Raw genomic sequence first — 56358 nt, forward strand, 5'->3', positions numbered from 1 at the left:
GTTGCGCTCTTATTGTTAGGTGTTCATACGCCGATCATATATCGGTGATGAATGTTAATACACGCCGAGAATAGGCTAGGTAAATTATCAACGCTGTTCTAGCATCGATTGCATGACCTAAACAACCTCTCCAAGAAGGGAGCTGCTCATGGATTTCGCCTATTCGCCCAAGGTTCAGGAACTGCGTGAACGCGTCACTGCGTTCATGGACGCTTACGTTTACCCCGCCGAGCCGGTGTTTGAACGCCAGGTCAGCGAAGGCGACCGTTGGCAGCCCACTGCGATCATGGAAGAACTCAAAGCCAAAGCTAAAGCCGAGGGCCTGTGGAATTTGTTCTTGCCCGAGTCCGAACTGGGCGCTGGCCTGACCAACCTCGAATACGCGCCCCTGGCGGAAATCATGGGCCGTTCGCTGCTGGGGCCGGAGCCGTTCAACTGCTCGGCGCCGGATACCGGCAATATGGAAGTGCTGGTGCGCTACGCCAATGCCGAACAGAAACAGCGCTGGCTCGAACCACTGCTGCGCGGCGAGATCCGCTCGGCATTCGCCATGACCGAACCGGACGTGGCTTCCTCGGACGCCACCAACATGGCCGCCCGCGCCGAACGCCAGGGCGACGAGTGGGTGATCAACGGCAAGAAATGGTGGACTTCCGGCGCCTGCGATCCACGCTGCAAGATCCTGATCTTTATGGGCCTGAGCAACCCCGATGCGCCGCGTCACCAGCAGCACTCGATGATCCTGGTGCCGGTGGACACCCCCGGGGTGAAAATCCTGCGGCCGCTGCCGGTGTTCGGTTACGACGACGCGCCCCACGGCCATGCCGAAGTGCTGTTCGACAACGTGCGCGTACCTTATGAAAACGTATTGTTGGGTGAAGGGCGTGGCTTCGAGATTGCCCAGGGGCGCCTTGGCCCGGGCCGTATCCACCATTGCATGCGCTCGATCGGCATGGCCGAGCGCGCGCTGGAATTGATGTGCAAGCGCTCGGTCAGCCGTACCGCATTCGGCAAACCGTTGGCGCGGTTGGGCGGCAATATCGACAAGATCGCCGACTCACGCATGGAAATCGACATGGCACGCCTGCTGACCCTGAAGGCGGCGTACATGATGGACACCGTGGGTAACAAAGTGGCAAAAAGCGAAATCGCCCAGATCAAAGTGGTGGCGCCGAACGTCGCCCTGAAGGTGATCGACCGCGCGATCCAGATCCACGGCGGTGCCGGGGTGTCCAACGACTTCCCCTTGGCCTACATGTACGCCATGCAGCGCACCCTGCGCCTGGCCGACGGCCCGGACGAAGTGCACCGCGCGGCGATCGGCAAGTTCGAGATCGGCAAGTACGTGCCTCGGGAGTTGATGCGCGGCGGGCAGTAACACCGCAGCGCCTGCATCGGGGGCAAGCCCCCTCCCACCTGTGATCGTGTTCTTCCAGTCAGTGTGGGAGGGGGCTTGCCCCCGATAAGGCCAGTGCCAACAACCCAACACCCAAGCCTCAATACACCCACACCTCCACCCGCCGATTCTTGATCCGCCCCTCATCCGCCGTATTCGCCGCTACTGGCATCTGCGCCCCGAACCCACGGATATCGCGCAGCACCACGCCGCTGCGAACCAGCTCCCGCCGCACCGCCATGGCACGCAGCTTGGACAGCAATGCTGCGCGTTGCGGGTCATTCTTGGCGTCGCCAAAGCCCACCAGCGTGACCTGCTTATTGAGCTTGTCGTGACGTTTCAGGTACGCCACCACCCGTTGCAGGTCCTGGCGTGCCTTGTTGTCGAGGCTGGCGCTGCCTTCTTCGAAGCGAAAATTCACGCTCAAGCGCTGGGCGTCGCGGGCTATTGCCTGGTAGTCGTCGGGCATCGTGGGGCGCGGTGTCACGGCCATGGCTTGCACCTGCTGCGCGATAAAGCCGTTGGCCGCCACGATCGCCTGGCCCTTGGGGCTCTGGGTAAAGTCCACCAGCGCATCGGCCCAGGGGTTGCGGTTCGACGGTGGCAAGTAAAAGTACAAACGGCGTGACAGCGGGTAATCCTCGGTGGCGATCAGGCTGTTCAACGGCAGCATCGGTTGCGAGTCACCGTCGACAACCGCCACCGCCTTGGCCTGGCGCACGTAGGGCAGGCTGATAAAGCCGATGCCTTGGGGATCGCCGCTGACCGCGTCGGACAACTGCTCGCTGGATTCGAAACGCTGGGCGCTCGCCACCAACGGCTTACCGCGCAGGCGCAGTACCAGCTCCTTGAAGGTATCGTAGGTGCCCGACTGGTCATCCCGCGCATACACATGGATCGGCCCGCCGACCCCGCCCAGCGCCTCCCAGGTGCTGATCTCGCCGTTGAAGATCTGTGCCAGTTGCACGGTGTTCAACGTCGTCAGCGGGTTGCGCGGGTTAAGGATGATGGCCAGGCCATCGATGGCGATCACCTGTTCGGCGTCGGGGCTTTTCAGGTCGCCCAGGGGTTCGAGGTCCACCAGTTCGCTGTCCTTGATGGGTCGGGACGAGGCGGCCAAGTCCGCGCTGGTTTTTTTAAGCGCTGCAAAACCGGTGCTGGAACCATGGGCCGCCACCTCGACGGTCAGCGTCTTGCCTTGGCGCGTTTTGCCGACGATCCGCTGTTCATTGGCTCCGTCGGCCGGCTCGCTGTGTACGTCTTGCAAACCCTGCTGCGCCATCAACCCCTTGACCAGTGCCGGGCCCAATGCCGCGCCAATGGTGTTGGAACCTTGGATGCGCAAGGCTGGGCCATGATCGGGAACAGGCAGTGGAGCGGCCACGGCGGCGAGGGGCAATAGGCAACACAACAGGAACAGAACGCGCAGCGTCATGCCGGCACCTTCTCAAGCCAAAGGGAGTGCCGCGAGATTAAGTCAGTCAGGTTGCATAAATATGACTGACTGGCGGACACGCCCAGATCTGATCAAGCCCGACAACCCGTCAGCTCAATTCAAGCCAGATCGGCGCATGGTCCGAGGGTTTTTCCAAACCACGCAATTCGTAATCCACCCCCGCATCCTTGACCCGATGCAGCAAGCCCGTGGAGGCCATGATCACGTCGATGCGCAGGCCGCGCTTGGGCTCATCTTCAAAGCCGCGGCTGCGGTAGTCGAACCAGCTGAAACGATCGCTCACGTCCGGGTTCAGGTGCCGGAAACTGTCCACCAGGCCCCAGTTTTTCAGGCGCGCCATCCACTCGCGCTCCTCGGGCAGGAAGCTGCATTTGCCGGTCTTGAGCCAACGTTTGGCGTTGTCGGCGCCGATGCCGATGTCGCAGTCTTCCGGGGAAATATTCACGTCGCCCATCACCACCAGCGCCTGGTCGTTGCTGAACTGGCTTTCCAGCAACTGCTGCAGGTCTTCGTAGAAGCGCTGCTTGGCCGGAAATTTAGTGGGGTGGTCGCGGCTTTCGCCTTGGGGGAAGTAGCCATTCATGATGGTGACCGGCTGGCCGTTCTCGTCGGCAAAGGTGCCCCAGATAAAGCGGCGCTGGGCGTCTTCTTCATCGCTGGCAAAGCCTTTATGCACGCTCAACGCTGGCTGACGCGAGAGCAGGGCCACGCCGTAGTGGCCTTTCTGCCCGTGGTAATACACGTGATAGCCAAGGGCTTGTACTTCAGCGAGGGGGAACTGGTCGTCGTGGACCTTGGTTTCCTGCAGGCCGATCACATCCGGTTGATGCTTTTCAATCAGCGCCGCCAACTGATGAGGGCGGGCGCGCAGCCCGTTGATATTGAAGGAGACGATTTTCATGGTCGGCAGTCCGGTCTTGGCAAAAAGGGCGATGCTAGCCGACAAGTCAGACGGGGGCCAGCGTGGCGGTAGGGCAGATGCGCTGCTAATGTCTGGGAACGACTGGTGCTGTGTAGGTTCGTACCCATAAGAACGCCATCCTTTGAGTGGCGCCCACTGAGATTGATTGTATGCCTGAGACTTCGACTGCCATCGCCGACATCCGTGTGCTCAACAGCGGCTATTCCCGCGAAGCCCGTTCCCTGTTGTACCAGGCTTACCGCCACGAACCGACATTCGCCTACATCTTTGAGGCCGAGCGTCCCGGCTATGAACAGCGGGTGCGCGCCACCGTGCGTGAGCTGGTCAAGCAGCACTTCTTCCAGAAGCTGCCGGCCATTGGCCTGTTTGTGAATGACCGTCTGATCGGCATCGCGCTGATTGCGCCGCCGCAACGGCGCCTGGGAATCACCGAGAGCTGGGCCTGGCAATTGCGCATGTGGCTGAGCACCGGGGTGCGCGGCACGCGGCGTTATCTGGATTATCACCATGCCGTGCTGGCGTGCTTGCCCAGCGAGTCGGTGCATATGCTGCCGCTGCTGGGGATTCATCCGCAGTTCCAGGGCAAGCATTACGGTGAGCAGTTGTTGCAGGCGGTGCATAACTGGTGCGCCGAAGACCCGCATTCGTCCGGCGTGGTGCTCGACACGGGCAATTCGCGTTACCTGGAGTTTTATAAACGCCAGGGTTATGAGGAAATCGGTGAAGTGGCAGTGGGGCCGGTGTTGGAACATGTTTTTTTTCACCCCAACCCCCAGGTATTGCAGGCCGCCACGGCGTGATGCAGATTTTTTCAGAACTTTCCGAGTTCTACGTTTCTCGCCCGCTCGTGTAGCATCCGCGCCTATGAAGTTTCCAGGAAGATTCACCAGCAGCTTGATTCTGCTGTTTACAAGCTGCGGCGCGCTGGCGCAAAGCGAATTGGACGTGCGCATCAAACCCGCCAACGACGCGTTGAAAGCCAATATTGAAGGCTACATCGGCGGCGTGGGCGATCGTGATGAAGAGGCCCTGCTGCGGTTCAGCCGTGGTGCCGAGGAGCAGGCGCGCAAAGCCGCTCAGGCGCTGGGCTTTTATCAACCGCGCATCGATAGCGACGTGCAGGGGGGCAAGAACCCGCGCCTGATCCTCAACGTCGACCCCGGCGAACCGGTGCACTTGCGTGATGTGACCATTCGGGTCGACGGCCCGGCGGCGAACCTCAAAGCGTTTCGCGTACCCGCCAGCGACGACCTTAAATCCGGCGCCATTCTCAACCACGGTCATTACGAAGACGCCAAGCGTCTGATCCAGAACCAGGCTTCGCGGTACGGCTTTTTCAGCGGGCGCTTTACCCGGCAGACACTCGCGGTGGACCCCCAGGCCGGCGTCGCCGATATCGAACTGGTGTATGACAGCGGCCCGCGCTACACCCTCGGCAAAGTCAGTTTCGCCGGCGATACGCCGTTCGACGAAGACCTGCTGCACCGCATGGTGCCGTTCAAAAGCGGCGACCCTTACGACTCCGAACTTATTGCCGAACTCAACCAGAACTTGCAGGCCAGCGGGTTTTTCGAAGGCGTGCGCGTAGACGCCGCGCCCGCCGCCTCCACCAATGATGTGATCCCGGTAGCCGTGCAGTTGGACACACGCAAGCCGCGCACCATGGGCCTGGGCCTGGGTTACTCCACCGACGTAGGCCCGCGCGGCAAGGCCAACTGGACGCGACATTGGGTCAACCCTCAGGGCCATAGCTATGGCTGGGAAGCCGAACTGTCGGCGCCGCGGCAGAACGTTGGCCTCTGGTATGACATTCCCCTCGACCCGCCGCTCACCGACAAACTGCGCTTTGCCGGCGGCTACCAGAACGAAGAAATCGCCAACACCGACACCCTGAGTAAATTGCTCACCCTCGGCCCGGAATGGCACAGCAAGCTGCCCAGCGGTTGGACGCGGGTGATCTCGCTCAAATGGCAGCGCGAAGAGTATCGCCTGGGTGACGATTCGGGTCTGAGCAACCTGTTGATGCCGGGCGTCAGTTATTCCTACCTGCGCAGTGACAATCGCATAGACCCGCACCATGGCTATCGCTTGCAATTGGACACCAAGGTGGCCAAGGAAGGGCTGGGTTCAGACACCAATTTGCTGTACGGCACAGCAATGGTCAAAGGCCTGACCACCTTGTGGGACAACCATCGCTTCCTCGCCCGTGCCCAAGTGGGCGGCAGTGCCACCAATGGCTATAAATCAGTGCCGCCGTCGCTGCGTTTTTTTGCCGGTGGCGACCAAAGCGTGCGCGGCTACGAGTACCAGACCTTGTCCCCCGAAAACGACCGCGGCGATCGCATCGGTGGGCGCTACATGGTGGCGCTGAGTGCCGAGTATCAATATTCCATCGCCGAAAAATGGCGGATCGCGACCTTTATCGACCAGGGCAACTCCTTCAACAACCTGGAGCTGCCCAGCCTGAAGACCGGCGTCGGCGTCGGCATCCGCTGGGTCTCGCCGGTCGGGCCGATTCGTCTGGACCTGGCCCATGCCCTGGAAGATCCGGGCGGCGTTCGTTTGCACTTTTCCATGGGGCCTGAGTTGTGATGCGTGGTGTGAAAATAGCCGGGCTGGCCGTGGTGGCCGTCCTCGCCATAGGGGTGCTGACGGGTTGGGCGATACTCGGCACCCAGGCCGGCAGCCGTTGGGCGCTGGCGCGTGTGCCGGGGTTGAGCGTGGAGAATTTCCAGGGCCGTTTGGGCGGCCAATGGCGCGCCGACCATCTGCTCTGGGAGCAGGGCAGCAGCCGCGTCGAACTCCAGGCGCCGACGTTTGCCTGGTCGCCGGCTTGCTTGCTGCGCATGACCTTGTGCATCGACCGACTGGAGGTGGAACAGGTCAGCCTGCAATTTCCCCCCAGTGGCGACGAGGGCAGCGGACCGATCCAACTGCCGGACTTGAAACTACCGATAGCCCTGCAATTGGGCGAGGTTCGCGTCGGTCGCCTGTTGTTTAACGGCAGCGAGGAGCTCAAGGGCCTGCAACTGGCGGCGCACTGGACGGCGGCGGGCATGCAGATCGACGCCGTGCACCTGCAGCGCGACGATCTGGTACTGGACCTGAGCGGCTTGTTGCAGCCCAGCGGTGATTGGCCGTTGACCGCCAGCGGCAACCTGAGCCTGCCTTACGCACCCGGCGGTGCGCCTTGGACAGTGGCGCTGAAGGTCGACGGCGACCTGCTCAAAACCCTCAAACTCGACGCCGACAGCAGCGGCTACCTGCCGGCCAAACTCAGCGGCGAACTGCAACCCCTGGCGGAAAACCTGCCCGCCCAATTACACATCACCGCCGATGGCTTCAAGCCCAGCGCCGATTTGCCCGACACCCTGCAGCTCAATCAACTGGACCTTACCGCCAAGGGCGACTTGAGCCGTGGCTACCAACTGCAAGGCAAGGCTGTGTTGCCGGCGGAAAAAGGCCCGGTTGATCTGTTGCTGCAAGGCCAGGTGGATGCCAAGGGCGCACAGATCGCCGGCCTGGAGATAAACGCCAGCGATAAGCAGAACCTCAAACTCAGCGCCAACCTGGACTGGCAGCAAGGCTTCAGCGCCGATGCCAAAATCGCCTGGTTGGATTTCCCGTGGCATCGCCTGTACCCGCTGATCGACGAGCCCCAGGTGACGTTGCGTACCTTCAATGGCGAGGTTGCTTATAAAGATGGTAATTACCTCGGCAACCTCACGGCCGACCTCGATGGCCCAGCCGGCCCGTTCTCGGTGGTCACGCCGTTCAGCGGCGACCTTACGCAGGTGTTCCTGCCGGAGCTGAAACTGAGCGCCGGCCAGGGCAAGGCCGAAGGTCACTTGAACCTGCAATTCGCCGATGGCATCGCCTGGAACACCGCACTGGACCTGTCGGCGCTGAACCCGGCGTACTGGGTGGCGGAGTTGCCCGGCACCCTGGCCGGCCCGCTACGCAGCAAGGGCGAATTCAAGAACGAGCAGCTCAAACTCAACGCCGACCTCGACCTCAAAGGCCGCCTGCGCGGGCAAACTGCGGTGCTGGCGGCCAAGGCCGATGGCGCCGGCGAGCAGTGGACCCTGGCCAACCTCGACCTGCGCCTGGGCGACAACCGCATCCAAGGCAGCGGTAGCCTGCAACAGCGCCTGGCCGGGCATATCGATATCAAGCTCGCACGCCTGGCTCAGTTGTGGCCGCAGTTGCGCGGTCAGATCAACGGCCGGCTCGACGTTGCCGGTACGCTCAAGGCGCCGCAGGGCAAGCTCGGCCTCAAGGGCCAGCAACTGGCGTTCGCCGACAACCGCCTGCAAATCCTCAACCTCGATGCCACGTTGGATAGCGCCCAGCGCGCGAAAATCGACCTCAAGGGCAGCGGCATCCAGAGCGGCGACACCCAGGTCGGCACGCTTACCGCCAGCGCCCAGGGCGACATCCGCCAGCAAAAGGTCCAGCTCGACCTGGCCGGGCCCCTGGTCAAATTGGCTCTGGCCCTGGATGGCACTCTCGACAAGGGCAACTGGCGCGGGCGTCTGGCCAGCGGCGATGTGCAGGCCGGTGGCCAGGACTGGCGGCTGCAGTCCCCGGCCAAAATCGAACGCTTAGCCGATGGCCGACTGACATTTGCGGCGCACTGCTGGGTCTCCGGAGCATCAAGCCTGTGCGGCGAAGATCAGCGGCTGATGCCCGAGCCGAAATTGCGCTACCACCTCAAGCAGTTCCCCATCGACAGCCTGGCGGCGTTTTTGCCCAAGGATTTCGCCTGGCAGGGCCGACTCAATGCCGACCTGCAACTGGACCTGCCCGCCAGTGGCCCCAAAGGGGTGGTGTCGGTGGATGCCAGCGGTGGCACCTTGCGCGTCAAGGACAAGGCCCAGTGGTTGGACTTTCCCTACGACACCCTCAAGCTGGAAACCACCCTCAACCCCCGGCGCATCGACACGCAGCTGAACTTCCATGGCGGCAAACTCGGTGAGTTGCTGTTGCAAGCGCAGATCAATCCATTGCCGAAAAACAAGCCGATCACCGGCCAGTTCAGCCTCATGGGGCTGGATCTGGCCGTGGCGCGGCCATTCGTGCCAATGGTGGAAAAACTCAGCGGCAAGCTCAACGGCAACGGCCGCATCAGCGGTGGCCTGCTGGCACCGCAGGTCAACGGCAGCGTCAACCTGGTGGGCGGCGAAGTGTCCGGGCCCGAACTGCCCATCAGCCTCGAAGGGCTGAACGTGCAGGCGCTGATTGCCGGTGAAAGTGTGCAGTTGAATGGCGGCTGGCGCAGCGTTAAAGCCGGGCAGGGCAGCCTCAAGGGGCAGATCGACTGGGGCCAGGCCCTGGCGGTGGACCTGCACCTGCAAGGCGCGCAACTGCCGGTCACCGTCGAACCCTATGCCGAGCTGGAAGTAGCGCCCGACTTGACGATCAGCCTCAAGAACGACCGGCTGGCCATCGCCGGCAAGGTGCAGATTCCGCGCGGTGATATCACCGTGCGTGAACTGCCGCCGTCGACGGTCAAGGTGTCGGATGACACCGTGATCATTGGCAGCCAGACCGAGGAGGGCAAGCCGCCGATGGCCATGGCCATGGATATCGACGTGGTGGTGGGTGAAGACCGCCTGAATTTCTCCGGCTTTGGTCTGACCGCCAAGGTGCAGGGCCAGGTGCATATCGGCGATAACCTGGACACTCGGGGCGAGCTGTGGCTCAATGACGGCCGCTACCGCGCCTATGGGCAGAAACTCGACGTGCGGCGTGCACGCCTACTGTTCGCCGGGCCGCTGGACCAGCCGTACCTGGACATCGAGGCGATCCGCAAGACCGACGACGTGACCGCCGGTATTCGCCTGAGCGGTAGCGCCGAGCAACCTACGACGCAAATCTTCTCGGAACCGGCCATGAGCCAAGAACAGGCGCTGTCCTACCTAGTGCTGGGGCGTCCGCTGAGCACCACCGGCGAAGACAACAATATGCTCGCCCAAGCCGCCCTGGGCCTTGGCCTGATGGGCAGCGCCGGGGTGACCTCGGACATCGCCAACAAGCTCGGCATCCGCGACTTCGACCTCGACACCCAAGGCAGCGGCAACAACACCGCCGTGGTCGCCAGCGGCAAAATCACCGAGAAACTCAGCCTGCGCTATGGGGTTGGGGTATTCGAACCGGCCAACACCATCGCCTTGCGCTACCTGCTGAGCAAAAAGGTCTACTTGGAAGTAGCCAGCGGCGTGGCCAGCTCCCTGGATATCTTCTACAAGCGCGATTTCTAAACCCAACGGGGATAGAAATATAAGAAGGAGCTTGCTGTGGTGAGCGGTTTTTCTGTAGTCAGCGGGCTTGCTGTGGTGAGCGGGCTTGCCCCGCGCCAGACCCAAACCCAGGCACCTCGGTGTATCAGCTAAACCACATCGCCTGGAATGGGGCCGCTTCGCAGCCCAGCGCGGGGCAAGCCTGCTCGCCACAGCGCTATATCTCAGCCTTTATGATTTGCTTAGATATCTACACATCTGCGGTGAAAACAAAACCCAAGAAAATGAGGTCTCTGTGGTGAGCGGGCTTGCCCCGCGCTGGGCTGCGAAGCAGACCCAAACCCAGGCACCTCGGTGTATCAGTTAAACCACATCGTCTGGAATGGGGCCGCTTCGCAGCCCAGCGCAGGGCAAGCCTGCTCACCACAGCGTTATGAGCCAGCCTTTATGATTTGCTTAGATATCTACACATCTGCGGTGAAAACAAAACCCAAGAAAATGAGGTTTCTGTAGTGAGCGGGCTTGCCCCGCGCTGGGCTGCGAAGCAGACCCAAACCCAGGCACCTTGGTGTATCAGCTAAACCACATCGCCTGGAATGGGGCCGCTTCGCGGCCCAGCGCGGGGCAAGCCCGCTCGCCACAGCAAGCCCGCTCACACATTAAGTCTGTCTTTCACCCAACCATCGCCAAACTACCAAGCAACCTAACTATTCCATTTGACTTTCGCTGCCTAGGCAGTAATATCTCGTCACACATTCACTGCCTAGGCAGTAATAAGGTGACTTTCTATGCCGCACTTCACCCCTGACAACTTCCACAACTGCCACCTTGGCCTGTTGCTGGGCCGCGCCGCGATCCTCAAGGACCGCATCATCGACACCCATATGGAACCCCACGGCATCACCGCCGCGCAGTTCAAGGTGTTGATCATCATGGCCCAGTTCGGTGTCGACACCCCCGCGGAGCTGTGCCGCAACCTGTCCCTGGACAGCGGCTCGATGACGCGCATGCTCGATCGCCTGGAGCAGAAAGGCTTGCTATGCCGGCAGCGCTCCGAACAGGACCGGCGCCAGGTGCAACTGGTCCTCACCGCCGACGGCCAGCGCTTGGCGGACATGCTGCCGCACATCGGCGCCGCTGCGCTGAATCAGCTGGCCGGTGTGCTCGAACCGGGCGAGCTGGAAACCCTGGAACGCATCCTCAAGAAAATTCTGATAGCCGCAGGTGACCCCATCACCCTGCAGCGGGTAGGTAAAGCATGAACACACGCGCCCTATGCCTGGTGCTCATGGCCATGAGCATGGCCGGTTGCGCCAACTACAGCGGCCTCGACACCCAGGGCCAGCGCCTCGATGCCAATACGCTGCAAACCGGTAAGTCCTTGAGCGGGGTGATCCTCTCCAGCGCTGCCTGGCCGAGCGCCGATTGGTGGAAAAGCCTCGGCGACCCGCAGCTCGACGGCCTGATCAACGAAGCCCTGCAAAACAGCCCGGATATGCAAGTAGCCAGCGCCCGTGCGCATCAGGCTCAAGCGGCTGCCTACGCTGCCGACGCCGCGCGCATGCCGACCCTGGATGCCAGCGCCGGAGTGAGCCGTTCGCGCCTGGCCAAGGACCAGGACCCGCGCGGGGAGGGCGATGCCTACTCGACGGTGCGCAACATCGGCGCCAGCTTCAATTACACCTTCGACCTCTGGGGTGGCCAGCGCGCCGCCTGGGAGGCCGCGTTGGGCCAGGCGCGTGCCGCCCAAGTCGATCAACAGGCCGCGCGCCTGACCCTGGCCGCCGATGTGGCCAAGGCCTACAGCGATCTGGGCCAGGCCCATATCGTGCGTGACCTCGCTGAAGAAGACCTCAAGCGCACCCGGCAGATGCTCGAACTGAGCCAGCGTCGCCTGGATTCTGGCATCGACAGCCACTACCAGTACCAGCAAACCGAAAGCCTGGCGGCGAGTTCCGAGTCGCAGTTGATCGATGCGCAAAAACAATTGCAGAGCGCCAAGATCGCCCTGGCGGTGTTGCTCGGTAAAGGCCCGGACCGTGGCGGCGAACTAGCACGCCCGGCCGTGCTCAAGCCCGCCGCTGTGGCGGTGCCTGCGGTGCTGCCCGCCGAGCTGCTGGGCCGGCGCCCCGATCTGATCGCCGCGCGCTGGCGCGTGGAGGCGGCGGGTCGCAATATCGATGCGAGCAAAACCCGCTTCTACCCCAACCTCAATCTCAGCGCCAGCGCCGGCGCCGAGTCGTTGCTGGGCGATGCCATGTTCGGTTCGGCCAGCCGCTTCTTCAATATTGCGCCGACGGTCTCGTTGCCGATCTTCGACGGCGGCCGCCTGCGTGCCGACCTTGACGCCCGCGACGCTGACTACGACCTGGCCGTGGCGCAATACAACAAAACCCTGGTGCAAGCCCTGGGTGATATCGGCAACACCTTGTCGCAACTGCGCGACACCGGCCGGCAGATCCAGGCCCAGCAACACGCTACGGACATTGCCCAGCAGTCCTACGACACGGTGGTCCAGCGTTACGGCTCCGGCATCGGCAGCTACCTGGACGTGCTCAGCATCGAGCAGCAACTGCTGCAGGCCCAGCGTCAGCTGGCGACCCTCAATGCCGGGCAAATCACCCTGTCGATCCAATTGATGCAGGCCCTGGGCGGCGGTTACAGCGCCAGTAATGTCGCGTCGACCACCCCTGCCACCCGCACGGAATAATTCGAGGTATTTGTTATGGCCACTGCCGAACACTCCAACGCCACACCGCAACCGAACACCAACAACAACCCGCGCAAGCGCAAAGTCATGCTGATCGGCCTCGCCTTGATCGTCATCCTGGGCGTGGTCGGCGTGTGGGGTTGGTACGAACTGTACGGGCGCTTCAATGAAAGCACCGACGATGCCTATGTGAATGGCAACGTGGTGGAAATCACCCCGCTGGTCACCGGCACCGTGGTTAGCATCGGCGCCGATGATGGCGACCTGGTGCATGCCGGCCAGGTGCTGGTCAATTTCGACCCGAACGACGCCGCTGTCGGCCTGCAAAGTGCCCAGGCCAACTTGGCGCGCACCGTGCGCCAGGTACGTGGCTTGTACAGCAACGTTGACGGCATGAAAGCCCAGGTCAATGCGCAGAAAGCCGATGTGCAGACTGCCCAGGACAACTACAACCGCCGTAAGACCCTGGCCCAGGGCGGGGCGATTTCCCAGGAAGAACTGTCCCACGCCCGTGACAGCCTGACCGCAGCCAAGAACGCCCTGACCAACCTTGAACAGCAACTCAAAACCACCAACGCCCTGGTGGACGACACGGTGATCAGCTCGCACCCCGACGTGCAGGCCGCCGCCGCGCAACTGCGCCAGGCTTACCTGACCAACGCGCGCAGCACCTTGATCGCGCCGGTCACCGGCTATGTGGCCAAGCGCAGCGTGCAATTGGGCCAGCGCGTGCAACCAGGCACGGCGTTGATGGCGGTGATTCCACTGGACCAGCTGTGGATCGACGCTAACTTCAAGGAAACCCAACTGCGCGATATGCGCATCGGCCAGCCGGTGGACATTGAGTCGGACATCTACGGCAGCGACGTTAAATACAGCGGCACCGTCGACAGCCTCGGCGCCGGAACCGGTAGCGCATTCGCCTTGCTGCCGGCGCAGAACGCCACCGGTAACTGGATCAAAATCGTGCAGCGTGTGCCGGTACGCATCCACATCAACGCCGAAGAACTGGCCAAGCACCCGCTGCGCGTGGGCTTGAGCACGGTGGTCAACGTCGACCTGCATGACCAGAGCGGCCCGGTGCTGGCGCAACAACCGCCGCAGAAGGCGTCGTTCACCACCACGGTGTATGACCAGCAACTGGCCGAGGCCGATGCCATGATCACGCAACTGATCCATGCCAACAGCGTCGCCGCTCCCAAGGCTGCGCAACGCTGATGAGCAAGGAAGCCTCGTTCACGCCGCCCAGCCTGTTGATGGCCACTATTGGCCTGTCGCTGGCGACCTTTATGCAGGTGCTCGACACCACCATCGCCAACGTGGCGTTGCCGACTATCTCCGGCAACCTGGGCGTGAGTTCGGAGCAGGGCACCTGGGTGATCACCTCGTTTGCGGTGAGCAACGCAATTGCCTTGCCGCTCACCGGCTGGTTGAGTCGGCGCTTTGGCGAGGTGAAGCTGTTCCTGTGGGCGACCATGCTGTTTGTATTGGCGTCGTTCCTCTGCGGGATTTCCACCTCGATGCCCGAATTGATCGGGTTTCGGGTACTGCAAGGCCTGGTGGCCGGGCCGTTGTACCCGATGACCCAGACGCTGCTGATCGCGGTGTACCCGCCGGCCAAACGCGGCATGGCCCTGGCGCTGCTGGCGATGGTCACGGTGGTGGCGCCGATTGCCGGGCCGATCCTCGGCGGTTGGATCACTGACAGTTACAGCTGGCCGTGGATCTTCTTTATCAACGTACCCATCGGCATCTTTGCGGTGATGGTGGTGCGCTCGCAATTGAAGAAACGCCCGGTGCACACCAGTTACCAACCCATGGACTATGTCGGGTTGCTCAGCTTGATCGTCGGGGTTGGCGCGTTGCAGATCATCCTCGACAAGGGCAATGACCTGGACTGGTTCGAATCCAATTTCATCATTATCGGCGCGGCGATCTCGGCGATTGCCCTGGCGGTGTTTGTGATCTGGGAAATGACCGACGAGCATCCGGTGGTCAACCTGCGGCTGTTCGCTTACCGTAACTTCCGCATCGGCACCATCGTGTTGATCCTCGGCTATGCCGGTTTCTTCGGCATCAACCTGATCCTGCCGCAGTGGTTGCAGACCCAGATGGGCTACACCGCCACCTGGGCCGGGCTGGCGGTGGCGCCGATCGGCATTCTGCCGGTGCTGATGTCGCCGTTCGTGGGCAAGTACGCGCACAAGTTCGACTTGCGTCTGCTGGCGGGCCTGGCGTTCCTGGCGATTGGCCTGAGCTGCTTTATGCGCGCGGGCTTCACCAATGAAGTGGACTTTACCCATATCGCCCTGGTGCAACTGTTTATGGGGATCGGCGTGGCATTGTTCTTTATGCCGACCCTGAGCATCCTGATGTCCGACCTGCCTCCGCAGCAGATCGCCGACGGTGCCGGGCTCGCCACGTTCCTGCGTACCCTGGGTGGTAGCTTTGCGGCGTCGCTGACCACTTGGATCTGGATCCGCCGCGCCGACCAGCACCATGCGTACATGAGCGAAAGCATGACGCCCTATGACTCGGCCACCCGCGATGCCCTGCAGGCGCTGGGCGGAGCGGGGCAGAAGGCTTATACGCAGTTGGATCACATCCTCACCAGCCAGGCGTACATGATGTCCACCGTGGATTACTTCACGTTGCTAGGCTGGATGTTCATGGCGTTGATGTTGCTGGTGTGGCTGGCCAAGCCGCCGTTTGGTGCCAAGGCAGGGCCGGAAGCGTCCGGCCACTGATTGGCAAAGACTCAAATGCAATCAATTGTGGGAGGGGGCTTGGGTCCCCCCCACATTTTGATCTCTATTCAGTGGGTTTGAGGATCAGGCGCCAGGCAATGCGAGTTGCGGGTTGACGAAGTCAAACGCCGCCAACTGAAAGCCTTGCTCATCCACCTGCAACGCCCAACCCTGCTTGTCCCAATCCCCGAGCACAATGCGCCGGGCAGCCTGGTCGCCGATCTGCAGCTTGTGGATCGCCGGGCGGTGGGTATGGCCGTGCACGAGTGTGCGCACGCCGAAGTGCCGCATGACCCGCGGCACTTCCTCGGGGGTGACATCCACAATGTCATTGGCCTTCATGCGCGTTTGCGCCCGGCTCTCGCTACGCAGCTTGCGCGCCAGCTTATGGCGGCTGCCCAAGGGCAGATGGCGCAGGATAAACAGCACAATGGGGTTACGCAGGATGCGCCGCAACTTCATATAGCCAAGGTCGCGGGTGCACAGGCTGTCGCCGTGCATCAGCAGCACGGGCTCACCGTGCAGTTGCACCACGCTCGGGTCTTTAAGCAGGGTGGCGCCGGCGGCTTTGCAGAACGCCTTGCCAAGTAGGAAATCGCGGTTGCCGTGCATGATGAAAATCGCGGTGCCGCTGTCGCTCAGTTCACGCAGGTGCGCGCAAATCGAGCGTTGGAATTCGGTCATCCCATCGTCGCCAATCCAGGCTTCGAAGAAGTCCCCCAGAATGTACAACGCCTGGGCACCACGGGCGCGGCCGTGGAGCAGATCCAGAAACGCCCGGGTGATGTCCGGGCGCTCCTCTTCCAGATGCAAATCTGAAATCAGCAATATCACCCAACGATCTCGGCTTTCTCGACGATCACGTCTTCAGCAGGGACGTCCTGGTGGCCAGCCTTAGAGGTGGTGGACACGCCTTTGATCTTGTCGACCACATCGGTGCCTTCGGTGACTTTACCGAACACCGCATAACCCCAGCCCTGCACGTTCTTGCCGCTGTGGTTGAGGAAGGTGTTGTCGGCCACGTTGATGAAGAACTGCGCGGAGGCCGAATGCGGCTCCATGGTACGGGCCATGGCGACGGTGTACTTGTCGTTGGAGAGGCCGTTGTCCGCTTCGTTCTGGATGCTTGGGCGCTTGTCTTTCTTTTCCTTCATGCCTGGCTCGAAACCGCCGCCCTGGATCATGAAGTTGCCGATGACACGGTGGAAAACGGTGTTTTCGTAGTGGCCGGCTTTAACGTATTCGATGAAGTTGGCGACGGTGATCGGCGCTTTCTCGGCGTTCAGCTCGATGACGATGTCACCGTGGTTGGTGGTCAATTTGACTTGAGTCATGTGCACTACTCTTTTCAGGGAATTCGTGGGTTTGGGCGCGCAGAGCGCCTGACCTGTCTGGCTAAACGGCGGCCAAGGCGCGCAGTTTAGCGTGCCCGGCGGGAATTTCGAGGTGGTTTTTTACCGCCCGTGCATTAAATGCAGCAGTTTTTGGCCGCGCTCTGTCAGCGGCTTGACCGCTTCGGCTATGATAAGCCCTTTGTTTTATCTGGCCGCAAACGGCCACGAACCTGTCTGTTCAAGGATCCTATGAGCAAGCCCACTGTCGACCCTACCTCGAATTCCAAGGCCGGACCTGCCGTCCCGGTCAATTTCCTGCGCCCGATCATCCAGGCGGACCTGGATTCGGGCAAGCACACGCAGATCGTCACCCGTTTCCCGCCTGAGCCCAACGGCTACCTGCACATCGGTCACGCCAAGTCGATCTGTGTGAACTTCGGCCTGGCCCAGGAATTCGGCGGCGTCACGCACCTGCGTTTCGACGACACCAACCCGGCCAAGGAAGACCAGGAATACATCGACGCCATCGAAAGCGACGTGAAGTGGCTGGGTTTCGAATGGTCCGGTGAAGTGCGCTATGCCTCGCAGTACTTCGACCAGTTGCACGACTGGGCCGTGGAGTTGATCAAGGCCGGCAAGGCCTACGTCGACGATCTGAGCCCGGAGCAAGCCAAGGAATACCGTGGCACGCTGACCGAACCGGGCAAGAACAGCCCGTTCCGCGACCGTTCGGTGCAAGAGAACCTGGACTGGTTCGCCCGCATGCGCGCCGGTGAGTTCCCGGACGGCGCCCGCGTACTGCGCGCCAAGATCGACATGGCCTCGCCGAACATGAACCTGCGCGACCCGATCATGTACCGCATCCGCCACGCCCATCACCACCAGACCGGCGACAAGTGGTGCATCTACCCCAACTACGACTTCACCCACGGCCAGTCGGACGCCATCGAAGGCATCACTCATTCGATCTGCACCCTTGAGTTCGAGAGCCATCGTCCGCTGTATGAATGGTTCCTGGACAACCTGCCGGTGCCGGCCCATCCGCGCCAGTACGAGTTCAGCCGCCTGAACCTGAACTACACCATCACCAGCAAGCGCAAGCTCAAGCAGTTGGTGGACGAACAGCACGTCAACGGCTGGGACGATCCGCGTATGTCCACGCTGTCGGGCTTCCGCCGTCGTGGCTACACGCCGGCTTCGATCCGTAACTTCTGCGAAATGGTTGGCACCAACCGTTCCGACGGCGTGGTGGACTACGGCATGCTCGAATTCAGCATCCGCCAGGACCTCGACGCCAACGCGCCGCGCGCCATGTGCGTGCTGCGTCCGTTGAAAGTGGTGATTACCAACTACCCGGAAGATAAGGTCGACCACCTCGAACTGCCGCGTCATCCGCAGAACGAAGCCCTCGGCGTGCGCAAGCTGCCGTTCGCCCGGGAAATCTACATCGACCGTGACGACTTCATGGAAGAGCCGCCAAAAGGCTACAAGCGCCTGGAGCCGAACGGCGAAGTGCGCCTGCGCGGCAGCTACGTGATCCGCGCCGACGAAGCGATCAAGGACGCCGACGGCAACATCGTCGAACTGCGTTGCTCGTACGACCCGGACACCCTGGGCAAGAACCCCGAAGGCCGCAAGGTCAAGGGCGTGATCCACTGGGTGCCGGCCGCCGCCAGCGTCGAGTGCGAAGTACGTCTGTACGACCGTCTGTTCCGCTCGCCGAATCCCGAGAAGGCCGAAGACAGCGCCAGTTTCCTCGACAACATCAACCCTGACTCCCTGCAAGTACTCACTGGTTGTCGTGCCGAGCCATCGCTTGGTGACGCACAGCCGGAAGACCGTTTCCAGTTCGAGCGCGAAGGCTACTTCTGCGCGGATATCAAGGACTCGAAACCTGGTGCTCCGGTATTCAACCGTACCGTGACCCTGCGTGATTCGTGGGGCCAGTGATTCTCTAAGGAAGCCGTTGTGCTAACGATCTACAACACACTCAGCAAGACCAAAGAGGTCTTCAAGCCGCTCGATGGCAACAAGGTGCGCATGTACGTGTGCGGCATGACCGTGTACGACTACTGCCACATCGGCCACGGCCGCAGCATGGTGGCCTTCGACCTGGTCACCCGCTGGCTGCGTTTCAGCGGCTATGACCTGACCTACGTGCGTAACATCACCGACATCGACGACAAGATCATCAATCGCGCCAACGAAAACGGCGAGTCGTTCGACGTGTTGACCGAGCGCATGATCGCCGCGATGCACGAGGACGAGGCGCGCCTCAACATCCTCAAACCGGACATGGAGCCGCGCGCCACCGACCACATCGCCGGCATGCACGCGATGATCCAGGCCCTGATCGACAAGGGTTACGCCTACGCGCCGGGCAATGGCGACGTGTACTACCGCGTGGCCAAGTTCATGGGCTACGGCAAGCTGTCGCGCAAGAAAATCGAAGACCTGCGCATCGGCGCGCGCATCGAAGTCGACGAAGCCAAGCAAGACCCGCTGGACTTCGTGCTGTGGAAAGCCACCAAGCCCGGCGAGCCGAGCTGGGAGTCGCCGTGGGGCGCAGGCCGTCCGGGCTGGCACATCGAGTGCTCGGTGATGTCCACCTGCTGCCTGGGCGAGACCTTCGACATTCACGGCGGCGGTAGCGACCTGGAGTTCCCGCACCACGAAAACGAAATCGCCCAGAGCGAAGCCGCCACCGGCAAGACCTACGCCAACGCCTGGATGCACTGCGGCATGATCCGCATCAATGGCGAGAAGATGTCCAAGTCCTTGAACAACTTCTTCACCATCCGCGACGTGCTGGAAAAGTACCACCCGGAAGTGGTGCGTTACCTGCTGGTGTCCAGCCACTACCGCAGCGCCATCAACTACTCGGAAGACAACCTCAAGGACGCCAAGGGCGCCCTGGAGCGGTTCTACCACGCGTTGAAAGGCTTGCCCGCCGTTGCACCTGCCGGCGGCGAAGCCTTCGTGGCACGCTTTACCGAAGTCATGAACGACGACTTCGGCACGCCGGAAGCCTGCGCGGTGCTGTTCGAAATGGTGCGCGAGATCAATCGCCTGCGCGAGAGCGACCTCGACGCGGCGGCAGGCCTGGCGGCACGCTTGAAAGAACTGGCGAGCGTGTTGGGCGTGCTGCAGATGGAAGCCGACGACTTCCTGCAAGCCGGCGCCGAAGGGCGTGTGGACGCGGCTGAAGTCGATGCGCTGATCCAGGCGCGTCTGGCTGCGCGGGCTAACAAGGACTGGGCGGAATCCGACCGTATCCGTGACCAACTGACCGCGATGGGTGTGGTGTTGGAAGACGGCAAAGGCGGCACGACCTGGCGGTTGGCTGATCAAGCTTGATCGTTGATTGCTGAAAAAAACGCCCCGACTGGTTCGGGGCGTTTTTTGCATACCCTTTTAGTGAGCGGCTCATCCGATCTCGTGTGGGAGGGGCGGCGCGACGATTCGACTTGCCCCCGATAGCGGTGGCTCAGCCAACATACCTGCCAACAGCGCCGCCGTCTTCGAAGCCTCGCTAAAGCTCGACATCTCCCACAGGGGATTGGCGGTATCCTTGAGATCTACAGCCGGGCTGCTTTCTACCTATCAACAACGATCAAGTGTGGGAGGGGGCTTGCTCCCGATAGCGGTGGGTCAGCCAACATACCTGCCAACAGTGCCGCCGCCTTCGAAGCCTCGCTAAAGCTCGACATCTCCCACAGGGGATTGGCGGTATCCATGAGATCTGCAGCCCGGCTGCTTTCTATCTGCCAACAACGATCAAGTGTGGGAGGGGCTTGCACCCGATAGCGGTGGCTCAGCCAACATACCTGCCAACAGTACCGCCGCCTTCGAAGCCTCGCTAAAGCTCGACATCTCCCACAGGGGATTGGCGGTATCCTTGAGATCTACAGCCGGGCTGCTTTCTACCTATCAACAACGATCAAGTGTGGGAGGGGGCTTGCTCCCGATAGCGGTGGGTCAGCCAACATACCTGCCAACAGTGCCGCCGCCTTCGAAGCCTCGCTAAAGCTCGACATCTCCCACAGGGGATTGGCGGTATCCTTGAGATGTACAGCCGGGCTGCTTTCTACCTGTCAACAACGATCAAGTGTGGGAGGGGCTTGCTCCCGATAGCGGTGGGTCAGCCAACATACCTGCCAACAGTACCGCCGCCTTCGAAGCCTCGCTAAAGCTCGACATCTCCCACAGGGGATTGGCGGTATCCTTGAGATCTACAGCCGGGCTGCTTTCTACCTATCAACAACGATCAAGTGTGGGAGGGGGCTTGCTCCCGATAGCGGTGGGTCAGCCAACATACCTGCCAACAGTGCCGCCGCCTTCGAAGCCTCGCTAAAGCTCGACATCTCCCACAGGGGATTGGCGGTATCCATGAGATCTGCAGCCCGGCTGCTTTCTATCTGCCAACGGTGATCAAGTAGGGGAGGGGTTGGGCTCATTGTCTGTTCCTTCAGAGGGCTGCGTCTGGAAAAGGGATGGACCTAGCCGCTGGAAACCTGCGAAAGCTGTGTTAGATACGCAGGTGTCGTAGTGACGACATAAGCACTCTTTGTCGCGTCGTTATGAATCGTCTCGTGGTATCTGCCGTCCTTGAAATGCAGGGCGACGCCATCATCGACGGCGTAGGCGGGCTGTACGTCTTTGAGCCGGACAAGCTCAACAAACGAAGCTTCTCTTCCCGCCTCTGAACTGAAATGCGGACACAGCGCTCCTGGCAGAAAACCCAGGCCGGTAATCAGGGCGAACGCTCCCCCTGAGTCAGAGTGCCCATACTCAAACCAGCAAATCGCCCCTGCACTGACACCACACAGGACCTTACCGTTTTCCCATGCCTCTTTCAGAAGGCCCACCGCGCCAAACTCACGCCAGATAGCCACCATGGCACGGGTATTCCCGCCTGCCACGTAGATGATATCGGCTTGCTTAAACAACGATGAAATATGATCAGGGCTGGGAAAGGGTGGAATAAAGAATGTCAGCGCGCGTACGCTGCAACCAGCGCTCTCATATTTGGCCGTGAAGTCGGTAATCTTTACACGGTCGTCGCCGTTGGCGGTGGAGATATAGAGAACCGTGGGATGGGCTTTGCCGGACGAAGCGACGATATATTCGTCGATGCGGGTCATGCGCTGCATGTCTTCGCTGGACTCGCCGCCGATGACAATGATGTTTTTATCCATGGTGAGCTCCTGTCTCAGCACGGCGACATACCCAGGTCTTAGGGGATCCCCAAAATGCCCGTAGGGTTTCACGCTCATTTCATCCTAGCTTTAGATGGTTGCCACGATTAAACCCCAGACGAAACTGGCGGTATTGGCTGAGCTGGCAGAGCGAATCCGGTCTGTCGTCTAGTACAGTCCAAATGTGGGAGGGGGCTTGCCCCCGATTGCGGCTCAGCCAGCTCATCTGTAGCTGGTCCACCGTCATCGGGGGCAAGCCCCTCCACATTGGTTGACCTTGCAGGCTTTCAGCGCTCAGCGCCGGCTGCTGACCTCAGCCGGCACATCATCCCCGGCCATGCGCTTGCGGAACAATGCCGTGCGGGCCAGCAATACTGTGGTCACCGGCACGGTGATCGACAGCAGAATCGGGATCAGCCAGCCATGCAGCACCGGCCCGGACTTGAGTACCGAAAAATAGATGATCGACGCCAACGCCACGCACCACGCGCCCAATGTCGAGGCCAGGGCCGGTGGGTGCATGCGTTGGAAGAAGTCCTTCATGCGCAGCAGCCCCAATGCGCCAATCAGTGCAAACAGGCTGCTGAGTACCAGCAGCACGCCCACCACGATTTCCATCCATAACGGCATCATTCAATCACCTCTCCACGCAGCAGGAATTTGGCCAGGGCAAACGAGCCCACGAAGCCGAACAGCGCGATCAGCAGCGCCGCTTCGAAGTAGGTGTCACTGGCATAACGAATGCCCAGTACCAGCATCATCAGCATTGCCAGGATGTACAGATAGTCCAGGGCCAGAACCCGGTCCTGGGCCGACGGGCCTTTGAACAGGCGTATCAGGGTCAGCACCATGGCCAGGGAAAACAGGAACAGGCTGAACAGGATCGCGTTGGCGAGCAGGGGGCTCATTCGAAGATCTCCATCAGGGGCCGCTCGTAGGTGGATTTGAAGTGCTCGATAAACTGCGCTTCATCGTCCAGATCGAATACGTGCAGCAGCAGGATGCTGCGGTCCAGCGCCAGTTCCGACCAAATGGTGCCGGGCACCACGGTGGTGATCATCGACAGCGCCGCCAGGCCGTTGGGGTCACGCAGGTCCAAGGGGATCTTGATAAAGCACGAGCGCGGCGGGCGCGAGCCGCAGGTCAGCACGCCCCAGGCCACTTGCAGGTTGGACACGATCACGTCGCGCCCCACCAGCAGCAACAGGCGCAGAATCACGCCCGGACGGCGGATGCGGATCGGCAGCGGCCGCAACGGCGCCATCATCAGCGGGGCCAGAAAGCCCAGCAACGCGCCGAGCAGCAGATTGCCAGGGCTGACGGACAGGTTCAGCACCAGCCACAGCAGCCACAACGCCAGGGACAGCCACGGGGCAGGGAATAGGCGCTTCATGGTTGCACCTGTGCGGCAGTGGCCTTGGCTTCAGGGCTGGGCACCGGGCGCGTGGCCATGACGGCCATCACGTACTGTTCGGGGTTGTTCAGGCTCTGGGCGGTGGCCTGGGTGTAGCGCATCAGCGGTTCTGCCTTGAAGGTCAGCGCGATGCTCAGCCCCAGTAAGAAGAAGATCGGCAGGCATTCATAGCGACGCAGCAGTGGCGACGGGCGTTCTTCCGGGGTCCAGAAGCGCTGGATGCCCATACGCGCAAACGCGATCAGCGAGGCCAGGCCGGACAGGATCAACAGCACCACCAGGCCCCACGCGGCGGGCCGGATCGGCGCGTCGGCGCTGGCACCGAGGCCCAACGGGTTGACCAGTGCGCTCAACAGGCTGAGCTTGCCGATAAACCCGGACAGCGGCGGCATGCCGATAATCAGCAGGGCGCAGGCCACGAAGCTCAAGCCGAGGAAGGCCATGGTCCAGGGGATCACCTGGCCGATCACGGCTTTCTGCTCATCGTCCAGGTTCACGCCGGGTCGAGGGTGCAGGGACTCCATGGCTTTGGGCAAGGCGTCGATTTCTTCATCCAGCGGCAGGTCGTTGGCCGAGCGCGAACGCTCGATCAGTTCGGCCAACAGGAACAGGGCACTCAAGGCCAGGGTGGAGCTGATCAGATAGAACAACGCGCCAGCGGTCAGGCTCGGTTGGGCGAAGCCTACCGCCGATAGCAGGATCCCGGCCGAGACCAGGATACTCAGGCTCGCCATGCGCTCCAGGCGCTGCGCCGCTACCATCGCCAGCGCCGCACAGATGATCGTGGCCATGCCGCCGTACACCAGCCAGTCGCCGCCGAACAACGCCGACGCGCCGGCCTGGCCGGAAAACAGCAGGGTCCACAGGCGCAGCACGGTGTACACGCCGACCTTGGTCATGATCGCGAACATCGCCGCCACCGGCGCACTGGCCGAAGAGTAGGCTGGCGCCAACCAGAAGTTCAGCGGCCACATGCCGGCCTTGGCCAGGAACGCGGTGGCGAGGATCGCCGCACCGGCGTGCAGCAGGCCGCGATCGGCCTCGGGCACCAGCGGGATTTTCAGCGCCAGGTCGGCGAAGTTCAGCGTGCCGGTAACCCCGTAGATCATCGCCGCGCCGATCAGGAACAGCGACGACGCCAACAGGTTGATCGCGATGTAATGCAGCCCCGACGATACCCGCGCGCGGCCGGAGCCATGCAACATCAACCCGTAGGACGCGGCCAGCAGCACCTCGAAAAATACGAACAGGTTGAACAGGTCTGCGGTGAGGAATGCACCGTACAGGCCCATCATCTGGATCTGGAACAGCGCGTGGAAACTGGTGCCGGCGCGGTCCCAGCGCGCCATGGCGAACAGCAGCGCACTGACGCCGATGATCCCGGTGAGCACCAGCATCAGCGCCGACAGTTGATCCACCACCAGCACAATACCGAACGGCACTTGCCAGTTGCCCGGCAGGTACACACCGATGGAGCCCGGGCCGCCTTGCTGCGTCCAGTACAGCAGCAGGATCGCCGTGGCGAGGCCAAGCACACTGGAAAACAGGTTGATACGCGCCTTGAGTGGCCGGCGTTTCTCGCTGAGCATCAGCATCAGCGCGGCGGTGAGCAACGGCAGCAGGATCGGCGCGACGATCAGTTGGTTGACCCAATTCATTCCCTGGGCTCCCGGCCGTCCACATGGTCGGTGCCGGTCAGGCCCCGCGATGCCAGCAACACCACCAGAAACAGCGCGGTCATGGCGAAGCTGATCACGATGGCGGTCAGCACCAGGGCCTGGGGCAGGGGATCGGTATAGTGCAACAGATCCTGCGGCACGCCGTCCTTGATGATCGGCTCCTTGCCGATAAACAGGCTGCCCATGCTGAAAATGAACAGGTTGACCCCGTAGGACAGCAGGCACAGGCCCATCACCACCTGGAACGTCCGTGGCCGCAGGATCAACCAGACGCCGGAGGCCGCCAGGACCCCAATGGCAATTGCGATGACTTCTTCCATCAGGCGGCTCCTTCGGTTGCAGCGACTGCTTTAGGCTGGTTGCTCGGTTTATGCGCACGCACCGATTGGTGGCCGAGGGCGGTGAGCATCAACAGGGTCGAACCGACCACCATGGCGTACACGCCCACATCGAAGAACAACGCGCTGGCGATATGGATATCTCCCAGCACCGGCACGCTCAGATGCAGGGTGTGGGTGGTGAGGAACGGATAGCCGAAGCACAGCGCACCGAGCCCGGTGAGGGTCGCGGAAAACAAACCGAAGCCCATCCAGCGCATCGGCCGCAGACTCATCTGCGCCTCGACCCACTGGGTGCCGGCCACCATGTATTGCAGGATAAACGCCACCGACATCACCAAGCCCGCGACAAACCCGCCGCCCGGTTGGTTGTGGCCGCGCATAAACAGATAAAACGACACCACCAGTGCAATCGGCAGCAGCAAGCGCACCAGCACCGCCGGCACCATCATAAAGCCCAGGGCGGTGTCGCTGGCCTGGCGTGGGTTGACCAGGTCAGTGGCCACGTCCGGCGCCAACTGCCGCTGTTGTGGCGGCAGCTCCATACTTTCCTTGGATGGGCGGAAACGCCGCAGCAGGGCGTAGACCGTCAGCGCCACGGCGCCGAGCACGGTGATTTCGCCCAGGGTATCGAAGCCTCGGAAGTCGACCAGCATCACGTTCACCACATTGCTGCCGCCACCTTCGGGCAGGGCGCGGCTGAGGTAGAACGAGGAGATATCGTTGGGGGTCTGGCGGGTCAGCATCGCGTAGGACAGCAACGCCATGCCACCACCCACCACGGTGGACAGCAGGAAGTCGCGGACCCGGCGCACCCTGGCCCTGCGCAAGGTGTTAGGCAGTGGCGAAACCTCTTCGATCCGCCGTGGCAGCCAGCGCAGGCCGAGCAGGATCAGCACGGTGGTCACCACTTCCACCACCAGTTGGGTCAAGGCCAAATCCGGCGCCGAGAACCACACGAATGTAATGCAGGTCATCAGCCCACACACGCTGACCATGGTCAGGGCGGCGAGCCGGTGGTATTTGGCTTGCCAGGCGGCGCCCAGGGCGCAGGCGATCGCCAACACCCAAAGGGTCACGAACACCACCGAACCGGGGATTTTCGGACGGTCACCCCAGCTAAGGCCACTGTTGAGCATGGGGATCATGCCGCCGATCAGCGCCACCAGTACCAATAGGAACAACTGCGGTTGCAGGCGCTTGGTGCTGATGCGTTTTTCGATCTTGCGCACGCCGCGCATCATCACCACCAGGCTGCGTTCGAAGCCGCGCTTGCCGTTGAAATAACTGATCACCGGCGGATATTTGAACCGACCGCGCTTAAGCTGCTTGCGCAGCATCAGGTACAGCACCACACCGCCGGACATCGCCACCAGGCTCATGATCATCGGTGCGTTCCAGCCGTGCCAGATCGCCAGGCTGTACTCGGGCAGCACGCCGCCCACCACCGGCAATGCGGCGGCGGCGAGGATCGAACCGACTATCTGCGCCGGAAAAATCCCCACCAGCAGGCAGGTGAATACCAGCAGTTCCACCGGTGCGCGCATCCAGCGCGGTGGCTCGTGGGGGGTGTGGGGCAGGTTGGTGGGGGGCGGGCCGAAGAACACATCCACGGTAAAACGCAGTGCGTAGGCGACGCTGAAGGTGCCGGCAATGGTGGCGATCACCGGCAGTGCGATTTCCACCCATTTTGTCGCCGAGATAAACACGGTTTCGGCGAAGAACATCTCTTTGGACAGGAAGCCATTGAGCAGCGGCACGCCGGCCATGGACGCGCTGGCCACCATCGCCAGGGTCGCGGTGAACGGGATCAGGCGCACCAGGCCGCTGAGTTTGCGGATATCCCGCGTGCCGCTTTCGTGGTCGATGATGCCCGCAGCCATAAACAGCGAGGCTTTAAAAGTGGCGTGGTTGAGGATGTGGAACACCGCAGCTACGGCGGCCAGCGGGCTGTTGAGGCCCAGCAGCAGGGTGATCAGCCCGAGGTGGCTGATGGTGGAATAGGCCAGCAGGCCCTTGAGGTCGTTTTGGAACATGGCGCAGTAAGCGCCGAGGAGGAGGGTGAGGGCGCCGGCACCGCCGACGATCCAGAACCATTCTTCGCTGCCGGACAGCGACGGCCACAGGCGGGCCAGCAGGAACACGCCGGCCTTCACCATCGTCGCCGAGTGCAGGTAGGCCGAAACCGGCGTGGGCGCGGCCATGGCGTGGGGCAGCCAGAAATGGAACGGAAACTGCGCACTCTTGCTCAAGGCACCGATCAGCACCAGCGCGAGCATCACTGGGTACAGCGCGTGCGCACGAATCTGATCGCCCGCCGCCAGTACCAGGTCCAGGTCGTAGCTGCCGACGATATGCCCCAGCAGCATCACGCCCGCCAGCAGGCACAGACCGCCCGCGCCGGTGACCATCAGCGCCATATAGGCACCGCGTCGCGCATCGGCGCGGTGGTGCCAATAGCCGATCAGCAGGAACGAGAACAAGCTGGTCAGTTCCCAGAAAAACACGATCTGGATCAGATTGCCGGAGATCACCAGGCCCAGCATGGCGCCCATAAAGGCCAGGAAAAACGCGAAGAAGCGCGGTACCGGGTCGTCCGGCGACATGTAATAACGCGCATACAGCGACACCAGTGTGCCGATGCCCAGCACCAGCATCGAGAACAGCCAGGCGAAGCCATCCATGCGCAGCACGAAATTCAGCCCGAGGCTGGGCAGCCACATGAATTCTTCGCGAATCACGCCGCCGTAGGCGACCTGGGGGTACAGCAAAGCGACTTGAATGGTGCCGACCAGCGCCACCAGGCCGGCCAGCAGGGATTCGGTATTACGTGCGTTATGCGGCAGCAATGCCGCCAGACAGCTGCCGATAAAAGGCAGAAGCAGTAGAACTATCAGGGACATAGGCTTCTAATCTGCGGGAGTTTGGGATGCATCATACGTGCCGCTTTCTGGATCACCAAACGGCAAGATGTGGCAGGATCCTACAGAATAGAGCGAAGAGGGCTACCGATCGTTCCCCGGCCATCAATGGCCTTGCTGGCGTTCTTCCTGCAATCCATCGTCAACCGCCAATGCTTTCTGCCCCTTAGTCTTGATCTCGCTCACAATCACCGCCACCACGATCAGCGCCGCTCCCAGCATGGCAATCGGCGGGAAGCGCTCACCGGCAATCCGCCCGACCACGCCAGCCCACACCGGCTCGCCGGCATAGATCAACGTAGCCCGTGTTGGCGAGACGCTTTGTTGCGCCCAGTTCATCGCCACTTGGATCACCGCGCTGGTCAGGCCCAGGCCCACCGCACTGAACAGCAGCAACCACGAGAACCCCGGCAGCACCTCGCCCATCGGCACCACCATTAAAAATGACAGCAGCGATGCAGTGGCCAGTTGCACCACGGTCACGCGGCGCACGTCCACCTGGCCGGCGAACGCGCTGATCAGGATGATTTCGGCGGCAATCGCAATGGCGCCGATCAAGGTAGCGATTTCCCCGGCGCTGAAATTCAGCGATGCACCCGCCGGGCCGGTCAGCAACATCAGCCCGGCAAACGCCAGCATGATACCCAGGCTCGGCATCAGGCCCGGTCGACGGCCCAGCACCAGCCATTGCAGCAACGGCACGAAGGGCACATACAAAGCGGTGATAAAAGCCGATTGGCTGCTGAGGATGGTTTGCAGGCCGATGGTCTGCAAGCCGTAGCCGAACATGATCGCTACGCCGATAAATATTCCGGCCTTCAGCTCGAACAGCGTCAGGTCGCGCAGGGTGCGCAAGGAAAAGAAACCGACCGCAATGGCCGCCGCGGCAAAACGCAGGCCCACGAAGAACATCGGCCCGCTGACAGCCATGGCATGCTGCACCAGTAAAAAGGTGCCGCCCCAAATCATGGTGATAAACACCAGGATGCACTCGGCTTTGCTGAATCGATGGAAACGCGATGGAGAGTTCGGGGTGGTCATGTGGGCTCGGTCTTGCAAGGAAAAGGCACGGACCGCACAATGCGCCGCACGCTGGGCAGTATACTGCGCACACCCACCCATTGAGCAATATAGTGCACAAAGAAAATCCGCAGCGGGCTTCGGTCCTGCAACACGTCAGCCAGAACGTTCGTCGCCTGCGCCACGCCGCCGAACTCAGCCAGACTGCGCTTTCGGAAAAATCCGGGGTCAGCCGGCGCATGCTGGTGGCCATCGAGGCCGGCGAGAAGAACGTCAGCCTGTCGACGCTCGACCGCGTCGCCGAAGCTTTGGGCGTTGCCTTCAGCGACCTGATCCAGGCCCCGGACGTGCGCGACCATAGCCGTATCAACGAGCTGGCCTGGGCCGGCGAAATCGTCGGCAGCAAGGCCGTGTTATTGGCCAAGGCCACCGCGCGGCGCGAGGTCGAGTTGTGGGAGTGGCGCTTGGAACCAGGCGATATTTACTCCCCCGACCCCGATTTGGAAGGCTGGAGCGAGCAACTGTTCGTGTTCGAAGGCTGCTTGACCCTGGTGGTGCGTGACCAGGAAAACACCATCGCTGCCGGTGAGTTCTTTATGTTTGCCAGCCATCAACCCCACGCCTATCGCAATGACGGTGAGGTGGCCGTGCGTTTTGTGCGCAACGTGGTGATCTAACTGTTTGCCAGGCAACAGTGGAACCACACTTTGCTGGTTAAACACATCAGCTGGCATCGCATTTAAGCAGCAAGTCGCTGATTTTATTGGCGATTAAAATCAGGCACGACTCCTGCAATGCCCAGGTCATCCCCATCGGAACCTGGAGTCGGCCCATGTCAGCCCACCCTCTACACCCTGCCCATATCATCCGCTCGGATGCTGAAGCCATTGAGGTGGCTACGCGCCTGGCCGAACGCTTTGCCGTTGGCGCCAGTGAGCGCGATCGTGAACGCCGCCTGCCGGTGGCCGAACTCGACGAGTTTTCCGCCAGCGGCCTGTGGGGCATCACCGTGCCCAAAGCCTACGGTGGCGCCGAAGTGTCCTATGTGACGGTGGCCGAGGTGATCAAGTTGATCTCCGCCGCCGACCCCTCCCTTGGGCAGATCCCGCAAAACCACCTTGGCGTGGTGGACCTGCTGCTGCACACCGCCAGCGAGGAACAAAAGCGCTATTACTTCGGCAAAATTCTCGCCGGTTATCGTTTCGGCAATGCGTTCTCCGAGGCCAAGAGCAAAAACGCCGGGACCTTCGACACGCAAATCCGCATCGATGGCGACAGTGCGCAGATCAACGGTGAAAAGTTCTATTGCACCGGCGCACTGTTCGCCCACCTGGTGCCCACCGTCGGCAACAACGAGCACGGCCAGGCGCTGATTGCCTTCGTCGAGCGCGACGCGCCAGGGCTGAGTGTGATCGACAGCTGGGACGGCTTCGGCCAGCGCACCACGGCCAGTGGCGGGGTGACCCTCGATGGAGTAACGGTGCCCCTGAGCGCGGTGATACCGGCACACCTGGCCTTCGACCGACCCACCGCCAATGGCCCGATCTCGCAGATCATCCAGGCCGCCGTCGACACCGGCATCGCCGTAGGCGCTTTGGAGCAGGCCAAGCTCCACGCACGTCAGGCGCGGCCCTGGATCGACAGCCAGCAGGATCATGGCTGGCAAGACCCTTTCACGATTGCCGCCATCGGTGACCTGGCGTGGCGCGTGCACGGCACCGAAGCCATTCTCGCCAAGGCTGGCCTGGCGGTGGACCGGGCTCTGGCCGAGCCGAATGAAGACAGCGTCGCTCAAGCTTCGCTGGTGGTGGCCCAGGCCAAAGTGCTGTCGGCGGAAACCGCATTGCTCGCCAGCAGCAAATTGTTCGAACTGGCCGGTACGCGCTCGGTGACGGGCAAGTACAACCTCGACCGGTTCTGGCGCAATGCCCGCACCCACACCCTGCACGACCCGGCCCGCTGGAAATACCACTTGATCGGCAATTTCGTGCTCAACGGCGTGAAGCCTGCACGCCACGCCTGGAACTGAGAGACCTGACCCATGACCACACTGACCCTTGCGCGCCAACTGCTGGACAGCACCCGTCGACATGTCGAACGCAGCGATGACCCCTACGTGATCAGCCGCTTTGGCGATCTGCAGATCCGCGTCGACGTGGCCGCCGCCTTGCTCGAACGGGCCGAGACCCACCCCAGCCCGGTCGCCCGCGCTGAAGCGCAGATTGCTGCGGCCGAAGCGCTGATTGCCGCCAGCAACACCGAATTCGAATTGACCGGCCAACGCAGCGCGCTGCCTTCAAGCCTGGATAACCCGCTGCGTCACACCTACCACGCAGTCGGTAACTACCACCTCAACGGAGTGCACTGATGGCCCGTGAAATTCGCCTGAATGCCTTCGACATGAATTGCGTCGGCCACCAATCCCCCGGCCTATGGGCGCACCCGCGCGACCGTTCGTGGCAGTACAAGGATTTGGCGTACTGGACCGACCTGGCAAAAATCCTGGAGCGGGGCAAGTTCGACGGGCTGTTTATCGCCGATGTGCTGGGTATCTACGACGTGTACAACGGCAATGGCGACGCAGCGATTCGCCAGGCCACCCAAGTGCCGGTCAATGATCCGCTGTCGCTGATCGCCCCTATGGCGATGGTCACCGAACACCTGGGGTTTGGCCTGACGGCCTCGCTGTCGTTCGAACATCCGTACCCGTTCGCGCGCCGGCTTTCGACCCTCGATCACCTGACCCAAGGCCGCATCGGCTGGAACATCGTCACCTCGTACCTGGAAAGCGGGGCCAAGAACCTGGGGCAGAAAGCCCAGACCGAACACGACGCGCGCTATGACTATGCCGAAGAGTACCTGGAGGTTTGCTACAAACTTTGGGAGGGCAGTTGGGAGGAGGGCGCGGTATTGCGTGATCGCGAGCGCCGGATATTCAGCGACCCGAGCAAAATCCATGAGATCCGCCACGTCGGCAAGCACTTCCAGGTGCCCGGCATCCACCTGTGCGAGCCGTCGCCGCAGCGCACGCCGGTGCTGTACCAGGCCGGTGCGTCCAGCCGTGGCAAGCAGTTCGCTGCCGAGCAGGCCGAGTGCGTGTTCGTCGCGGCGCCGTCCAAGGTGCTGCTGAAAAAGACCGTCGCCGATATTCGCCGCCGCGCGGCCGAGGCAGGGCGGGACCCCAGGAAAATCCTGATTTTCAACTTGCAGACGGTGATCGTCGGCGAAACCGATGCCCAGGCCAAAGCCAAGTTCGACGAGTACAAAACCTACGTCAGCTACGAAGGCGCCATGGCGTTGATCTCCGGCTGGACCGGCATCGACTTCAGCCAGTTCAAGCCCGACGAACCACTCAAACATGTGCACACCAACGCCATTCAATCGGCGGTGGAAGCCTTCTCCACGGCCGACCCGAACAAGGTCTGGACCCCCAACGAACTGGCCGACTGGGTCGGTATCGGCGGCTTTGGCCCGCTGTTCGTCGGCGGCCCAGAGACCGTGGCTGACCTGTTGCAGGAATGGGTCGAAGAGACCGACGTGGACGGCTTCAACCTGGCCTATGCGTTGACCCACGAAACCTTTATCGACGCGGTCGACTGGCTGGTGCCGGAGTTGCAGAAGCGTGGCGCGTACAAGACCGAATACGCCCAAGGCACGCTGCGCGAGAAGTTGTTTGGTGATGGTGCAAGGTTGGGCTCGAACCACCCCGGCGCGGGCTACCGCAATTTATCTGGGGTACAAAAAACTACTGTGGGAGGGGGCTTGCCCCCGATAGCGGTGGGTCAGTCATGAGTGCTCTAACTGGCCCACCGCCATCGGGGGCAAGTCGAATCCTCGCACCGCCCCTCCCACAATCGTCCTGTGTTGATAAACAAATACTCAAGCCAGCGGACCACCGCACGCACTCCACCCCAATAGGAGCAACCCCCTATGAGCGTGCACGAACCCAAGGCTCTCCTGGAACACCTGCGCCACTGGGCACAACTCACACCGCTGCACATTGCCCTGCGCCACAAGCGTCAGGGCCTGTGGCACGCGTGGCGCTGGATCGACGCCCTGCGCGACGTAGAACGCCTGGCCGATGGTTTGCGCCAGCAAGGTTTCAGCGATCAGTCTCGTTTGGTGCTCAGTGGCGCCTTTGAGCCGAACCTGTTGTTGCTGGCGTTGGCGGCCCAGTCCGTCGGCGGTCAGGTGCTGACGCTGGCCGACAACCTGGAACCCCAGGCGCTGGAACAACAGCTATGGCGTATCCGTCCCAGCCACGTCTACGTGCAAGGCCGCCAGCCCGATTGGGCGTTTACCCAGCGGTTGGACTTTGCCCAACTGCTCGGTCCGGTCGACCCGGCGCAACACGTGCAGCGTTGGTGGCAACCCACAGCCGAAACCGCGCTGTGGAGCGAGGACAGTACCCAGTGGCAAGACGGTCTGGCGGTGGTGCTGGAGCAATGGCTGCACAGCGGCCACGGCCTGGCCTTCCCGGAGAACCCGGCGTCGGCGCGACGTGATCGCAGTGAAGTCGCGCCCACGGGGCTGCTGTTATCGCCAGCGCGTTTGCAACAGGTGGCCGACGACATCGAAAGCCGCCTTGCGCCCCACGGCACCTGGCGTCGGCGCCTGTGTGAGTGGGCCATCGCCGATGCCCGCAGTGGCCTGCGTCGGGTGCTGAAAAATCGCGTACGCCGGTTGTTGGGCTTCCAGCGCCTGACGTCTATCTGGCAACCCATCAAGTCCAATGTCGAGCCAACGTGGCTCGCCGAATTCAAACGGAAAAGCGCATGAGCCAAGCCATCCTCCAAGTGCGGGATATTTCGCTGTCGTTCAAAGGGGTCAAGGCGATCAGCGGGCTGTCGTTCGACGTGCAGCGCGGCGAGATATGCGCGTTGATCGGCCCTAACGGCGCCGGCAAAAGTTCGCTGCTCAATGTACTCAACGGCGTGTATCGCTTCGATGCCGGCGAGATCATATTCGACGACCAGCATTTCCAGCGCATCGACCCCTTGGGTGCGGCGCGCCGGGGTATCGGTCGCACCTTTCAGAACAACGCCTTGTTCAAAAAAATGAGCGTGCTCGACAACCTCCTCACCGGTCTGTCGCGGTATATGCGCAGCACCTTTATCGAGCAGGCCCTGGGCTTACCCCGGGCGCGACGCGAAGCCGAGGCGTTTGGCCTGCGCGGCCAGGGCGTCCTCGAATTTCTAGAGTTGCAAGCCCACCGCGATGTGCTGGTGGGCAATCTGTCCTACGGCCTGCAAAAGCGCGTGGAATTGGGCCGCGCACTGATCGCCGAGCCCAGCCTGTTGTTGCTGGACGAGCCCATGGCCGGCATGAACGCCGAGGAAAAACAGGAAATGGCTCGCTTTGTCGCCGATGTGAACCGCGACCTGGGCACCACGGTAGTGTTGATCGAACACGATATCGGTGTGGTCATGGGCCTGTCCGACCATGTGGTGGTGCTGGACTACGGGCGCAAGGTCGGCGACGGCACGCCCGCCCAAGTACAGGCCAACCCCGAGGTAATCGCGGCCTACCTGGGAGTCGTTCACTGATGACGTTCTTCTTTGAAACCCTGCTCGGCGGCCTGCTCGCCGGCACCCTGTATTCGCTGGTCGCCATCGGCTTCGTGCTGATCTACAAGGCCAGCGGCGTGTTCAATTTTGCCCAGGGCGCGATGCTGCTGTTTGCCGCGCTGACTTTTGTCAGCCTGCATGACCAGGGCGTGCCATTTGCCCTGGCGTTACTGCTGACGGTCATCGTGATGATTGGCGGCGCGTTGCTTATCGAACGGTTGGTCTTGCGGCCGCTGGTGAACCGTTCGCAAATCACCTTGTTCATGGCCACCCTGGGCCTGTCGTTCATTATCGAAGGCTTGGCTCAGGGCCTGATGGGCTCCCAGGTGCGCGCGCTGGACCTCGGGATCGACGACGTGCCGCTGTTTGTCGGGCCGCTGATGCTCAGCCAGTTTGACCTGGTCGCCGCGGCTGCCGCAGGGGTGCTGGTGACGGTGCTGGCGCTGCTGTTCAACAAGACCCGCATCGGCGTGTCGTTGCGGGCGGTGGCGGATGACACCACGGCGGCGCTGTCCATCGGCATCCACCTCAACCGCATCTGGCAGATCGTATGGGCGGTGGTCGGTGTGGTCGGGCTGGTGGCGGGGCTGCTGTGGGGCGCGCGCCAGGGCGTGCAGTTCTCGCTGTCGCTGGTGGTGCTCAAGGCGTTGCCGGTGTTGATCATCGGTGGCTTCACTTCGATTGGCGGGGCGATGGTTGGTGGGCTGATCGTTGGCGCCGCGGAGAACCTTGCCGAGGTGTACATCGGCCCGCTGATCGGCGGCGGCATCACGCCCTGGTTCGCCTATGTCCTGGCCCTGGCCTTCCTGTATATGCGTCCCGCCGGCCTGTTCGGCGAGCGCGCAATCGAGCGAGTCTGAACCTATGTCGATCCCTGTCGTTGAACACGCCGCCCCCTTGTTGTTGATCCAGCGGCGTGTGCCCTGGGGCCTGATCGGCTTGCTGGGCTTGGCCTTTATCGTGGTGCCGCTGTGGGGCAATGATTATTGGCTCAATGCGATTTTGATCCCGTTTCTGGTGTTGTCCCTGGCCGGTCTGGGCCTGAACCTGCTGACCGGCTACACCGGGCAAACCTCGGTGGGCGCTGCGGGCTTCATGGCGGTCGGTGCGTTTGCCACCTATGGCTTTTTACTGCGTTTGCCTGAGTTGGGCCTGCCGGTGGCGTTGCTCGGCGGCGGCGTGATCAGCGCGCTGGTGGGCCTGCTGTTTGGTTTGCCCAGCTCGCGGATCAAGGGGTTCTACCTGATGGTCACCACCCTGGCCGCGCAGTTTTTTCTGGAATGGTTGTTCGTCAAGTTTCCCTGGTTCTACAACTATGGTTCATCCGGCACCATTTCCGCGCCCGCTCTGACGTTGTTCGGCCATGATCTCAACACCCCGTTGGGCCGTTATTGGCTGACCCTGGTCAGCGTGTTGCTGTTGACCTGGACGGCCGTGAACCTGGTGCGCAGCCAGGTGGGGCGCAATTGGATGGCGATCCGCGACATGGACACCGCCGCCGCGGTGATCGGCATTCCGGTGGCGCGCTACAAGCGCCTGGCGTTTGCGGTCAGCTCGTTCTATCTGGGCATCGCCGGGGCGCTGTGGGCCTTCGCTTACCTGGGCACGGCCAGCGCCAGCAGCTTCGATATCAATCGCTCGTTCCAGATTCTGTTCATCATCATTATCGGCGGCATGGGCAGTATCGCCGGCAACTTTGTCGGCGCCGCGTTTATCAGCCTGCTGCCGATTTTCCTCAGCCACGCCGGTCAGGCGCTGTTCGGTGGCGCGGTGGATGCGGGGCAGTTGCAGAACCTGCAGAAAATCATCTTTGGCGTGTTGATCATCGTGTTCCTGATCAAGGAACCCGACGGTTTGATTCGCCTGTTGCACACCCTTCGCGATCGGCTGCGCCAGTGGCCGCTGCGTTTCTAACCTCAAGAGAACTTCCTATGCGTGCATCCTTCAAACAATCCCTGGCCGGCGCCGCGTTAGCCGTGGCTGCGTTCACCAACAGCGTACCCCCGGCGGTGGCGTCCCCGGACCAGCAATTTATCCCGCTGGCGACCTACCGGGTCGGCGCCTACGCGTCCAGCGGCGTGCAGGTGTGGGCCGGGATGATCGACTATTTGCGCTATATCAACGAGGTCGAGGGTGGCATCAACGGGGTGAAACTGGTGTGGCAGGAATGCGAGACCGAGTGGACCGCCGAGAAAGGCATCGAGTGTTACGAGCGCTTTAAAAACGGTCTGGATGGCGCCCCGGTCGCGGTGTACCAACCCAATGGCGCGCCAGCGGCTTATGCGCTGAGCGAGCGGGCCGAGGTGGACAAGATCCCGTTGATCACCCTCGGCTACGGGCGTACCGAGGCCACCGATGGCACCGTATTCCCCTACAACTTCCCGGTGATGCTGACCTTCTACAGCGAGGCATCGAGTTTGGTGAACTACATCGCCGAGCGGGAGGGCGGTTTCGACAAACTCAAGGGCAAGAAAATTGCCACGGTGTACCACGACTCGGCCTACGGACGTGAAACCCTCGGCCCGCTGAAGCTGCTGGCGGAAAAATACGGCTTTGAAAATATCCAGATCCCGGTGGCCGATCCGGGCAACGAACAATCCGCGCAATGGCGCCAGGTGCGCCAGGCCAACCCGGATTGGGTGTTCCTGCGTACCTGGGGCGTGTCCACGCCGGTGGCGGTGAAGACGGCGGCGCGCTTCGGCTTTCCGGTGGACCATATCATCGGCGATATCTGGGCCAGCTCCAGCGAGGACGTGCTGCCTGCCGGCGCCGCCGCCAAGGGTTACCTGGCGCTGACACCGTACCCGGCGGGGGCGGATTTCGAGATTCACAAACGCCTCAAACAATACGTGCTCGACAAAGGCCACAGCGACCTCAAGGACCTGAAGAACTTCGGCAGCGTCTACTACAACTCTGGCCTTGTGAACGCCGCCGTGGCGGTCGAGGCGATCCGCACCGCCCAGGCCAAGTTCGGCAAGCGTCCGCTCAACGGCGAAGAGGGGCGTTGGGGCCTGGAGCACTTGAACATCGACGATGCGCGCTTGAAAGACATGGGCTACCTGGGCCTGATGCAGAACCTGAAACTGTCGTGCCGCGATCACGAAGGTGGCGGCTCGGCGCGGGTGCAGCAATGGGACGGTGCGAACTGGACGCTGATCAGCGATTGGATCGCCGCCGACCGTGCGCTGCTGCGCCCGCTGATCGACGAGAAGTCCGCCGCGTTCGCCAAGGAAAAAGGCCTGACGCCACGCGCCTGCACCGGGGATGAATAAGCCATGAACCAACCTGCCAGTGTGTCGGCGAGCCCGGCGCTGTTGACTGTCAACGATATCGAGGTGATCTACGACGGCGCGATCCTGGCGGTGGCCGGGGTGTCACTGAGCGTGCCCAAGGGCGCCATCGTCGCCTTGCTGGGTGCCAATGGCGCCGGCAAGAGCACCACCCTCAAGGCCATTTCCGGGCTGGTGCGCGCCGAGCGCGCCGAGGTCAGCCGGGGGGTGATCGAATATGCCGGTGCGGACTTGGCCGGCATTGATCCCAACCAGCGCGTGCGCCAGGGCATGGTGCATGTGCTGGAGGGCCGCCATGTGTTCGGCCAGCTCAGCGTGGAAGACAACCTGCGCAGCGGCGGCTTTGTGCGGCGTTTGAGCCGCAAGGCCATGGCCCAGGACCTGGAACGCATTTACACCTGGTTCCCACGGCTCAAGACCAAGCGCCACACCCGCGCCGGGCTGACCTCCGGCGGCGAGCAACAGATGGTCGCCATCGGCCGAGCGTTGATGACCCGTCCTACTTTGGTACTGCTCGACGAGCCGTCCATGGGTTTGGCGCCTATGATCGTGCAGGAGATCTTCGAGATCATTGCGCAGCTCAACCGCGAACAGCAGGTGAGCTTCCTGATCGCCGAGCAGAACATCAACGTCGCGCTCACCTATGCGGCCCATGGCTATGTGCTCGATACTGGGCGCGTGGCCTTGAGCGGCAGTGCCGCTGAACTGCGGGCGCGCGGCGACCTGCATGACATCTACCTGGGTAAACAGTAAGGGCGAACCTGCATGACGGAATCCACCCGCAACGCTGATGTGCTGATCATCGGCGGCGGCCTGAGCGGCACGATGCTGGCCGTACAACTGCTGCGCCTGCCCGGTCGGCGCCAGATCCTGGTGATCGAACCGCGCGCCGAACTGGGTCGGGGCGAGGCTTACAGCGCGGTCGAACTGGGCCACACCCTCAACGGCAACGCCGCGCGCATGAGTGTCGACCCGGACAACCCCGACGACCTCACGCAGTGGCTCACCGAACACATCGCGGCCGGCGGTTGGCCGGAGTCGGCCGAGCAGGCGGTGCCGATCAGCGAGCTGTTCCCGCCGCGCGGGCTATTTGGTGTGTATGCGCAGCAGCGGCTGGCCGAGGCCAAGGCACGCTCGGCGTCCACGGTGGAGCATGTCAGGGCCGAAGTGATCGACGTGCAGGTGGATGCGGATTCAACCCTGCTGACCCTCGATAACGGCCAGCGGTTGCGCGGTAACTTTGCGGTATTGGCCACCGGTATGTTCCCGGCGGCGCGCACGCCGCAGACCCACTCCAGCGGCGTCAACGCGGCGGCGGTCGACCCATGGGACGTGGCGACCATGAGGCGCCTGGACCCACGCTCGACGGTGCTGATTATTGGCTCCGGGTTGACCATGGTGGACGCCGTGGTGTCCCTGGAACAGGCCGGGCATCGCGGGCCCATCGAGATCTTTTCGCGCCATGGCCTGTTGCCCCACGTGCGCCGGCAACCGCCGGCCTGGGACGACTTCCTGGCTGCCGACCCGGCCTTGCGCAGCCCTCGGCAACTGCTGCGCGAACTGCGTCGCCAATGCAGCATCGCGCAGGCCCAGGGCATCGACTGGCAAGCGCCGCTGGACACCGTACGCGCCCATATCGGCCGTCTCTGGAGCCAGGCCAGCGAGCGCGAGAAGCGCCAGTTCGTGCGCCATGTGCGGCCGTGGTGGGAAAGTCATCACCACCGCTCGCCGCCGCTGAGCGCGCAGCTGGTGGCGCGTTTGCATGAGGAGGGGCGGTTGCGCATTCGTGCGGCGTCATTCAAGGGGCTGGTGCCCGCGCAAAGCGGCGTCACCATCGCGGTGCGCCAACGCGGCGAACAGACGCTCACTCAAGTGACGGGCGCGGCGCTGATCAACTCCAGCGGCATCGAATACGACTGGCGCCGCGTGGCCCGGCCCTTGCCGCAGCAGTTGCTCAAGCGCGGGTTGATCCAGCCCGGGCCGTTGGCATTGGGCATCGCAGCGGATGCCTCGGGGGCGGTGCTGGATGCCCAGGGCCAGGTCAGCGCCCGACTGTTCGCCATGGGCCCGCCGTTGCGCGGAATGTGGTGGGAGAGCACGGCGGTGACGGATGTGGCGCTGCAAGCCAAAGCCCTGGCCTCGAAGCTGGCAGCGGTCTAACAGAAGCTGACAAAGGACTAAAAGAAGCTGACAGAGAACTTAATGTGGGAGGGGGCTTGCCCCCGATGGCAGTGTGTCAGTTGGCTAATTCTTGACTGAGCCACCGCCATCGGGGGCAAGCCCCCCCACACAGTGGGTCTTCATTTATTTTGAGATTTTCACAAGGCCGGGTTTCAGGCCGAACACTTCAACCCCTTGCGCCGTCGACTGGCCGGTGGTGACCTTCACCCGTTCCACCGGTTTATCCATCGCCTCGCGGTACGCCACCGTCATGTCCGGCTCAATCGCCTGGCTGGGAATCACGATTGCCTGTTCATTGTTGTAAGTGACGATGGTCAGCCGCGCACTCATGCCCAACCGCACCCGCTGTAGCTGCTCTGGGGTGAGTGTGGGGATCGACAAGGTCACCGGAAACTGTGCGCTGCCCTGGGTGTCGCTGGCGATGGCCAGGCCGCTGACCACGCTGACGGAGCCCTTCAGCCGTTCGCCGTCGAACCCGTCGCCCATGACTTCCACGGCCTGGCCCTGGTGCAGTTGGTTGATATCCAGCTCCGACACCTTGGCGACGATCTTCAACCGTTCGATATTCGCCAAGCCAAACAGCACCTGGCCCTGGCTGACCTTGCTGCCGGCCTGGATCGGCGCGTTGGCGTTGCCACCACCGGCCGGTGCGTTGTTGCCGGGGGCGGGTACCACGATGCCGGAGAACGGCGCCTTCACCTCTTGGGCTGCGAGCAGGGTGCGCAGGGCCTCGTATTTCACGGTGGCGTTGGTCAGCTCCATTTCGGCGATCTGGCGGTATTCGCCCTTGCCCTGTTCCAGCGCCTGTTGCAGTTCGCTGCGGGCCGAGGCGAGGTCCAATTGCTGCTGCTGGGCTTGCTGGCGTAGGTCGTCCAATTCGTTGCGCGGGATGATGCCGCGTTTGAACAGATTCTCGCTTTCGGTGAGTTTGCGTTGCGTGTTGTCGGCGCTCATCTGCGCGGTGCGCAGGCTGCGGCGGGCGCGGCTGACGGTGGGGCTGCTGTCCCAGTCCTGCATTTCCTGCACGGTGCGCCGGGCCTTGAGTTGGGCGGAGAGGGCATCGCGCAATTGCACTTCGAGGGTGGCCGGGTCCATGCGCAGCAACACCTGGCCGGCCTCGACCCGCTGGCCTTGCTCGACCAGATTGGCCTGCACATTGCCGTCAAACGGCGCGGTGAGCACGAGCGTGGTGTCGGGCTCGATTTTGCCCACCAGGCCGATCTCATGCACCAGCGCGTCGGGCTTGACCGCCAGCCACTGCTCGGGCGTGCCGTCGGGAGCGGAGGCCGGGCTGCGCAGGGCCAGCCCCACGCCGCCCAGCAGCAGGATCAACACAGCGCCCAGCAGGGCTTTTCGATTAATAGTCATTGAGGGCGATTTCCCAACTTTCCAGCGTCATGCCCAGGGTCAGATCGAGCTGGGTCTGGGCGTTCAGATAAGCGATCAACGCGTTGAGCTGCGCGTTTTCAGCGTTGCGCAAGTCGGTCTCGAAGCTCAACACCTGGAAGTTGGTGGAGCGCCCGGCGCTGAGTTTTTCCCGTTCGATCTCGATCTTGCGCCGCGACAGCTCCACGGCGCGCTGGGCGATTTCATACTGGCGCCAGCGTGTGCCCAGGTCGCGCACCACATCGTTGACGCTACGCTCCAGCTCTTGGCGGGCGTCGGTGATGCGCACCTGCTGGTCCTCGACATTCACGCGCGCGCGCACTTCGGCCTGGCGGGTGCTGATATCCCCGATGGGAATCTGCACCTGCACGCCGGCATAGCTGTCCCATGTGCGGTTATTGCTGCTGCCGGCGTCGTTATTGTAGGTGTCACGTATCTGGTTTGCGCCGGCCACCAGGTCCACCTGCCAACGCCCGGAGTCTTTGGCGATCACCAGATTGAGGTCGGCTTGCTGGCTGCCGAGCAGGGCAGCGAGGTATTCCGGCTGTTGGGTCTGCGCCAGGTTGAACGCCTGGCGCTTGTCGATTTGCATGGGCCGGGCCTCCAGGGCTTCGGTGGCGCGGATCGGCGTGGACAGGTCCAGCGCCAGCAGGCGCAGCAGGGCCAGGCGATTGGTGTCCAGTTGGTTCTGCGCTTCTTCCACGCCCAGTTGCTGGGTGGCGATATCGGCTTCGGTCTGCACGATTTCAAACTCGGCCATGCGCCCGGCGCCGATCAAGGCCCGGTTGACTTCCAGCAAGGTGCCGGAGCGCTTGAGAGCATCCTGCACAATGCTCAATTGTTCCTGAGCGCGCAGCAGCTCGCGGTAGGTGGCGATGATCTGGCTGATGGTCTGCGCAACGGTGGCCTTGAGGTTCAGGCGGTTGGCCTGTTCCGCCAGGCGCGACAGGCGCAGCGGTGCTGTGGTGGCATCCCAGCCGGCACCGCGCAGCAGCGGCTGGATGATCGCCAGGTCCAGGCCGTCGCTGCGGTAGCGGCCGGCGCGGTCGGCGTTGTTGAGTTGCTGGGTCCAGGACATGCTCAGGCGCGTGCCGTACTCGCCGAGCAGGCTGCTGGACGGCGTGACATTGGCATTGCGCGCGTTGTCGACCGAACCGCGGGTGCTGCGATAGGAGCTGTTGAGGGTCAGCTTGGGGTTGAACACATCTTCGGCGACCCGCAGGTCGAATTTCTGCGCCACCCGTTGCAGGTAAGCGCTGCGGATCGCTGGATTGTTGCGCAGGCCCAGGTACACGGCGTCGCCCAGGGTCAGGTCGGTGATCTGGGCTTTCAGCGAGACGCCTCGGTCGTAGCCGCTGCGGGTGGTGCTGGGCGCCGAGGGTTTGATGACCACGTCGGCCGCCATGCCGGGCAGGCTGATCAGGGCGAGGCACAGCAGCCATCTATTCATCGCGCAGGGCCTCCACCGGCTGCAACCGCGACGCCGAGACCGCCGGGTAAATGCCGAAAAACAGGCCCACCAACAATGTGCTGCCCACCCCCAAGGGCAGGGCGGCGGCGGCCAGGTCGAACACCCAGCCCGACAACCAGGCGTACAACCAGGCGGCGGTCATGCCGAGCACCGCGCCGCACAGAGCGCCGACGGCGGTGAGGGTGACCGCTTCGAGCAAAAACAGATTGCGAATATCTCGCTGCCGCGCACCCAGCGCCATGCGGATGCCGATTTCGCGGCGGCGCTCCGAGACATTCATCAGCATCACGTTCATCACGCCCACGCCGCCGCCGATCAGGGAAATCGCGCCCAGGGCCAGCAGCAAGTAAGCGAAGGTGCGGCTCTGGCGCGTCATGCCATCGATCATTTGCTGGGGCACCTGGATGTCGACATCGTGCTCGGTGAGTTGGGAGCGCAGGGCGTCGGCCGCGGCCCGGGCCAGGTGTTCCATGTCCTGGCCGGCAGCGGCGCGGATGATCAGGTTGTTGATCTGCGGCGCCGCGTAGATGCGCCGCATGCCCTCGGCGGGCAGAAACAGCGATTCGCCTGGCTGCACCGGCATCAGCATCGCCCGTGGCTGGGGCTGCAGCAGGCCCACCACCAGAAACAGGTAGTCGTTGATGCGCACGCGGTCCCCCAGCCGCACGGGATCCCCCGGCGCGCTCAGGGCCTGGGCAACGTCGGCGCCGATCACGGCGTAGGTTTCGTTGACATCGAAGCCCGACAGGAAGCGGCCGTGTTGCAAGGTCAGGCGCATCGCCGCAGCGACATCCGGCGTGCTACCGACGAAGTTGGCGTTGACGCTGCGCCCATGGAACACGATGGGCCCGCTGAACAGGCTGAGCGCGCCGATATGGGCGATGCCCGGAACGGCCTGGCGCACGGCGTCCAGGTCCAAGTGCGTGCGCATCGGCACGTTAGCGCTGCCCTTGGGGGGGAATTGCACCACCAGGGTATCGGTGCCCATGTCCTTGAAGATCAAGGCGGCATCCACCGAAGCGTTATGGCCGATATTGATCAGCGCCACCACCGACGAACTGCCGATAACGATGCCCAGCAGCGCCAGCATCGAGCGCTTGCCCAGGGTGCGCAGACTGACGAATGCTTCATGCAGGAGCTGGCTGAGGCTTTGCTCGACCCGCAGGCTCATAGGCGCCCGACCTCTTGCACCACACCGTTGCGCACCAGGATCTTGCGCTCCAGGCGCTCGGCGATCTGCGGGTCGTGGGTGACGATGACCAGGGTGACCTGCTGTTCGCGGTTGAGGCCCAGCAGCAGGTTCATGATGTCCTGAGCGGTGCCGCTGTCGAGATTGCCGGTGGGTTCGTCGGCGAGGATCACCGACGGGTTGCCCACCAGCGCGCGGGCGATGGCCACGCGCTGGCGCTGGCCGCCGGAAAGATCGGCGGGGCGATGGTGGGCACGCTCGGCCAGGCCCACCTGTTCGAGCATGCGCAGGGCCTGTTCCACCGAGGCATGGCGCGACACGCCGCGATAGCTCAGGGGCAGGGCGACATTGTCCAGCGCGCTCAGGCGCGGCAGCAGGTTGAAGCTCTGGAATACGAAACCGATCTGCTGATTGCGGATCGCCGCCAGTTCGTCGGGGCTGGCGCTGAAAATATCGTGGCCGGCGAAGTGGTACTGGCCGCAGTTGGGCAGGTCCAGCAGGCCGAGAATGTTGAGTAGGGTACTTTTGCCGGAACCGGAGGCACCGAGAATGCCGCAGCTGTCGCCACGGGCGATGCAGAGGGATACATCGTTGAGAATGGACAGTGCCTGCCCGGCCAACTCATAGCGTTTGCCGATGCCGTGCAAGGAAATCAAGCCTGGGTGCGTGGGGGTGCCTGTCATCGTGACTACGCCTTCAGTCTCGACGGTGCCTTTATCCCCCATGCAAAACGTTGTATCAAATGCGGGATTGACCGGTACGCGTCACGGACTGGTTTTATTTCTTGTTTTTAAAATATTGTTTGAATACTAACCGCGTTCCCTGGGCTTCGCCAGCCATGGATATAGAGCGGTTTTACCGTTTGAAATGTTTTTTTTCGCGGTTCTCAGTAGGTTGCCTCAGTGCATTCAGTGAACTTCAAGGCGCCGTCCGGCAAGGCTTTGAAACCGGTGGCGATGTGTCACAGCTTGCTTTCGCACGACGGCCCCGGTATAAAAAATCAAATTATTTTTTAAAACAATATTTCCGTGGGATCCCTAATGGTCGCGAAGAAACTCAGCGCTCCAAACGTTACCAAGACTCGCTTGCTGGATGCGACAGAGGCTCTCTTCATCAAGTACGGATACGACGCGGTTTTGTTACGGCAGATTACCGAGCGTGCCCAGGTCAACCTGGCTGCGGTGAATTACCACTTCGGGGACAAGGATTCCCTGATGAAAACCCTGCTGATGCAGCGCCTGGAGCCGCTCAACGAACAGCGCCTGGAATTGTTGGCACGTTGCGAAGCCGAATCCGATGGCCCGCTGGACTGCGACACCTTGCTCGGCGTGCTTTTCGCTCCGGCCATGGGCCTGGAGCGCAGCGACCCCGCCAGTGGAGAAGGGCGCTCGTTCATTCGGTTCCTGGGGCGCGTCTACAGCGATACGTCGCCGTTTATCCAGGAATACCTCAAAGTGCATTACCAACCGGTGTTCCAACGCTTCTTCGAAGCCTTCGCCCTGGCCTTGCCGGATTTACCGCGCAACGAGCTGGGGGTGCGCCTGCAATTTGCACTCAAAGCGATCTCTGGGGTGATGGCCGGTACCGAGCTGCGCCTGCTGATGAATTCCATGAGCCTCGGCCGCCCGGCCACCGACGCGGAAGTCATGGCCAAGCTGATTACCCTGGTCTCGGCAGCGATCCGCGTGCCACAGCAGAGCCCGGAAGCGGAAACCGCCCTGGCCAAGGTGCTGGACACCCAGCGCGCGATTCGTGAAGAGGCTGCGGCGCCAAGCGCTAAAGCGTCGCGCTGAACGACGGTTTTTTCGAGGCAAAAAAAAGCCCGCTGGGGCGGCGGGCTTGATGTGCAACATTTGTAACGGATGAGGCTTCACCCTACGTCTCGGGATGTGAATAAAGCGTGAAAAATATGTAAGAGAAAGTGTGAATATCGTTTTGAGCGAAACAGACCTTCAGATTTTCCAGTGCCCCGCAGTTTTGCCTAGGCGCTGGCGCATGGCATCCACATTCGCCGCCAGTTGCAGCGTTAACAACCGATACCCATCCAGTGCGCTGTACACCGGCGCATCCAGCTTGGGCTCGCGGCCCGTGCCGGTACTTGGGCGCTCCAGTCGTTCGGTCATGCCGGATTTCAATGCCCGCGCCATCCCCACCAATTGCACACGGATCTGCCGATGCTCGGCCTTCAAGGCGGCCTGCATGCGGGCCATGGCTTGCTCGTCGCGTGGGTCGGGACGGGTGTTGCCGAGAATTTCCAAAGTGCTGATGCACAGGCGCAAGTGACGCTGGATGGCATCCAGTTCAGTCATGGAAATGCGCACTTCCTTGGATACCGACGGCATCAGCGAGCGCAGTTGCACCATTGCCGCGTTCAAACGGTTGAGCAGTTTGACGTGTTCATCATCGGTGACCGACTTTCCGCTGATGATCCGGCTGTAGATCTGCGCGCAGTCACGCAGAGCACTGGCCAGGTTATAGCGCCACGAATACACGGCATACAGCGGCAGGGCGAAGGAGAACGCCAGGGCCAGGACGATACCGATGAGAATATCCACGGTGCGCCACAACCCATCCGACAACGGGTTGTCACCGTGGCCGGCGACGATAAACACGGTGATCGCCGACAGCAGCGCGATATAACCGCCCTTGCCGATGGCGTGATAGGAGAAGAACCCGCACACCACCGACATCAACAGATAGGTCAGCAGCGGCAGGCCGAAGTAAGCCTGTTGCACCACCAGCAGCAGACCGACACTGGCACCGATCAAGGTGCCGTAGGCGCGTTCCACGGCTTTTTTGCCGATATTGCCGTGATGCTGCAGCCCACCGATCACGATCAACATGGTCACCGACGCCCATTCGCCATGGGGCAGGTTGATGCCGGTGGTCAGCAGGATCGTGGCTAGCAAGCCGATGGACACGCGCACGGCGTGGATCAGCTTGGCATGCCGGTAGCGGCGGTAGGGGTCGAGCAAGGGGCGCAACAGGCGCCGGGCGAATATCGGCAGATTCATTGATAACAAAGGACCCTCAATTCTCCAGATATAAACAATCCAAATGTGGGAGGGGGCTTGCCCCCGATGACTGTGGATCAGTAAAGAATCGGTTAGCTGACACAACCGCTATCGAATCCAAGCCCTCTCCCACATTGTTTGACCGAGGTGAACTTAGAAGATGTAGTCAGTGGTCAGGAAGCTTGAATCACGGTTGCGCAGGATCTCGCTGACCAGTGCCTTGTTGCTCTCTTGGAACTTGGTCGCCACCAGGGTGCGGATCGAAAACACGCGCAACGCGTCATGTACCGACAGCGTGCCTTCAGCCGAGTTCTTGCGCCCGTTGAAGGGGAAGGTGTCCGGGCCGCGCTGGCATTGGGCGTTGATGTTTATGCGCCCGACTTGGTTGGCAAAGGTGTCCACCAGGCGCCCGATGGCTTCGGCGTTGGTGCCGAACAGGCTGAGCTGTTGGCCGAAGTCCGAATCCAGAACGTAATCGATCACGGTATCCAGGTCGCGGTAGGGCACGATCGGCACCACCGGGCCGAATTGTTCTTCGTGGTAGACGCGCATTTGCGGATTCACTGGGTACAGCACCGCCGGGTAAAAGAACGAACCGCGACTGACCCCGCCATTGGCATTCACCACCTGGGCCCCGTGCTGCGTCGCGTCGGCCACCAGGCCGTTGAGGTAATCGACCTTACCCACTTCCGGCAACGGCGTCAGCGAAACGCCGTCTTCCCACGGCATACCGGGCTTGAGCGTCGCCAGGCGTGCGTTGAATTTTTCGATAAAAGCCTCGACCACCTCTTCATGCACGAAGAGGATTTTCAACGCGGTGCAGCGTTGGCCGTTGAACGATAGCGAGCCGGTCACCGCTTCGCTGACGGCATTGTCCAGGTCCACCTCGGGCAGCACGATGCCGGGGTTTTTCGCGTCCAGGCCCAGAGCGGCCCGCAAGCGGTGCGGCTTGGGGTGCAGTTTCTTCAGGTCGCTGGCGGCTTTGTTGGTGCCGATGAACGCAAAGATATCGATCTTGCCGCTGGCCATCAGCGCGCTAACGGTCTCGCGGCCGCTGCCATAGATCACGTTGATCACCCCGGCCGGGAAGCTGTCGCGGAACGCTTCCAGCAGTGGGCGGATCAGCAGCACGCCGAGCTTGGCCGGCTTGAACACTACGGTGTTACCCATGATCAGCGCCGGGATCAGGGTGGTGAAGGTTTCGTTGAGCGGGTAGTTGTAGGGGCCCATGCACAGCGCCACGCCCAGTGGCACGCGGCGGATCTGCCCGAGGGTGTCCTGTTCCAGCTCGAAGCGGCTGGAGCGGCGATCCAGCTCTTTGAGGGCGTTGATGGTGTCGGTGATGTAGTCGCAGGTGCGGTCGAATTCTTTCTGGGAATCCTTGAGGTTCTTGCCGATTTCCCACATCAGCAGCTTGACCACCCCCTCGCGCTGCTCGCGCATGCGCCGCAAAAACGCTTCGACGTGGCGGATGCGGTCAACCACGCGCATCGTCGGCCATTCGCCCTGGCCGCGATCGTAGGCACGCACGGCGGCGTCGAGGGCGGTGAGGGCGGTGTCGGCGTCCAGCAGCGGCGTGCTGCCGATCACCACACGTTGATCACCCAGTTGCACCGGGCTGTGCACTTGGGCCAGCGGGCCATTCCACACCCGCAACTGGCCGTTCACCAGGTAGTCACGCTGTTCGATGGGCGCTGCCAGGCGGTATTGCTCGGGGATGTCGGCGGTGGAAGTAGGAAACAGCTGAGCGAGCAAGGGCTGAGTGGTCATGGCGCTATCCCTGTAATAGTTACAAAACTTGACTGGTGCTTGACTAGAGAGTCACCCAACCAAGGGCTCTATGGCAAGGCTTGCGCGCTTTGCAGTACGCAGGGCGACTGGCGCCGGGTAAACTGCGCGCCTTTCTTGAAGGAGTTCATATGAGTCAGTACCAGTCGGGCATTCTTGCTGCACCGGTGCCGTTGCAGGCCCGCCATCTGTTTTTCGCCGTGGATTCCCTGGCCGCCGTTCCCGTTGCGCTGGACGCGTTGGTGCGGATGGCGGATGCGGCGGCGGTGGTCGGGTTGGGTGAGCCGCTGGTAACCGCGCTGGGCGTAACCATTGACGGCTTGCGGCCGTTTCCGACGATCAGCGCGCCGGGTGTGCACAACCCGTCCACCCAACAGGCGCTGTGGGTGTGGCTGCACGGTGTGGATCGCGGCGAACTGCTGCTGCGCAGTCGCGCGTTCGAGAAGGCGCTGGCTCCTGGGTTTCGCCTGGTGCAGTCGATTGAAGGCTTCCGCTACAAGACCGGCTTCGACCTCACCGACTACGAAGACGGCACCGAAAACCCTCACGACGATGCTGCCGTGGACGCCGCCTTGACCGACGGTGGCGCCAGCTTCGCCGCCCTTCAGCAATGGCAGCACGACCTCGATGGTTTCGCCGCGTTGCCAGCCCAGGAACGCGACCACATCATCGGCCGCCGCCACGGCGATAACGAAGAACTGGAAGACGCCCCCGAGTCGGCCCATACCAAACGTACCGCCCAGGAGAGCTTCACCCCCGAGGCCTTCGTGGTGCGCCGCTCCATGCCGTGGGCCGAAAATGGTCAGGCCGGCCTGATGTTCCTCGCCTTCGGCCATTCCTTCGATGCTTTCGAGGCGCAGCTGCGCCGCATGAGCGGCCTGGAGGACGGGATTGTCGATGGCCTGTACCGCATCAGTACGCCGTTGACCGGCGGTTACTACTGGTGCCCGCCGGTCCTGAACGGGCACCTGGACTTCAGCGCGCTGGCGGTCTGATCGCTGTCTGCCCTGGCAACCGCTACAGCGGTCATGCGCGCCGGTTTGCCTTAGGTACTTTTCACGCGGTCGAGCCAGGCAGGGTCCAGGCGGGTCTGGTCGGTGTCCAGCCCCAGCGCCTGCATCTTGCTGACGTGGGCCTGCATCTCACCGACCAACTGCGCCTGGGCGCTGGAGTTGGCGTCCAGCTCATGCATCTGGGTCAGCCCCAGGTGATAAAAGCGCAGTAGCTTCATGGCTGTCGGGTCATTGGCCTGCACTCCCTCGGTGACCTTGTGCATCACATTGGTCACGCTCATCAGACTGCGCTTGAGCTGCCAGCCATACACCGCTGGGGCCAGCCACGCCTGGCCCCAGAATGGGCCACGCACCAGAGCCAGGGTGATCAGCACACCGGCGAATACGCCGCCAACGTTGAAGCGGAAATTATCCCCGCCGGGTTCGCCGAACAGCGTCACCGCCAGGCTCGACAGCACCATGGCCAGGGCCAAGAACAGCACCGCCACGATCAGCGTGCTGCGGCGAGTCTGTTGGCGGTAGAGCGCGGGGTCACAGGGTTTGAGCTCGAACATCCGGGTCAGGTCTCTAGAGGATGGCGGGGTGGCATCATCGCACGTCAGGGCAAACAAGTTGAACGTTGGTGCGCGGGGCTTTCTCTAAATCGGTGCAGGCCACCCATTATGACGAGGTGAACCATCATGCCCGAGTACAAACAGCCACCGCCCGGCACGCCAGACCCCAACCGTACCCCCGGTGAGGAGGAGCGCGACAACGACGCTCTACGCCCCAATGATCCCGCGCATCGTCAGGACACCGACGATACGGAGCAAGCCGAGCAAGACCTGGAAACCCTTCACGATAAAGCCCGTCCGCTCTAGAGGAGATAGCCATGACCGCTCCAGACAAAGGCCCGCGCTCCAGCGAGCACGCCAGTGGCAAGGATGAGCTGGGTTTCGACCCGGACTCGCCGGATGTCGCCGATCCGCAGGTCGACCCCATCGGCCCGGCCATCGCGCCGCTGGACAAGGATAAGAAAGAACACCCGGAAAAAAAGCCGCCTTACGATCCGTTGGGCGACTTAAAGAAGTGATGCAGGCCCCGCTCGATTGAGCGGGGCTTTTTGGTTTAGGGGATGGGGTTATTTAGGCGGCATCCAGGTCACATTGGTGATGCCGTATTTCTCCGCCCAGGGGCGGGTGGTTTTTTTGACTTGCTCATGGCCCACGCGGCCAATGCGACTCACATGGGCAACGTCGGCGTCGACCGCCGCCCAATGCCAGGCCTCGGCGTTATTCATCACTTCGGCGCGTACTACAAAGGACTTCGGTTGACCGTGCAGCTGATAATTAATGGTGTAGATTTTTGCGGTACTCATGGTGCCTCCCTGACTTGTTATAAATGGATAGGAAGGCGTTTAAAAAGGTTCATTCAAAATGACAATCTGCACGCGGGCGCGGCATAGTGACGCCTTCGCCCGTGCTCAAGGACCGTGCCATGCCCCGTCTCACCCATTGCCAGCGCTACCTGCAACGCCTGGGCTACGACACTCCGCCACCGCCCACCCTGCAAACTCTGCAAGACCTGCAATTGCGCCATGTTTGCACCTTTGCCTTTGAGAGCCTGTCGACCCTGCTGCACCAGCCGGTACCGATCGATCTGCCGAGCGTCGAGCACAAAGTATTGTTCGAGGGGCGCGGCGGCTACTGCTACGAGTTGAACCAGATGTTTCTGATGCTATTGCAGGAATTAGGCTTCGACGCGCGCGGCATCACCGGCCGGGTTGTCATGGGCGGCCCGCCGGATGCGCGTACGGCGCGTACCCATCGTCTGAGCCTGGTGAACCTGGACGGAGTGCGCTACATCACCGACGTGGGCTTTGGTGGCATGGTGCCGAGCAGCCCGTTGCAACTCGATACCCAGGCGGCGCAGGCCACGGCGCATGAGCCTTATCGCCTGACATTCGATGCGCAGGAGAGCAGCTATACGCTGTGGGCCGAAGTGGCCGGGGAATGGCGCGGCTTATACGTGTTCGACCTGCAAGTGCAGGCCGACATCGATTACGAAATCGGCAACTGGTACGTCTCGACCCACCCTGGCTCGCCCTTTCTGGGGCAGCTCAAAGTCGCGCGGCTGGCCGTTGGGGAGCGGCACACGTTGAATAACGCGCATTACGCAATTCACTATCTGGACAGGCCCAGCGCCAAGCGTACGTTGCAACACAGCGATGAACTGCTGGCATTGCTACGCGACACGTTCGGCATTCAGGTGCCTAAGCACCCACGTTTGAACGACGCATTGGATGACTTGATTCGCGCAGGCCGCCAAGAGCCTTGATCTAGAGCGTTCGCTGAACCGTTTTACCTCCAAAATCAGGTGAATTTTTTCGAACCTTTTGCGCGCGCGGAGGTTCGAAGCGGTTCCTGAATAATTTGTCCACCTGACAAGGAGATGTAAAACGATGTCCAAACTATTCGGATCATTCCTCAAAAACGCCTCGCTGCTTGCGCTGGCCACCGCGCCGGCGATGGTGTTCGCAGCGCCGTCCACCGACCCGATTTCCATCTTCGGGCTGCAGGGCAGCTACAACGATTTCAAACTCGAAGGCGGCAGCCAGAGCGACAAGGACCACATGCCCGAAGCGGGCCTGTTCTACAACTTCGGCAACAAGCTTACCGCTGAGTCCGGTTTTATCTACCAAGCCGGCATCGAAGCTAAATACGGCGAGAAGAGCGACAACAAACTCAAGGAAGGCCAGGCCGATCTGGACCTGGGCTGGCGTGCCGCGCTGGATGCGCGCAACTTTGTCGATGTGATCGTGGGCGGTGGTTACAGCTGGACCCGCTACGAGCCAGAGTCCAACGGCAATGACCTTGAGCTGACCGCCAAATCGCCATTTGCCAAGGCGGCACTGGGCTACAACCACCAGTTCGATGACATGACCCTGCGAGTTGAAGCCGGCGCTCGTCACACCCTCGACGGCCGCGTCAAAGTCAAGGTTGACGGCCTGGGCAGCGATTCCGTCGATCTCAAGGACCGCACCAACCCGTACGCGGAAGTCAGCCTGCTGATGAACCAGAAAGGCAACCTGCCTGTGATGGCTGGCCTGTACTACACCCGCACCGAATACAAACTGGATGAAGACTCCCCCGTGGCCGACAACACCAAACTCAAGCGTGACGAGTATGGGTTCAAGGTCGGTATCGCGTTCTAACCCGTTTGTAGTGAGCTGACTGATTGGATAAGAGGGGCTTTTGTGGTGACTGAGCTTGCCCCGCGCCGGGCTGCGTAGCAGCCCCACCAAAGGCACTGCTAAACCCAGCTTGGCATTCCACTGCAAATCTCCAACCCAATCCCCACAATGCAAAAACGGCGCCCGAAGGCGCCGTTTTTGTTTACTCACTTCCCGCTAAGCGATCAAACACCCAGCACCGCGTGCTGCACCAAGGTGAGCAACGGCTGTGGGTAGACGCCGAGGAAGAAGGCGAGCAGGGCGATGGCCAGCAGCATCACGCCGCCGGCTTTCTGTTCCCAATGCAGCTCGGCATCCACACGACGCAGGTTCGGCTCGATCAGGTACAGGGTGACCATCACGCGCAGGTAGTAGAACACGCCGATGGCGCTGCCCAGAATCAGCGAGGCAACCAGCCACCACTCATGGGCTTCGACACCGGTAGCGATGATGTAGAACTTGCCGATAAAGCCTGCGGTCAGCGGGATACCGGCCAGGGACAGCATCATCACGGTCAGCACAGCGGTCAGGTACGGACGGCGCCAGAACAGGCCACGGTATTCGTACAGAGCGTCGGCGTCACGGCCCTTGTAAGGGGACGACATCAGAGTAATCACGCCGAATGCGCCAAGGCTGGTGATCACGTAGGTGACCAGATACACACCGATGGCTTCCACGGCCAGGCCTTTGCTCGCCACCAGGGCGATCAGCAGGTAGCCGAAGTGGGCGATAGACGAGTAACCCAGCAGACGCTTGAGGTTGTTTTGAGTCAGCGCCAGCAGGTTACCGAACAGGATCGACGCAATGGCGATCACGGTCAGTACGTTGCTCAGCACGCCGGTGTTGGCAGCGGGGGAGATCTGGAACAGACGCACCATCACCGCAAACACTGCCACTTTCGACGCGGTCGCCAGGAACGCAGCCACCGGCGCCGGGGCGCCTTCGTACACGTCCGGGGTCCACAGGTGGAACGGCACCAGCGACAGTTTGAAGGCCAGGCCGATCAGCATCATCGCCAGGCCCAGTTGGGCGATCGGTGCAGGCATGTTGGTGGCGGCCAAGGCATGACCGATACCGGTGAAGCTCAGGCTGCCGGCTTCGGCGTAGAGCAAGGCCATACCGAACAACAGGAACGCGGAACCGGCGGCCGACAGCACCATGTACTTGATGCCGGCTTCCAAAGAACGCTTGTTGAAGAAGGCATAGGCCACCAGGCCATACGTCGGGATCGACAGCAGTTCCAAGCCGATGAACAGGCCTGCCAGGTGCTGGGCGCTGACCAGCACGATACCGCCGGCCGCAGCCAGCAGGATCAGCAGGTACAGCTCTTCGCGGTTGCCCGGGTAGCCGGTGCCGCCTTCGCCGAGGTAGGCGTGGGCGAGGGTGACGCACGCCAGGGTGGCCACCAGGATCAACGCGATGTACAGCAGTGCGAAGTCATCGATCATCATCAGCGGGGTGACCGCCAACGGCGCGACCTTAAGGGCCGGAATGATCGACAGCAGGGCCAGGTTCAACCCGGCACAGGACAGCAGGAACGTTTGCGAGTGATTGCGGCGCCAGGCGATCGCCAGCATCACCACCACGATGGTGAGGCTGGTGATCAGCAGCGGCGCAAGCGCGATAAAGTGTTGGATCGTGAATTCCATAGCGCTCTTACCGGGCCGAAGCGAGTTGAGAGAAGGCGGTGCCGAACCACTGCTGCACGCCATGCATCGTTGCGGCAGAAGTGTCCAGGAACGGTTGCGGGTACACGCCGATGTAGATCAGCAATACCGCAAGACCGAGCACCATGATCAGTTCGCGCGCATCCATCCCTTTGAGGACAGTGTCGGACTTGGCGGGGCCGAAGTAAGCGCGGTGGATCATGATCAGCGAGTAGACCGAACCGAACACCAGGCCGGAGGTGGCGATGGCGCTGATCCAAGGCGTTTGTACGAACGCGCCCATCAGGATCAGGAATTCGCCGATGAAGTTGCCGGTGCCCGGCAGGCCCAGGGACGCGGCGGCGAAGAACAGGCTGATCGCCGGCAGGTAGGCAATGCGCGACCACACGCCACCCATCTCGCGCATGTCACGGGTGTGCAGACGCTCGTACAGCTGACCACTGAGGATAAACAGGGCCGCGGCCGAAACGCCGTGAGCCAGCATCTGGATCACTGCACCTTGCAGCGCCAGTTGGCTGCCGGAATAGATGCCGATCAGTACGAAGCCCATGTGGGAAACGGACGAGAAGGCAATCAGACGCTTGATGTCGGTTTGCGCGAAGGCCAGGAACGCACCGTAGAAAATCCCGATCAGACCGAGGGTCATGGCGATCGGCGCAAATTCGGCCGAAGCATTCGGGAACAGTGGCAGGGCGAACCGCAGCAGACCATACGCCGCGGTCTTCAACAGGATACCGGCCAGGTCCACGGAACCGGCGGTCGGTGCCTGGGCGTGAGCGTCCGGCAACCAGGAGTGGAACGGCACCACCGGCAGCTTCACCGCGAAGGCGATAAAGAAGCCCAGCATCAGCACGTACTCGGTGGTCAGGGACATCTTGGTCTTCAACAGGTCGGCGTAGTTGAAGGTAATCACGCCGGTGTTGTTGAAATTGACCAGCACCAGACCCAGGATCGCCACCAACATGATCAAGCCGGAAGCCTGAGTGAAGATGAAGAACTTGGTCGCCGCGTAGATCCGGGTTTTCTTGCCGTCCGAAGAACTGTGACCCCAGAGCGCGATGAGGAAGTACATCGGCACCAGCATCATTTCCCAGAAGAAGAAGAACATGAACAGGTCGAGGGCGAGGAACACGCCGACCACACCGCCCAGGATCCACATCAGGTTCAGGTGGAAGAAGCCCACGTGACGCTGGATTTCTTTCCA

At 62.0% G+C, this 56358-nt stretch carries 49 protein-coding genes (1 of these 49 cut by a window edge); 27 read left to right on the forward strand and 22 right to left on the reverse strand.

The features are described 5' to 3' along the window. Positions 1-148: 148 nt before the first annotated feature. The gene (locus ACFZPT_RS14890) at positions 149-1378 is read left to right on the forward strand and encodes an acyl-CoA dehydrogenase (protein WP_034114234.1); all 1230 of its coding nucleotides are present in this window, start codon (positions 149-151) and stop codon (positions 1376-1378) included. 118 nt (positions 1379-1496) lie between these two features. Here the strand turns inward: ACFZPT_RS14890 and ACFZPT_RS14895 are convergent, their stop codons facing one another. Both ACFZPT_RS14895 and xthA read right to left on the reverse strand, forming a co-directional pair. Further along, positions 1497-2831: a substrate-binding domain-containing protein gene (locus ACFZPT_RS14895; protein ID WP_034114232.1), complete on the reverse strand. Its 1335-nt coding sequence runs from the start codon at positions 2829-2831 to the stop codon at positions 1497-1499. Positions 2832-2940: 109 nt separating this feature from the next. Then, complete coding sequence (gene xthA, locus ACFZPT_RS14900) at positions 2941-3753, reverse strand: exodeoxyribonuclease III (RefSeq protein ID WP_034098797.1); 813 nt, start codon at positions 3751-3753, stop codon at positions 2941-2943. Between the two features lie 170 nt (positions 3754-3923). On the opposite strand from xthA, the gene ACFZPT_RS14905 reads away from it, so the two are divergent. The 7 genes from ACFZPT_RS14905 (at position 3924) to ACFZPT_RS14935 (ending at position 15473) form a co-directional block, all read left to right on the forward strand. Further along, complete coding sequence (locus tag ACFZPT_RS14905) at positions 3924-4574, forward strand: N-acetyltransferase (protein WP_034098795.1); 651 nt, start codon at positions 3924-3926, stop codon at positions 4572-4574. A gap of 64 nt (positions 4575-4638) precedes the next feature. Next, positions 4639-6366, forward strand: a complete 1728-nt coding sequence (locus tag ACFZPT_RS14910; RefSeq protein WP_034098793.1) for an autotransporter assembly complex family protein — start codon at positions 4639-4641, stop codon at positions 6364-6366. Further along, positions 6366-10037, forward strand: a complete 3672-nt coding sequence (locus ACFZPT_RS14915; RefSeq protein WP_379555714.1) for a translocation/assembly module TamB domain-containing protein — start codon at positions 6366-6368, stop codon at positions 10035-10037. The genes ACFZPT_RS14910 and ACFZPT_RS14915 overlap by 1 nt, the downstream gene beginning before the upstream one ends. 767 nt (positions 10038-10804) lie before the next feature. Continuing rightward, positions 10805-11278: a MarR family winged helix-turn-helix transcriptional regulator gene (locus ACFZPT_RS14920; RefSeq protein WP_034098790.1), complete on the forward strand. Its 474-nt coding sequence runs from the start codon at positions 10805-10807 to the stop codon at positions 11276-11278. Beyond that, positions 11275-12726 (forward strand): efflux transporter outer membrane subunit, encoded by a 1452-nt coding sequence (locus ACFZPT_RS14925; RefSeq protein WP_034114229.1) that lies wholly within the window; start codon positions 11275-11277, stop codon positions 12724-12726. The genes ACFZPT_RS14920 and ACFZPT_RS14925 overlap by 4 nt, the downstream gene beginning before the upstream one ends. Before the next feature lie 15 nt (positions 12727-12741). After that, entirely contained in the window at positions 12742-13944 is a 1203-nt protein-coding gene (locus ACFZPT_RS14930) for an efflux RND transporter periplasmic adaptor subunit (protein WP_034098786.1), read from the forward strand. After that, positions 13944-15473 carry a DHA2 family efflux MFS transporter permease subunit gene (locus tag ACFZPT_RS14935; RefSeq protein WP_034098778.1) on the forward strand — a complete coding sequence of 510 codons (1530 nt, stop codon included), beginning with the start codon at positions 13944-13946 and terminating at the stop codon, positions 15471-15473. Before ACFZPT_RS14930 ends, ACFZPT_RS14935 begins: the two co-directional genes overlap by 1 nt. 84 nt (positions 15474-15557) lie before the next feature. On the opposite strand, the gene lpxH is transcribed toward ACFZPT_RS14935, so the two are convergent. Together lpxH and ACFZPT_RS14945 are read right to left on the reverse strand one after the other, a co-directional pair. After that, on the reverse strand, positions 15558-16307 hold the full coding sequence (gene lpxH, locus ACFZPT_RS14940) for a UDP-2,3-diacylglucosamine diphosphatase (RefSeq protein WP_034114227.1): 750 nt from the start codon (positions 16305-16307) through the stop codon (positions 15558-15560). Beyond that, positions 16304-16807 (reverse strand): peptidylprolyl isomerase, encoded by a 504-nt coding sequence (locus ACFZPT_RS14945; protein ID WP_034098775.1) that lies wholly within the window; start codon positions 16805-16807, stop codon positions 16304-16306. The genes lpxH and ACFZPT_RS14945 overlap by 4 nt, the downstream gene beginning before the upstream one ends. A gap of 249 nt (positions 16808-17056) precedes the next feature. Here ACFZPT_RS14945 and ACFZPT_RS14950 point away from each other — a divergent pair, with 249 nt between their 5' ends. Together ACFZPT_RS14950 and cysS are read left to right on the forward strand one after the other, a co-directional pair. Then, positions 17057-18757 carry a glutamine--tRNA ligase/YqeY domain fusion protein gene (locus ACFZPT_RS14950; RefSeq protein ID WP_034114225.1) on the forward strand — a complete coding sequence of 567 codons (1701 nt, stop codon included), beginning with the start codon at positions 17057-17059 and terminating at the stop codon, positions 18755-18757. 18 nt (positions 18758-18775) lie between these two features. After that, positions 18776-20164: a cysteine--tRNA ligase gene (gene cysS / locus ACFZPT_RS14955; RefSeq protein ID WP_034114222.1), complete on the forward strand. Its 1389-nt coding sequence runs from the start codon at positions 18776-18778 to the stop codon at positions 20162-20164. 1142 nt (positions 20165-21306) lie between these two features. Here the strand turns inward: cysS and ACFZPT_RS14960 are convergent. The 8 genes from ACFZPT_RS14960 to ACFZPT_RS14995 all read right to left on the reverse strand — a co-directional run bounded on the left by ACFZPT_RS14960 (position 21307) and on the right by ACFZPT_RS14995 (position 29398). Further along, positions 21307-22005 (reverse strand): peptidase E, encoded by a 699-nt coding sequence (locus ACFZPT_RS14960; RefSeq protein ID WP_034114220.1) that lies wholly within the window; start codon positions 22003-22005, stop codon positions 21307-21309. Positions 22006-22299: 294 nt separating this feature from the next. After that, positions 22300-22638, reverse strand: coding sequence for a Na+/H+ antiporter subunit G (locus ACFZPT_RS14965; RefSeq protein WP_034098765.1), 339 nt, complete (start codon positions 22636-22638; stop codon positions 22300-22302). Further along, positions 22635-22913, reverse strand: coding sequence for a K+/H+ antiporter subunit F (locus ACFZPT_RS14970; protein WP_034098763.1), 279 nt, complete (start codon positions 22911-22913; stop codon positions 22635-22637). Before ACFZPT_RS14970 ends, ACFZPT_RS14965 begins: the two co-directional genes overlap by 4 nt. Next, entirely contained in the window at positions 22910-23398 is a 489-nt protein-coding gene (locus ACFZPT_RS14975) for a Na+/H+ antiporter subunit E (RefSeq protein ID WP_034098762.1), read from the reverse strand. Before ACFZPT_RS14975 ends, ACFZPT_RS14970 begins: the two co-directional genes overlap by 4 nt. Further along, positions 23395-25077, reverse strand: a complete 1683-nt coding sequence (locus ACFZPT_RS14980) for a monovalent cation/H+ antiporter subunit D (protein ID WP_034114219.1) — start codon at positions 25075-25077, stop codon at positions 23395-23397. The genes ACFZPT_RS14975 and ACFZPT_RS14980 overlap by 4 nt, the downstream gene beginning before the upstream one ends. After that, positions 25074-25418, reverse strand: coding sequence for a Na+/H+ antiporter subunit C (locus ACFZPT_RS14985; protein ID WP_007973781.1), 345 nt, complete (start codon positions 25416-25418; stop codon positions 25074-25076). Before ACFZPT_RS14985 ends, ACFZPT_RS14980 begins: the two co-directional genes overlap by 4 nt. Next, the gene (locus tag ACFZPT_RS14990; protein ID WP_034098759.1) at positions 25418-28339 is read right to left on the reverse strand and encodes a monovalent cation/H+ antiporter subunit A; all 2922 of its coding nucleotides are present in this window, start codon (positions 28337-28339) and stop codon (positions 25418-25420) included. Before ACFZPT_RS14990 ends, ACFZPT_RS14985 begins: the two co-directional genes overlap by 1 nt. 123 nt (positions 28340-28462) lie before the next feature. Beyond that, positions 28463-29398, reverse strand: coding sequence for a DMT family transporter (locus ACFZPT_RS14995; RefSeq protein WP_034114218.1), 936 nt, complete (start codon positions 29396-29398; stop codon positions 28463-28465). Positions 29399-29490: 92 nt separating this feature from the next. On the opposite strand from ACFZPT_RS14995, the gene ACFZPT_RS15000 reads away from it, so the two are divergent. From ACFZPT_RS15000 to ACFZPT_RS15050, 11 genes are all read left to right on the forward strand, one after another. Then, positions 29491-30054 carry a helix-turn-helix domain-containing protein gene (locus ACFZPT_RS15000; protein WP_034098756.1) on the forward strand — a complete coding sequence of 188 codons (564 nt, stop codon included), beginning with the start codon at positions 29491-29493 and terminating at the stop codon, positions 30052-30054. A 155-nt stretch (positions 30055-30209) separates the two neighbouring features. Continuing rightward, complete coding sequence (locus ACFZPT_RS15005) at positions 30210-31406, forward strand: SfnB family sulfur acquisition oxidoreductase (RefSeq protein ID WP_034114217.1); 1197 nt, start codon at positions 30210-30212, stop codon at positions 31404-31406. A gap of 12 nt (positions 31407-31418) precedes the next feature. Further along, the gene (locus tag ACFZPT_RS15010; RefSeq protein WP_034098753.1) at positions 31419-31745 is read left to right on the forward strand and encodes an acyl-CoA dehydrogenase; all 327 of its coding nucleotides are present in this window, start codon (positions 31419-31421) and stop codon (positions 31743-31745) included. Further along, positions 31745-33169: an LLM class flavin-dependent oxidoreductase gene (locus ACFZPT_RS15015; RefSeq protein WP_034114214.1), complete on the forward strand. Its 1425-nt coding sequence runs from the start codon at positions 31745-31747 to the stop codon at positions 33167-33169. The genes ACFZPT_RS15010 and ACFZPT_RS15015 overlap by 1 nt, the downstream gene beginning before the upstream one ends. 138 nt (positions 33170-33307) lie before the next feature. Continuing rightward, the gene (locus ACFZPT_RS15020; RefSeq protein WP_034114212.1) at positions 33308-34156 is read left to right on the forward strand and encodes an AMP-binding protein; all 849 of its coding nucleotides are present in this window, start codon (positions 33308-33310) and stop codon (positions 34154-34156) included. Continuing rightward, a complete protein-coding gene (locus ACFZPT_RS15025; protein WP_034098748.1) occupies positions 34153-34923 on the forward strand; it encodes an ABC transporter ATP-binding protein in 771 nt (256 codons plus the stop codon). The genes ACFZPT_RS15020 and ACFZPT_RS15025 overlap by 4 nt, the downstream gene beginning before the upstream one ends. Beyond that, entirely contained in the window at positions 34923-35804 is an 882-nt protein-coding gene (locus ACFZPT_RS15030; protein WP_034114210.1) for a branched-chain amino acid ABC transporter permease, read from the forward strand. The genes ACFZPT_RS15025 and ACFZPT_RS15030 overlap by 1 nt, the downstream gene beginning before the upstream one ends. 4 nt (positions 35805-35808) lie before the next feature. Next, entirely contained in the window at positions 35809-36858 is a 1050-nt protein-coding gene (locus ACFZPT_RS15035; RefSeq protein ID WP_034114208.1) for a branched-chain amino acid ABC transporter permease, read from the forward strand. A 17-nt stretch (positions 36859-36875) separates the two neighbouring features. Beyond that, positions 36876-38216 (forward strand): ABC transporter substrate-binding protein, encoded by a 1341-nt coding sequence (locus ACFZPT_RS15040; RefSeq protein WP_034114206.1) that lies wholly within the window; start codon positions 36876-36878, stop codon positions 38214-38216. Between the two features lie 3 nt (positions 38217-38219). Continuing rightward, on the forward strand, positions 38220-38987 hold the full coding sequence (locus tag ACFZPT_RS15045; RefSeq protein WP_034098739.1) for an ABC transporter ATP-binding protein: 768 nt from the start codon (positions 38220-38222) through the stop codon (positions 38985-38987). 12 nt (positions 38988-38999) lie between these two features. Then, positions 39000-40394: an FAD/NAD(P)-binding protein gene (locus ACFZPT_RS15050; RefSeq protein ID WP_034114204.1), complete on the forward strand. Its 1395-nt coding sequence runs from the start codon at positions 39000-39002 to the stop codon at positions 40392-40394. 144 nt (positions 40395-40538) lie between these two features. Here ACFZPT_RS15050 and ACFZPT_RS15055 read toward each other — a convergent pair whose 3' ends face one another. Genes ACFZPT_RS15055 through ACFZPT_RS15070 form a run of 4 tightly spaced genes read right to left on the reverse strand, consistent with a single transcriptional unit; the run spans position 40539 to position 45144 of the window. Continuing rightward, on the reverse strand, positions 40539-41783 hold the full coding sequence (locus ACFZPT_RS15055) for an efflux RND transporter periplasmic adaptor subunit (RefSeq protein ID WP_047883064.1): 1245 nt from the start codon (positions 41781-41783) through the stop codon (positions 40539-40541). Then, a complete protein-coding gene (locus tag ACFZPT_RS15060; protein WP_034098732.1) occupies positions 41773-43251 on the reverse strand; it encodes a TolC family protein in 1479 nt (492 codons plus the stop codon). Before ACFZPT_RS15060 ends, ACFZPT_RS15055 begins: the two co-directional genes overlap by 11 nt. Continuing rightward, complete coding sequence (locus ACFZPT_RS15065) at positions 43244-44443, reverse strand: ABC transporter permease (protein WP_034114198.1); 1200 nt, start codon at positions 44441-44443, stop codon at positions 43244-43246. The genes ACFZPT_RS15060 and ACFZPT_RS15065 overlap by 8 nt, the downstream gene beginning before the upstream one ends. Further along, on the reverse strand, positions 44440-45144 hold the full coding sequence (locus ACFZPT_RS15070; RefSeq protein WP_034114196.1) for an ABC transporter ATP-binding protein: 705 nt from the start codon (positions 45142-45144) through the stop codon (positions 44440-44442). Before ACFZPT_RS15070 ends, ACFZPT_RS15065 begins: the two co-directional genes overlap by 4 nt. Before the next feature lie 357 nt (positions 45145-45501). On the opposite strand from ACFZPT_RS15070, the gene ACFZPT_RS15075 reads away from it, so the two are divergent. Beyond that, the gene (locus tag ACFZPT_RS15075; protein WP_034098727.1) at positions 45502-46254 is read left to right on the forward strand and encodes a TetR/AcrR family transcriptional regulator; all 753 of its coding nucleotides are present in this window, start codon (positions 45502-45504) and stop codon (positions 46252-46254) included. A 159-nt stretch (positions 46255-46413) separates the two neighbouring features. Here ACFZPT_RS15075 and ACFZPT_RS15080 read toward each other — a convergent pair whose 3' ends face one another. Further along, positions 46414-47475: an FUSC family protein gene (locus ACFZPT_RS15080; protein ID WP_034114194.1), complete on the reverse strand. Its 1062-nt coding sequence runs from the start codon at positions 47473-47475 to the stop codon at positions 46414-46416. A 153-nt stretch (positions 47476-47628) separates the two neighbouring features. After that, positions 47629-49245: an NADP-dependent glyceraldehyde-3-phosphate dehydrogenase gene (locus ACFZPT_RS15085; protein WP_034098723.1), complete on the reverse strand. Its 1617-nt coding sequence runs from the start codon at positions 49243-49245 to the stop codon at positions 47629-47631. A 149-nt stretch (positions 49246-49394) separates the two neighbouring features. On the opposite strand from ACFZPT_RS15085, the gene ACFZPT_RS15090 reads away from it, so the two are divergent. Next, positions 49395-50258 (forward strand): Dyp-type peroxidase, encoded by an 864-nt coding sequence (locus ACFZPT_RS15090; protein ID WP_034098721.1) that lies wholly within the window; start codon positions 49395-49397, stop codon positions 50256-50258. Positions 50259-50308: 50 nt separating this feature from the next. On the opposite strand, the gene ACFZPT_RS15095 is transcribed toward ACFZPT_RS15090, so the two are convergent. After that, a complete protein-coding gene (locus tag ACFZPT_RS15095; protein WP_034114191.1) occupies positions 50309-50830 on the reverse strand; it encodes a DUF3087 domain-containing protein in 522 nt (173 codons plus the stop codon). Positions 50831-50956: 126 nt separating this feature from the next. Between ACFZPT_RS15095 and ACFZPT_RS15100 the strand changes: the two genes are divergently transcribed. After that, entirely contained in the window at positions 50957-51136 is a 180-nt protein-coding gene (locus tag ACFZPT_RS15100; protein ID WP_034098717.1) for a hypothetical protein, read from the forward strand. An 11-nt stretch (positions 51137-51147) separates the two neighbouring features. After that, positions 51148-51348: a DUF6021 family protein gene (locus ACFZPT_RS15105; RefSeq protein WP_034098715.1), complete on the forward strand. Its 201-nt coding sequence runs from the start codon at positions 51148-51150 to the stop codon at positions 51346-51348. Between the two features lie 48 nt (positions 51349-51396). Here the strand turns inward: ACFZPT_RS15105 and ACFZPT_RS15110 are convergent, their stop codons facing one another. Continuing rightward, the gene (locus ACFZPT_RS15110; RefSeq protein WP_034098712.1) at positions 51397-51633 is read right to left on the reverse strand and encodes a DUF6555 family protein; all 237 of its coding nucleotides are present in this window, start codon (positions 51631-51633) and stop codon (positions 51397-51399) included. 119 nt (positions 51634-51752) lie between these two features. On the opposite strand from ACFZPT_RS15110, the gene ACFZPT_RS15115 reads away from it, so the two are divergent. Further along, the gene (locus ACFZPT_RS15115; RefSeq protein WP_034114190.1) at positions 51753-52592 is read left to right on the forward strand and encodes an arylamine N-acetyltransferase; all 840 of its coding nucleotides are present in this window, start codon (positions 51753-51755) and stop codon (positions 52590-52592) included. A gap of 124 nt (positions 52593-52716) precedes the next feature. Continuing rightward, positions 52717-53469, forward strand: coding sequence for an outer membrane beta-barrel protein (locus ACFZPT_RS15120; protein ID WP_034114189.1), 753 nt, complete (start codon positions 52717-52719; stop codon positions 53467-53469). Positions 53470-53672: 203 nt separating this feature from the next. Here the strand turns inward: ACFZPT_RS15120 and nuoN are convergent, their stop codons facing one another. Both nuoN and nuoM read right to left on the reverse strand, forming a co-directional pair. Continuing rightward, complete coding sequence (nuoN, locus tag ACFZPT_RS15125) at positions 53673-55136, reverse strand: NADH-quinone oxidoreductase subunit NuoN (protein WP_034098709.1); 1464 nt, start codon at positions 55134-55136, stop codon at positions 53673-53675. 7 nt (positions 55137-55143) lie between these two features. Next, positions 55144-56358: the 3' portion of an NADH-quinone oxidoreductase subunit M gene (nuoM, locus tag ACFZPT_RS15130; protein WP_034098707.1), read on the reverse strand. 318 nt of this gene lie beyond the right edge of the window; 1215 of the gene's 1533 nt are visible here — the last part of the coding sequence; its start codon lies off the right edge, out of view; its stop codon occupies positions 55144-55146.

The organism is Pseudomonas sp. MD330_10 (assembly GCF_042610415.1).
Lineage (GTDB): Bacteria > Pseudomonadota > Gammaproteobacteria > Pseudomonadales > Pseudomonadaceae > Aquipseudomonas > Aquipseudomonas rhodesiae.

What these genes read in the sequence shown, in the direction of transcription:
- ACFZPT_RS14890 (WP_034114234.1), top strand. Translation starts at nt 149, where the DNA reads ATGGATTTCGCCTATTCGCCCAAGGTTCAGGAACTGCGTGAACGCGTC.
- ACFZPT_RS14895 (WP_034114232.1), bottom strand. Translation starts at nt 2,831, where the DNA reads ATGACGCTGCGCGTTCTGTTCCTGTTGTGTTGCCTATTGCCCCTCGCC.
- xthA (WP_034098797.1), bottom strand. Translation starts at nt 3,753, where the DNA reads ATGAAAATCGTCTCCTTCAATATCAACGGGCTGCGCGCCCGCCCTCAT.
- ACFZPT_RS14905 (WP_034098795.1), top strand. Translation starts at nt 3,924, where the DNA reads ATGCCTGAGACTTCGACTGCCATCGCCGACATCCGTGTGCTCAACAGC.
- ACFZPT_RS14910 (WP_034098793.1), top strand. Translation starts at nt 4,639, where the DNA reads ATGAAGTTTCCAGGAAGATTCACCAGCAGCTTGATTCTGCTGTTTACA.
- ACFZPT_RS14915 (WP_379555714.1), top strand. Translation starts at nt 6,366, where the DNA reads ATGCGTGGTGTGAAAATAGCCGGGCTGGCCGTGGTGGCCGTCCTCGCC.
- ACFZPT_RS14920 (WP_034098790.1), top strand. Translation starts at nt 10,805, where the DNA reads ATGCCGCACTTCACCCCTGACAACTTCCACAACTGCCACCTTGGCCTG.
- ACFZPT_RS14925 (WP_034114229.1), top strand. Translation starts at nt 11,275, where the DNA reads ATGAACACACGCGCCCTATGCCTGGTGCTCATGGCCATGAGCATGGCC.
- ACFZPT_RS14930 (WP_034098786.1), top strand. Translation starts at nt 12,742, where the DNA reads ATGGCCACTGCCGAACACTCCAACGCCACACCGCAACCGAACACCAAC.
- ACFZPT_RS14935 (WP_034098778.1), top strand. Translation starts at nt 13,944, where the DNA reads ATGAGCAAGGAAGCCTCGTTCACGCCGCCCAGCCTGTTGATGGCCACT.
- ACFZPT_RS14945 (WP_034098775.1), bottom strand. Translation starts at nt 16,807, where the DNA reads ATGACTCAAGTCAAATTGACCACCAACCACGGTGACATCGTCATCGAG.
- ACFZPT_RS14950 (WP_034114225.1), top strand. Translation starts at nt 17,057, where the DNA reads ATGAGCAAGCCCACTGTCGACCCTACCTCGAATTCCAAGGCCGGACCT.
- ACFZPT_RS14960 (WP_034114220.1), bottom strand. Translation starts at nt 22,005, where the DNA reads ATGGATAAAAACATCATTGTCATCGGCGGCGAGTCCAGCGAAGACATG.
- ACFZPT_RS14965 (WP_034098765.1), bottom strand. Translation starts at nt 22,638, where the DNA reads ATGATGCCGTTATGGATGGAAATCGTGGTGGGCGTGCTGCTGGTACTC.
- ACFZPT_RS14970 (WP_034098763.1), bottom strand. Translation starts at nt 22,913, where the DNA reads ATGAGCCCCCTGCTCGCCAACGCGATCCTGTTCAGCCTGTTCCTGTTT.
- ACFZPT_RS14975 (WP_034098762.1), bottom strand. Translation starts at nt 23,398, where the DNA reads ATGAAGCGCCTATTCCCTGCCCCGTGGCTGTCCCTGGCGTTGTGGCTG.
- ACFZPT_RS14980 (WP_034114219.1), bottom strand. Translation starts at nt 25,077, where the DNA reads ATGAATTGGGTCAACCAACTGATCGTCGCGCCGATCCTGCTGCCGTTG.
- ACFZPT_RS14985 (WP_007973781.1), bottom strand. Translation starts at nt 25,418, where the DNA reads ATGGAAGAAGTCATCGCAATTGCCATTGGGGTCCTGGCGGCCTCCGGC.
- ACFZPT_RS14990 (WP_034098759.1), bottom strand. Translation starts at nt 28,339, where the DNA reads ATGTCCCTGATAGTTCTACTGCTTCTGCCTTTTATCGGCAGCTGTCTG.
- ACFZPT_RS14995 (WP_034114218.1), bottom strand. Translation starts at nt 29,398, where the DNA reads ATGACCACCCCGAACTCTCCATCGCGTTTCCATCGATTCAGCAAAGCC.
- ACFZPT_RS15005 (WP_034114217.1), top strand. Translation starts at nt 30,210, where the DNA reads ATGTCAGCCCACCCTCTACACCCTGCCCATATCATCCGCTCGGATGCT.
- ACFZPT_RS15010 (WP_034098753.1), top strand. Translation starts at nt 31,419, where the DNA reads ATGACCACACTGACCCTTGCGCGCCAACTGCTGGACAGCACCCGTCGA.
- ACFZPT_RS15015 (WP_034114214.1), top strand. Translation starts at nt 31,745, where the DNA reads ATGGCCCGTGAAATTCGCCTGAATGCCTTCGACATGAATTGCGTCGGC.
- ACFZPT_RS15020 (WP_034114212.1), top strand. Translation starts at nt 33,308, where the DNA reads ATGAGCGTGCACGAACCCAAGGCTCTCCTGGAACACCTGCGCCACTGG.
- ACFZPT_RS15025 (WP_034098748.1), top strand. Translation starts at nt 34,153, where the DNA reads ATGAGCCAAGCCATCCTCCAAGTGCGGGATATTTCGCTGTCGTTCAAA.
- ACFZPT_RS15030 (WP_034114210.1), top strand. Translation starts at nt 34,923, where the DNA reads ATGACGTTCTTCTTTGAAACCCTGCTCGGCGGCCTGCTCGCCGGCACC.
- ACFZPT_RS15035 (WP_034114208.1), top strand. Translation starts at nt 35,809, where the DNA reads ATGTCGATCCCTGTCGTTGAACACGCCGCCCCCTTGTTGTTGATCCAG.
- ACFZPT_RS15040 (WP_034114206.1), top strand. Translation starts at nt 36,876, where the DNA reads ATGCGTGCATCCTTCAAACAATCCCTGGCCGGCGCCGCGTTAGCCGTG.
- ACFZPT_RS15045 (WP_034098739.1), top strand. Translation starts at nt 38,220, where the DNA reads ATGAACCAACCTGCCAGTGTGTCGGCGAGCCCGGCGCTGTTGACTGTC.
- ACFZPT_RS15050 (WP_034114204.1), top strand. Translation starts at nt 39,000, where the DNA reads ATGACGGAATCCACCCGCAACGCTGATGTGCTGATCATCGGCGGCGGC.
- ACFZPT_RS15055 (WP_047883064.1), bottom strand. Translation starts at nt 41,783, where the DNA reads ATGACTATTAATCGAAAAGCCCTGCTGGGCGCTGTGTTGATCCTGCTG.
- ACFZPT_RS15060 (WP_034098732.1), bottom strand. Translation starts at nt 43,251, where the DNA reads ATGAATAGATGGCTGCTGTGCCTCGCCCTGATCAGCCTGCCCGGCATG.
- ACFZPT_RS15065 (WP_034114198.1), bottom strand. Translation starts at nt 44,443, where the DNA reads ATGAGCCTGCGGGTCGAGCAAAGCCTCAGCCAGCTCCTGCATGAAGCA.
- ACFZPT_RS15070 (WP_034114196.1), bottom strand. Translation starts at nt 45,144, where the DNA reads ATGACAGGCACCCCCACGCACCCAGGCTTGATTTCCTTGCACGGCATC.
- ACFZPT_RS15075 (WP_034098727.1), top strand. Translation starts at nt 45,502, where the DNA reads ATGGTCGCGAAGAAACTCAGCGCTCCAAACGTTACCAAGACTCGCTTG.
- ACFZPT_RS15080 (WP_034114194.1), bottom strand. Translation starts at nt 47,475, where the DNA reads ATGAATCTGCCGATATTCGCCCGGCGCCTGTTGCGCCCCTTGCTCGAC.
- ACFZPT_RS15085 (WP_034098723.1), bottom strand. Translation starts at nt 49,245, where the DNA reads ATGACCACTCAGCCCTTGCTCGCTCAGCTGTTTCCTACTTCCACCGCC.
- ACFZPT_RS15090 (WP_034098721.1), top strand. Translation starts at nt 49,395, where the DNA reads ATGAGTCAGTACCAGTCGGGCATTCTTGCTGCACCGGTGCCGTTGCAG.
- ACFZPT_RS15095 (WP_034114191.1), bottom strand. Translation starts at nt 50,830, where the DNA reads ATGTTCGAGCTCAAACCCTGTGACCCCGCGCTCTACCGCCAACAGACT.
- ACFZPT_RS15100 (WP_034098717.1), top strand. Translation starts at nt 50,957, where the DNA reads ATGCCCGAGTACAAACAGCCACCGCCCGGCACGCCAGACCCCAACCGT.
- ACFZPT_RS15105 (WP_034098715.1), top strand. Translation starts at nt 51,148, where the DNA reads ATGACCGCTCCAGACAAAGGCCCGCGCTCCAGCGAGCACGCCAGTGGC.
- ACFZPT_RS15110 (WP_034098712.1), bottom strand. Translation starts at nt 51,633, where the DNA reads ATGAGTACCGCAAAAATCTACACCATTAATTATCAGCTGCACGGTCAA.
- ACFZPT_RS15115 (WP_034114190.1), top strand. Translation starts at nt 51,753, where the DNA reads ATGCCCCGTCTCACCCATTGCCAGCGCTACCTGCAACGCCTGGGCTAC.
- ACFZPT_RS15120 (WP_034114189.1), top strand. Translation starts at nt 52,717, where the DNA reads ATGTCCAAACTATTCGGATCATTCCTCAAAAACGCCTCGCTGCTTGCG.
- nuoN (WP_034098709.1), bottom strand. Translation starts at nt 55,136, where the DNA reads ATGGAATTCACGATCCAACACTTTATCGCGCTTGCGCCGCTGCTGATC.